We start from the raw sequence: 55688 nt of genomic DNA, 5'->3' as shown, positions 1-55688 counted from the left end.
ATCCCGCAGCCAACGCGGGCACGTTGCGGCCGCGTCCGTGGCGCGTGAGCGTCGAGGGCGAGGTGAAAAATGCGAAGGTCTACGACATCGACGAGTTGCTCAAGCTCGCGCCGCTCGAGGAGCGCGTGTACCGGCACCGTTGCGTGGAAGGCTGGTCGATGGTGATGCCGTGGATCGGCTTTCCGCTCGCGGAGTTGATTCGTCGGGCTCAGCCCACCGGGAACGCAAAGTACGTCCAGTTCATTACGCTCGCCGACCCGTCGCAGATGCCCGGCCTCGCGCAGCCGATTCTGGACTGGCCCTATTCCGAGGGCCTGCGCATGGACGAGGCGATGAATCCGCTCACGCTTGTCACCGTCGGGCTGTATGGCCAGGTGCTGCCGAACCAGAACGGCGCGCCGATCCGCATCATCGTGCCGTGGAAGTACGGGTTCAAAAGCGCGAAGTCGCTCGTGAAGATCCGCTTCGTCGAAAAGCAGCCGAAGACGAGCTGGAACACGTATGCCGCGAACGAATACGGCTTCTACTCGAACGTGAATCCGAACGTCGACCATCCGCGCTGGAGCCAGGCAACGGAGCGGCGCATCGGCGAAGACGGCTTCTTCACGCCGAAGCGCAAGACTCTGATGTTCAACGGCTACGGCGATCTGGTCGCGTCGATGTATCAGGGCATGGATCTGAAAAAGAACTTCTGAGTCGCCCGCACGAACGGCTGGGGCGGTGGAGCAAGCAATGCAACGCGTTTCTGAAACGATGGGCACGGCTGGGAAGGGACAAGCGGCTGCTGCGTCCGCGAGCGTTTCCCGAGCCCGGCCGCGTGCCGCTGCCGGCACGCGCTGGGTTGCGCCGGCGAAGGTCGCCGTGTTCCTCGCGGCGCTTTACCCGCTGGGGCGACTTGTGCTGTTGGGATTCACGGGTGGCCTGGGCGCGAACCCAATTGAGTTCATCACGTGGTCCACGGGACTATGGACGCTTGTATTCCTGTGCATCACGCTGGCAGTCACGCCGCTGCGCCGGCTCACGGGACTCAACGCACTCGTGCGTTTTCGCCGCATGCTCGGTCTCTTTGCGTTTTTTTACGCGACGTTGCATTTCACGACCTACATCTGGCTCGACAAATGGTTCAACGTCGCCGATATGTTCAAGGACATTGCCAAGCGGCCGTTCATCACGGTGGGGTTTGCGGCGTTCGTGCTGCTGATTCCGCTTGCGGCAACGTCGCCACGCGCGATGGTGCGGCGGCTGGGCCGCCACTGGCAGACGCTGCATCGCGCCATCTACGCGATCGGCGCGCTCGCCATCCTTCACTTCTGGTGGTTGAAGGCGGGCAAGCACGACCTGGTGTTGCCGAAGATCTACGGCGCGATTGTGGTGGTGCTGCTCGGGTGGCGGCTCGCCGTGTGGCTGCGTGAGCGTTTTCGAACGGCGGGCGGCGCGAGATGAGTTAGCAGGCGGCGAGGCGTGTCGGCGGCGGGTGCCGCTTTCGAGTTAGCCCGGCCCGCTGCGAGCCGGGCCGAGTGTCGGGCCCTGACGTTTGGCGCGGATCCTGGGCCCGCTTCAGGCCGCGCGTTACGCCGGCAGGACGCTTTCACCCGCGAACAGCTGCGTCACGCTTTCGCGTTCGCGCACGACGTGAGCGTGTTCGCCGTCCACCATGACTTCGGCGGCGCGGCCACGCGTGTTGTAGTTCGAGCTCATCACAAAACCATAGGCGCCGGCCGAGCGGATGGCGAGCAGATCGCCCGGTTCGATCGCAAGCGACCGCTCGCGGCCGAGCCAGTCCCCGCTTTCACACACCGGGCCGACTACGTCATAGACCTGCGCCGGCGCCTTTCGCTCGACGACCGGTTCGATCGCGTGAAAGGCCTCGTACATTGCGGGGCGGGCCAGATCGTTCATCGCTGCGTCCACGATCGCGAAATTCTTTTCGGCGCCGGGCTTCAGGAATTCGACGCGCGTGAGCAGCACACCCGCGTTGCCCACGAGCGAGCGGCCCGGCTCGAAGTACACCTCGCGATGGCCGTGGCCGCGCGCTTCGATGCGGTCGAGCACCATGCGCACGAACGCGCCGATGTCGGGCGGCGTTTCGTCGTCGTAGCGGATGCCGAGGCCGCCGCCCACGTCGATGTGGCGAATCGCGATGCCGTCGGCTTCGATCTGCTCAACGAGTTCCAGCAGCTTGTCCACGGCATCCAGGTACGGTTCGACTTCGGTGATCTGCGACCCGATATGGCAGTCGATGCCAACGACCACGAGATTCGGCATCGCCGCCGCCGCGCGATAGGTGGCGCGGGCGTCGTCGAACGCCACGCCGAACTTGTTCGACTTGAGACCCGTGGAGATATACGGGTGCGTCTTCGCATCGACGTCCGGATTCACGCGCAGCGACACCGGCGCCTTCTTGCCGAGCTCACCGGCGACGGCATTGAGCCGGTCGAGTTCCGGTATCGACTCCACGTTGAAGCATTTCACGCCGGCCACGAGCGCTTCCCGCATTTCAGCCGCACTCTTGCCCACGCCCGAGAACACGCTGTTTTCCGCTTTGCCGCCCGCAGCGAGCACGCGCGCGAGTTCACCGCCGGAAACGATGTCGAACCCCGCGCCCATGCGCGCAAAGAGGTTGAGCACGGCGAGGTTGCTGTTCGCCTTCACGGCGTAGTGGATCGACGTGCGGCGGCCCGCGCATGCGTCCGCGTAGGCGTGCCACGCCGCAGTAAGCGCGGCGCGCGAGTAGACGTAAAGCGGCGTGCCGAACTGCTCGGCCAGCGAAACGGCGGAAACGCCTTCGACATGCAGCACGCCGTCGACGCGTGTGAACGCGGGTTGAACCATGTGAAGTCTTATTGGGTTTGCGCCGCATCCGATGCGGCACGCGAGGGCGCTGCGGGTGCGGTGTTGAGTTGGGTGTCCGGCGAGAGCGTCAGTGCGGTGCCCGAGGTGTCCGGCACTTCGCCTGCCGATACCCCCGACGCGCCCGAAGACGCGGTTTCGGCGCCCGGCTTGACGTCTTCGCCAGGCGGTTCGGTTCGTTCGTTGGGCTTCGCCGGCAGGGGCGGTACCGTGGGCAGATAGAGCGCGCCGCGTTGGCCGCAACCGGCGAGCGCGCCGCCTGCGAGAATGGCCAGAGCCGCTACAATCGCGCTCATCCTGAAAACGACTCGCATGACTGTCCCAGAGAATTTAATCAACGGAGTTTAGCATGACCGACAGTGACTACCTGACCCGTGCCGAAGCCGTGCTGGACGCGGTGGAGCGGGCGATCGACGACATCGACGCCGACATCGAACTCGAGCGCAGCGGCAATGTTTTGACGCTCGAATTCGCTAACCGGTCGAAGATCATCGTCAATCTTCAGCCGCCCATGCAAGAGATCTGGATTGCCGCAAAGGCCGGCGGTTTCCATTTCCGCTACGTCGACGACGCGTGGCGCGACACGCGCAACGACACGGAGTTTTTCGAAGCGCTCTCGGGGTACGCGACGCAGCAGGCCGGCGAGCCGGTGACTTTTACGCCGTAGCTTTACGTCGCGGTTTTACGCTGAACGCGCGAGCCCTCGCGCGTTCAATGCCCCCGGAACAGGTTCATGATGTCCTGTTTCTCTTTCTCGTCGATGTGTTCGGGCGCGGGTTGCGGCTCGGCGCCGGCCGCCGCGCTGGCTTGCGCGTCGAGCGCTTCCTGGCTCACGCCTACCGTGGAAATGAAGCCGTGTCCCGGCGTGAATCCGTCGAAATACAGTTCGTCGCCGAGCGTCACGACGCCGTCCGGCATCGGCATCTTGTAGGGCGGAACGCCCTTCAGCATGCGGCTCATGTAATCGATCCAGACCGGTAGCGCGAGGCCGCCACCCGTTTCGCGGTCACCCAGGCTGCGTGGATTGTCGTAGCCGATCCACGCCACGGCCGCCAGCGTGTGCTGGTAGCCCGTGAACCAGGCGTCGCGCGAATCGTTCGTCGTGCCTGTCTTGCCGGCGAGGTCCGTGCGGCCCAACACGTTCGATCGCGCGCCTGTACCGTGCTGCGCCACGCTCTGCAAGAGGCTGTTCATCACGTATGCGTTGCGCGCGTCGATGGCGCGCGGCGCGTTTTGTTCGGCGATGAGCGGTTGTGCGTGCGCGACCACCACGCCGCGTTGATCTGTCACCTCGGCGATCAGATACGGATTGATGCGGTAGCCGCCGTTGGCGAACACCGAGATGCCGCTCGCCATCTGGAGCGGCGTGACGAGACCCGCGCCCAGCGCCATCGGCAGATACGCCGGGTGGCGCTCGGCATCGAAGCCGAAGCGCGTGATGTACTGCTGCGCGTACTTCGTGCCGATGTAGTTGAGGATGCGGATGGACACGAGGTTCTTCGACTTCTGCAGCGCCGTGCGCATCGTCATGGGACCGTCGAAGCCGCCGCCGTAGTTCTTCGGCTCCCACGCTTCGCCGCCCGGGGTGGTGGCGGGAAAGAAGAGCGGCGCGTCGTTGATGATGGTGGCCGGTCCCAATCCCTTTTCCAGCGACGCCGAGTAGATGAACGGCTTGAAGCTGGAGCCGGGCTGGCGCCAGGCCTGCGTCACGTGGTTGAACTTGTTCTTGTTGAAGTCGAACCCGCCCACGAGCGCGCGAATCGCGCCGTCCTGCGGCACAACGGAAACGAGCGCGCCTTCCACTTGCGGCAACTGCGTGATCGACCACTTGCCGCCGTCGTCACGCACGAGCCGGATGATGGCGCCCGGCCGGATGCGCGAATTGGGTTGTGCCCGCGGGCCGAGTGCGTACTGCGCGAAGCGCAGGCCGTCTCCTTCGATGGTGGCCGTGTTGCCGTCGATGAACGTTGCCTGCACCTGCTTCGGGCTGGCCGACGTGACCACCGCGGCAATGATCTCGCCGTTGTCGGGATGTTCGAGCAGCGCGTCGTCGATTTCCTGTTCGCGTTCGCTCGCCTCCTGAGGCAGATCGACGAACGCCTCGGGGCCGCGATAGCCGTGGCGCCGTTCGTAGTCCATCAATCCTTTACGGACGGCGCGATACGCGGCGTCCTGTGCAGCGGAGTCGATCGTGGTCACGACGTTCAGGCCGCGCGTATAGGCCTCTTCGTGGTACTGCGCGTACATCATCTGCCGCACCATTTCCGCGACGTACTCGGCGTGCACGCTGAATTCGCGAGCGACGCCCTTCACCACGAGCGGTTGCTTCACGGCGTCGTCGTACTGCTGCCGCGTGATGTAGTTGAGTTCGAGCATGCGCTGCAGGATGTATTCCTGGCGCACCTTCGCCCGCTTGGGATTCACGACCGGGTTGTAGGCGGACGGCGCTTTCGGCAGGCCCGCCAGCATGGCCGCTTCGGCAAGCGTGAGATCCTTCATGTCCTTGCCGAAATAGACGTGCGCCGCACTCGCAAAACCGTAAGCGCGCTGACCCAGGTAGATCTGGTTCATGTAGACCTCCAGAATCTGGTCCTTGGTCAGCTTCGTTTCGATCTTGTACGCAAGCATCATCTCGTAGATCTTGCGCGTGTAGGTCTTCTCGCTGGAGAGGAAGAAATTGCGCGCCACCTGCATGGTGATGGTGCTCGCGCCCTGCGTGGCATGACCGTTCGTGAGGGCGACGATGCCCGCCCGCGCAATGCCGGTGAGGTCCACGCCGCCGTGCTCGTAGAAGCGCGCGTCTTCGATGGCGAGAATCGCTTTCTTCAGGTGGTCCGGCACGTCCTGGATCCGCACGATGTCGCGCCGTTCTTCACCAAATTCGCCGATCAGCACGTGATCTGCGGTGTAGATGCGTAGCGGCACCTTCGGCCGGTAGTCTGTGAGCGCTTCGAGCGAGGGCAGATTGGGTGCCGCCACGACGAGCCCGTAGCCGATCACGAGCGCCACGCCCACAATGCCGGCCGCGACGAGCCCTACGAAGCCGAGCAGCAACCTCGCCCAAAGAGGGCGCTTAGGGGCTTTCGGTGTGGGCGGTGGGGCGGCGTTGTCGGGCGTAGGGGATGGGGATTGCATGGGGACACCAGAAAAACAGTCCCGCGATTATAGCCGCCGGGGTAGGGCGCCTTTCGGCTCGCTTACGTCCGTTCGGCTCTTCGCGGGACAACGGCACCACTGTAGCGTCCCTGTGCGTGCCCGGATAGGCGTTGCACGCCGCGTTGGCCATCTGGCCGAATGTCGGGCCATGCTCGCGATTCGCACAATCTCCTCCAACGATCGCACGCGAATGGTTCGCGGCGACGTGCAGGCGAGGAGGAGGCGCAATGTCGCTGAGGAATGCGTGGCAACTGTCGGTTCGCCGGTTCGGCGCCGGTATCGATCTCAATGCCCAGGGCGTAAGGTGCGCCGTGTTGAGCCGGCGTCTGCGCAGCACGGGTCCGGTGCGGATCGAATGGCTGGCCGCGTGGCCGTTGGTCTCCGGCGCAGTGGCGGGCGCCGAGATTTTTGATCGCACCGCGGTGAGCACCGTGCTGCGCGCGGCGTTTGCCCAGATGCCGGCCTGGTGCGCCGCCCAGGCCATGCGATGCGCGATGGCCATACCGGCCTCGGCTACGTTCTCGGCGTCCATGCCGATGGGGCAACTCGCGCCAAATGGCGAGCAGGAGGCGGGCCTTCTTCCCATGGGGCCGGCGTGGACGGCGTTCGAGCCCGCCGTGCTGGCCGAGGCCGAGCGCGTGGCCGGCCTCGAGCGCGACGCACTGGCGGTGGACTGGTTCGTCGATGAGTCGCTGCATCACGTTGCGGACGGCGGGCCGGGCGGGCATTACGTGACCCTTGCCGCGGCATCGCGCCACCATCTCGAGGCGCGCCTGGAATGTGCCGCCGCGGCGGGTTTCACGCTTCACGCGCTGGACGGCGAACCGCACGCGGCATTGCGCGCCATGCGGCACGCCGCGAAAGTCGAGTTGCAGCCGTATGAACCCTACGCGGCCCTCTGGGTGGGCGGCGACGGCGTCTATGGATGGCGCGTGGTCGATGGTCTCGTGGCCTGCGAAATCCGCTATCCCGCGCTCGAATACCCGGACTTCGTCGATGCTCTGCGCGAGCTTTCAAAGGGCGCGGCGGTGCGATGCGCGCTGCTGTCCGGCGATCTGCAACTGCTTGTGAGCGCGGGATTTTCACTCGCCGATGTGGGCGACGTGCTGGGCTGCCCGGTATTGCCGTTCGAGTGCTCGGCCTTGGCCGATGGCACGCGGCCGCTCGTTCCCGAACTGCTGCACGAGCCGGCATGCGCGGTGGCAGTCGGTCTCGCGTTGCGCGGCGTCATGGAGTGACGCCATGAACGTGAACGCAATCACGCGCGCCCAACTGCGCGCCGAGCGCGGGACCGCATGGATGGGCGGCTTCAATCTGCTGCCTTGGCGGCGGGCTCAGATGCGTCGTGCGCGCCGGCGTTGTCTGCTCGGCTGGGCATGCGCGGCGGCATTGGGCGGCGCAGGGGTAATCGCGCTGGGCGGCTGGCAGCTCTTCGAGCGGATGCGTGTGGACGCGCAACGGGCCGAAACGGAACGCTCGCTTGTGGCGATGGCGGGACCGCTTGCCGAGCACGATCGTCTGGCGCGGCGTATTGCCGGGCAGCGCGAACGCGACGAACGCGCAGTCGCAATGGGCGCATCGCTCGCGCATCTGTTGGACTTTCTTGCCGCATTGAGTCGCGAAGCTTCAGCGGAAGTCGCGGTGCAGCGGCTCGTGCAGCACGACGGCGAAATCGTGGTGACCGGTGAGGCGCGCGATCACGCTGCATCAGCCGAATGGCTGGAGCGGCTACGCGACCTGGAAGGCGTGCGCTCGGTATCGGTGAGCGAGTTGAAGCGCGCGGAGCCTGGGCCGACGCCTCGTGCCGGCACGCAACCGCGCGAGACCGTGCAGTTCACCGCCACGGTGCGATGGGACGATGCGCCCGGCACGCCGGGCGAGGCACAACGTTCGCAGCGACCAGGCGCTACCCACGAGAACGAATTGCGGGGGCGGACATGAGCGGCGTCGGCACGCGGTTTCCGTACGGTCTGGGTGAAGCACGCGCAGGCCATGCGTCATGCACGGGAGCGTGGGCCCGGCCGGAGACCTGGAGCGCATGGCAGCGCTTCGGCGTGGCCGTGCTGGTTGCCGCATTGACGTTCGTAGCCGGCGCGAGAGCGTGGACGAGCGAAGACATGACCGGCATCGACGCGGCGCGCGCTGCGCTTGCCGACGCGCAATTGCGCTTGGACGACGCCCGCGACGGCGTCGCGCATCTGACCGAACTGCGGAGCCTCGCGCGCGGCCTGCCCGACCTGAATGAAGGGGGCAAGCGTGGGTCGTTTGCGGCGGACGCGCGCACGGTCTCGGCGCTCGCGGCGGCAGCGGGCATGGTGCTCTTCGGTCTCGAACCGGGGGCGGAGAGCGGATCGGCGACGGATGCAATGCGTTCCATCAAGCTCTCCGCGCAGGCGGATTTTTCGCAGCTGATGGATTTCCTGCAAGAACTCCAGACCTTGCCAACCCTCGTCACGCCCATCGAATTGACGGTGAAGCGCAATGCCGACTCACTGCATATCGAGGCACAACTGCGTGTCTACGATGGCTTGCGTGCGCCGGAGGCGATGCGCGAGGCAACTCGCGACCGAGCCGCCGACCTGCTTTCGCTCGACCCCGACGAAACGTTCCAGCGCTATCTCGCCGACCCGTTCGCCGTGGATCGTTCCGATGCTGCCGACGACGCGGTGCGTCTCACCGGTCTGCTGCGCGATCGCAGGCGCGCACTGGCACTCGTGGAAACGTCGAATGGCGCATTGGACGTGACTGCGGGCGAAAGTCTTCTCGGCGAGCAGGTGGTCGGCGTGGGCGACACCGGCCTCACGCTTGCGAGCGACAGCGGTACGCGCGAACTCTTATTGCAGGAGGTGGCGCGATGAGGCTACGCGATCGCATTACCGTTGGCGTCTGCTGTGCGTGGCTTGCAGCAGGCGCTGCACACGCCGCGCTGCCACCTCTACCGCAATGGGCGCGAAGCGACGGGCCCGTCGCAACGTACGACGACGTCCCACCGCTGCCTGCCGGCTTCGCGGATGACGTCTACGGCGCGCGAGGCAGGGAGGCTCGCACCGCGACGCGCATGCTCAAGAATCCGTTCGTTTCCGAAGACTCCGGCAGCTTGCCCGGCAGTGCCGATACACAAGACGACGCGACCTATGCCTTCTCCGTCTCTCCGGATCGGCAACTGCCGGAAGACGGTGCGCCCTTCGACGCAGACGCAGATCGGGACAACGCACGTGCTCAACGGTCCGGCATGGCATCACGCGCCGCGGACCGCGAAAGCTTGCAAACCAGCATGCTCGAAGGACCGCCGATTCCGCTGGCCGCCGAACAGCGGCTTTCGACCGGCGGCCCGACCTCCAGCGACGCCGGCCTTCCGCCGGATCGCCCCATCACGCTGGATTTCCGTCATGCCGAACTCGGCGCCGTGCTCCACGCGTTCGCGAAGTTCACCGGGCTCAACATCGTGGCGTCCGACCGTGTGCGCGGTGAAGTGACGTTGCGCTTCGACAATGTCCCGTGGCGGGCCGCGTTCGATACCCTGCTCGACCTTCAGGGGCTCGCCATGGAGCGCCACGGCAACATCGTCTGGGTGGTCCCGGCCGCCGACCTCGCCGCGCGCGAGCGGCGGCGCTTCGAAGCCCATGCCCGCGCCGCGGAACTCGAACCGCTCGTGAGCCGCACCTTCGAATTGCACTACGCCCGCGCCGACGAGCTTCGCCGCCTGTTCACCGGCTCAGGCGCCCAACGCGTGCTCTCGAAGCGCGGCACCGTCATGGCCGACGCCCGCACGAACCTGCTCTTCGTAACGGACCTGCAGGGGCGACTCGATCAGCTTGCCGAACTCGTCCGGCGCCTTGACCAGCCGTCGCGGCAAGTACTGATCGAAGCGCGCATCGTGGAAGGCGAACAAGGTCTGTCGCGCAATCTCGGAGTGAAGCTCGCGATGTCGGCGAGAAACGATGCGCCGTCCACGGGACTGCATGGCGGCACGGAGGGCACGCTGCTGAATCTCGGCGCCTCGGCGCTTTCGGGCTTCGACGCCGCGAATATCGGCATGACGCTGCTCGCGGCGCGTGCAACGCGGCTGCTCGATGTGGAGCTGAGCGCGCTCGAGGCCGAGGGCCGCGGACACGTGGTGTCCAGCCCCCGCGTGGTGACCGCGGACCGGATGAAGGCCATCGTGGAGCAGGGTACGGAACTGCCTTATCAGGCCAAGGTGGGGCAGGGCGTGTCCGGCGTCCAGTTTCGTCGTGCGAGCCTGAAACTGGAGGTCGAACCGCGTATCACGCCCGACGGCCGGGTGATTCTCGACCTCGACGTGGCGAAGGACAGTGTCGGCGAGCAGACCACATCGGGCCCCGCTATCAACACGAAGCACGTGCAGACGCGTGTCGAAGTGGAGGACGGCGGCACGGTTACCATTGGGGGTATCGACGCCACCGACGAGCGCCTCGATGTGACTCGCGTGCCGCTCCTGGGCAAAATACCGGTTTTGGGCGCACTTTTTCGTCACCGTGCGCAGCGCAATCAGCGCAGCGAACTCGTTGTCTTCATTACGCCGCATGTTGTGCAGACGAATTGAGCGGCGGCGCGACGTGCATTTGCGGCCGAAACCCCATACCCGGCTGCCGCCTGCCGCACGGGCGGGACGGGCCTGCCGGCCTTGCCCGCAGGCTCGACAAGGCGGTCGCTTTGCCAGTAAGCTGCGGCACGAACCATACCGGATTGACCAGAGGAAACCGTTGCAACCGCGGGACGCACACGCCAATGTATTTTTCGTAGGGCTCATGGGGGCGGGGAAGACCACCGTGGGCCGGGCGGTGGCGCGCCGTCTGGAGCGGCCTTTCTTCGATTCGGATCATGAAATCGAGGCACGCACCGGGGCCCGCATTCCCCTGATCTTCGAACTGGAAGGCGAAGCGGGCTTCCGCGACCGCGAAGCGCAGGTGATCGCAGACCTCACCAGTCGCGAAAACATCGTGCTGGCCACGGGCGGTGGCGCCGTGTTGCGCCCCGAGAATCGCGAATTGCTCAAGAGCCGCGGCATTGTTGTCTATCTGCGCGCGAATCCGCACGACCTGTGGTTGCGTACCCGCCGCGACAAGAACCGTCCGCTGCTGCAGACCGAAGACCCGAAAGCACGTCTCGAAGCGCTGTACGAAGTGCGCGACCCGCTCTATCGCGAATGCGCCAATTTCGTCATCGAGACAGGGCGGCCTTCCGTCAACGGGCTCGTCAACATGGTGCTGATGCAGCTGGAGATGGCGGGCGTGGCCCGCAGCACTGCGTCATGAGCCCTCGTCATCCATAATGGCCAGCATGATTACAGTTAACGTCGACCTGGGCGAGCGCGCCTATCCCATCCATATCGGGGCCGATCTGCTCGGCCGTACCGAGTTGTTCGCTCCGCACATCGCCGGCGCAGCCGTCACCATCGTCACCAACACGACGGTCGATCCGCTCTACGGCGAGACGTTGCGGCGCGCACTTGCCCCGCTCGGCAAGCAGGTTTCCACCGTGGTGCTGCCCGACGGCGAGGCGCACAAGAACTGGGAAACGCTGAACCAGATCTTCGACGCGCTGCTCGGCGCACGGGCCGACCGCAAGACCACGCTCATCGCGCTGGGCGGCGGCGTGACCGGCGACATGACCGGCTTCGCGGCCGCGTGCTACATGCGTGGCGTGCCGTTCATCCAGGTGCCGACCACGCTGCTTTCGCAGGTGGATTCGTCGGTGGGCGGCAAGACGGGCATTAACCATCCGCTCGGCAAGAACATGATCGGCGCGTTCTACCAGCCGCAGGCCGTGATCGCGGATATCGGGACGCTGCGCACGCTGCCGCAACGCGAACTGGCCGCCGGCGTGGCCGAGGTCATCAAGACCGGTGCCATTGCAGATGCCGCGTTCTTCGAGTGGATCGAAAGCAACGTCGAAGCGCTCAATCGTTGCGAGCCCGAAGCGCTTGCGTATGCGGTGAAGCGGTCGTGCGAAATCAAGGCGTCCGTGGTCGCCGCGGACGAGCGCGAAGGTGGCCTGCGCGCCATTCTCAATTTCGGGCATACGTTCGGCCATGCGATCGAGGCAGGTCTGGGCTACGGCGAGTGGCTGCACGGCGAGGCCGTGGGTTGCGGCATGGTGATGGCGGCTGATCTCTCGGTACGTCTCGGCTATCTCAACGAGGCGTCGCGTCAGCGCATCGTTCGCGTGGTGGAGGCTGCGCATCTGCCCACGCAGGCGCCCTCACTCGGCGAAGCACGCTACATGCAACTGATGCAGGTCGACAAGAAGGCCGAAGCCGGCGCGATCAAATTCATCCTGTTGAAGCGTTTCGGTGAGACGCTGATCACCCGCGCGCCCGATGAGGCCGTTCACGCTACGCTCGCCGCAACGGTAGCCGCCTGATACGTGCGCGGTCCGCCGAAGGCGCGACAGCAAGGCTCGCGACGGCGCGCCAACAACTGGAGGAGCCGGTGAACGAAAGGCGCAGCGACATCCCGGGCGAACAACACGGCCACGCAACGGCTGCTGCGGTGGCCTCTCCCACGGTTGCCGCGCTCGAAGCGCATCTTGCGCCGTACGCGGCCCGTTCATCGCAGTCTCGTGGACGTCATTTCGATGAGCCGCCCCCTTCTGCGCGCACGGAGTTTCAGCGCGACCGGGACCGCATCGTTCACTCCACCGCGTTTCGGCGCCTCGAATACAAGACGCAGGTGTTCGTCAATCACGAGGGCGACCTGTTTCGTACACGGCTCACGCACAGCCTGGAAGTCGCGCAGATTGCGCGGTCCGTGGCGCGCAATCTGCGCGTCAACGAGGATCTCGTCGAAGCCATCTCGCTCGCGCACGACCTCGGCCACACGCCGTTTGGCCACGCCGGCCAGGACGCGCTCAACGAATGCATGCGCGAGCATGGGGGCTTCGAACACAATCTGCAAAGCCTCATCGTGGTCGACGAACTCGAGGAGCACTACGGCGCGTTCAATGGCCTGAACCTGTGCTTCGAAACGCGCGAAGGCATTCTCAAGCATTGCTCGCGCGAAAACGCCCGGCGCCTCGGCGCGCTCGGCGAGCGTTTCCTGCTGGGTCGCCAGCCTTCCATCGAAGCGCAAATCGCCAACGTCGCGGACGAGATCGCCTACAACAATCACGACGTCGACGATGGCCTGCGCTCCGGCCTGCTCTCCATCGACCAGCTTGCCGAGGTCGAACTTTGGCAAACGCATTACGAGGCCGCGCGCCGCGACTATCCGCAGATCGAGGGACGTCGCCTGATTCATGAAACCGTGCGCCGGATCATCAATACGCTGATCGTCGACCTGATCGACACGACGCGCCGCAATCTCGCCCAGCATGCACCCGCGTCGCTCGACGATGTGCGCGCTGCGCCGCCGCTCGTCGCGCACAGCGAGACCGTCGCGGCACAAGCCACGCAATTGAAGCGCTTCCTGTTCGTGAATCTCTACCGTCACTATCGCGTGATGCGCATGGCGAACAAGGCGCGGCGCGTGGTGGTCGGTCTCTTCGACGCGTTCATCGAGGACTCGCGGCTGTTGCCGCCTGCGTATCAGTCGAAGGATCCGGCGCTCCAGCCGCGCCTCGTCGCGCACTACATCGCGGGGATGACTGACCGCTATGCGCTCAAGGAGTATCAGCGGCTCTTCGTGATCGCCGACAACTAAGCGAGGGGCGCGGTTGCACGCCAGCTCGCCAGCGCCTCGCGGCCGTTTCGCATTCGCAGTCTTTCCAATACCGCATCCACCCATGGACGTCTGCCCATGCAAGCTCATCCGATGAAAACATGGCCGTATCCGCACGTGGCTGCCCATCGCGGCGGCGGCACGCTGGCTCCCGAGAACACGCTTGCCGCGCTGGAGACAGGGGCGCGCTTCGGACACCGAATGGTCGAGTTCGACGCGAAGCTTTCCGTCGATAACGTCGTTTTCCTGCTGCATGACGATACGGTCGATCGCACGTCGAACGGCAGCGGCGCGGCCGCGCGCATGCGCTACGACGCGCTCGCGGCGCTGGACGCCGGCGCCTGGTACAACGCAGCTTTCGTGGGTGAACGGATGCCGACGCTCGAGCAGGTGGCCGCGCGCTGCAAGGCGTTGGGGCTCGCCGCGAATGTCGAGATCAAGCCGTGTCCCACCCGCGATGAGGACACAGGTCGCCTCGTCGCGTTCGAAACGGCCCGGCTTTGGGCGGGCGCGGAACCGGCGCCGCTCCTGTCGTCCTTCTCGTTCGATGCGCTCGCTGCCGCTCGCGATGCCGCGCCCACGTTGCCGCGCGGCCTGCTCGTTGAACAACTGCCCGCGGACTGGCGCGCGCAGACAGACGCACTCGGCTGCGTCTCCCTGCACGTGGACCACGAGCAACTCGACGCGCAACGCGTCGCGCAAATCAAGGCGGCGGGCCTCTTCGTGCTGGCCTATACGGTCAACGACCTGCAGCGCGCAAGAGAACTCGTCGCGTGGGGCGTGGACACGGTCTGTACCGACCGCATCGACCTGATCGCGCCGGACTCGCTGGGCGGCTGAACCGAGGCCGCTCCAGGTGTGGTCGCCCCTCGGCCCGCACGCCGGCGGGCATGTCCCGCCTTATCGCGACCGGGCGAGAACCGCGCCCAGAATCAGCGCCACGCCGCCCACGATCGCAAGCGACTGCCACGGATTCTCGCGGACGTAGTCCTGCGCCTGCTCGAGCGCGTCGCCGGCGCGGTCGCGCACTGCGGCGCGTGTTTCATCGAGCCGGGAGCGCGCGGCGTCCAGCCGCTTGCGCATGTCGGCGCGCAGCGTCACGGCGTCGGCCTGCGTGCCGTCGGCGAGTGTGGTTTCCAGTTCGGCGAGCAACGCGCGCAGTTCGCCGGCCACGTCTTCGGCCGCGTGGCGCGTGTGCCGCGCGATACGGCGCGCGTGGCGGCCGGTGGTGTTCCAGGATTCTCCGATGGCGTCCCGAGTGTTGGGAAATGCAGTCATGATCGCTCCGTCGATGAAGAATGAAGGGGGTGTCCCGCGCGCCTTGCGTGGAATATTCGCGGGAAGCCCGGTATCACGCAACTTGGATGCCCGCGATACCGCTGCAGCGCAACACGCCGCGTCGCGCCTGCCATCAGGGCGTTGCGGGGCGGGTGTAGACGATTGCGGACACTGTCGGAATTACAACCCGTTACGGGGTCAGCACATTTGATCAGGCAGGCATAGAATCGAAAAACGCCGCCACGGAACCGGCGAGGTTCCGTGGCGGCGTTCAGGTGAAAGCGAAGAATGTGCGAAGGTCCGGCGGGCCGCTGAATTGCGTCCCTTCGTCGGTGCCGATGCTTTAGAACGCGTAGCCGACCTTGACGTAAGTAACGATCGGGTTCAGCTTGATCTTCGTTTCGGACGTCGCGTTGAGCGTACCCACCGGTGTCGAGCGAGCCGTGTTGAGGGTAGCCTTTACGCTGACCGGAATGTACGAGATGGAGAGGCCGGCGAACCAGTGTTTGGTGAACGCGTAGTTGAAGCCGAGATTAAATACCGGCGACCAGGAACGATCCGTCGACACGCTGGTCGGACCGTTCAGTACGCCCTGCTCGAACTGGCCGTTGGTGATCTTGGCGTCGGTGAACCAGACGCGCGTCACGCCAAGACCCACATATGGCCGGAACTTCGCCTGGGCGTCGTTGAAGTTGTATTTGAAGAGAAGGGCGGGGCTCCACAGTTTTGCCGAACCGAGCTTGCCAAACTGTTCGAAGGTGCCTTTGCCGTTCAGGTCGAATTTGGGCGGAATGCCGAGTTCCAACTCCGTCGAGATGTGGTCGGTGATGTAGTAACCGAAGCTCAAACCGATCGTGTCGGAATCGTCAATGCCGGCACCGGTGTTCGGAATCGTGATGTTGACGGGTGACCCGCCGACGTTGGTGACTTTGAGTGGATCGCTGCTGTCTTGGGGCATGAAATGAAACCACCCCGTCGTAACGTAAAACGTATTGGCCGTCTGCGCGTGCGCTGCGGTCATGCAGGCGAGCGCCGCCATCCCCGTCAAGGCCTGTTTTAATTTCATTTGTGCTCCTCCATAAAAGGCGTGCTCATTATGACCAGAACGTTTCAAACAGACCATATGGCACGGTTAGAGCTTTCTCCCTAAGCGCTGCGGGGTTTCCGCGCGAGCCGCGCCACGCCGAAGGCCGCGCGGCGGCCGTTGCGCGGACCCGCGGGTATTTACTAACGCCACTATTGGAAAATCCAGCATGGCACGGCTTGCACGTCTTTATGTCCCAGACCAGCCTCAGCACGTGATCCTGCGCGGACTCGACCAGCAGCCCGCTTTCGTCGACGACCAGGACTACGAGCTGTTCATCGATTGCCTGAAGGCGGCGGCGCGCGATCATCATCTCGCCGTGCACGCCTGGGCGCTCATGCCGGGTGCGGTGCAACTGCTTGTGACACCGTCCGACGAAGCGAGCCTGCCCAAAGCGATGCAGGCCGTGGGCCGCCGCTACGTGGCTCACTTCAATCGCCGCTACTCGCGGCGTGGCACGTTGTGGGAGGGCCGCTATCGCGCAACGGTGATCGAGGGCGAGCGGTACTTCCTGCTCGCGAGCCGCGTGGTGGAACTCTCGCCGGTGCGTAACAAGCTCGTGGCAGCGCCCGAGGATTACCGCTGGTCGAGCTATCGCCATCACATCGGGCTGACGGTCGACAGCCTCATCACCGACCATCCGCTCTACTGGTCGCTTGGCAATACGCCGTTCGAACGGCAGCGGGCCTACCGCGAACTGTGCGAGCAGCCGCTCGACGAACGCGAAGCGAATCAACTGCTTCAGGCCACGCTGAAGGGTTGGGTGCTGGGCGGCGAGTCGTATCGCGAATGGGCGTCGCGTACGGCGAACCGGCGCGTGTCGCCGCTACCGCGCGGGCGTCCACGCAAGGTTCGGGAGACGCCGCAGACGCAATAGCGGCGGGCCGGCGCGCATCCGGAAGACGGCATCGGAAGATGCCGTTTCTTTTGCCCTGTTTTGATATGGAACCAATTAAAACGGCAGAAAATGCACCAATACGATAATTGGTTCCATATCATCACATTTTGTTTGCTATTTCATTGATTCGTCGCGTATATTCCGAATTCCGGCGATTCCTGGGCGCACGACGCGGGAAATCCGCTCCCCAGCGCGGCCCTCACTCGGGCGTCAGCGTTCAGCGGGAACAAGAACATGGTTTCAACGGCTGGTACGTCTGCGTACCGGCCCTCTTTCAGACGGTGTCCCCATGAACGACCACCACGAGCACCCGGGTGCCCTGCGCCCCGCCGCCCAGGGTCTGTACGACCCGCAGAACGAGCACGACGCGTGCGGCGTCGGTTTTGTTGCGCACATCAAGGGCAAGAAAAGCCACGAGATCATTCAGCAAGGTCTGAAGATTCTCGAGAACCTCGATCACCGGGGCGCCGTGGGCGCGGACCCGCTGATGGGCGACGGCGCCGGCATCCTGATCCAGATTCCGGATGGCTTCTACCGCGAAGAGATGGCGAAGCAGGGCGTGACGCTGCCGCCCGCGGGCGAATACGGCGTCGGCATGATCTTCCTGCCGAAGGAGCACGCTTCGCGCCTCGCCTGCGAACAGGAACTGGAGCGCACGGTGAAGGCCGAAGGCCAGGTGGTGCTGGGCTGGCGCGACGTGCCGGTCGACCACGCCATGCCCATCTCGCCGAACGTCAAGGCGACCGAGCCGGTGATCCGCCAGATCTTCATCGGCCGCGGCAAGGACATCATGGTCACGGACGCGCTCGAGCGGAAGCTGTACATCATCCGCAAGACCGCGAGCCACCGCATTCAGGCGCTCAAGCTCAAGCACGGCAAGGAATATTTCGTGCCGTCGTGCTCGGCGCGCACGGTGGTCTACAAGGGGCTGCTGCTCGCGGGCCAGGTGGGCGTGTACTACCGCGACCTGCAGGACGAGCGTGTCGTGTCGGCGCTCGCACTGGTGCACCAGCGCTTCTCGACCAACACGTTCCCCGCCTGGGAACTCGCCCACCCGTACCGCATGATTGCCCACAACGGCGAAATCAACACGGTGAAGGGCAACGTCAACTGGCTCAACGCCCGCACGGGCGCCATTGCCAGCCACGTGCTGGGCGACGACCTGCCGAAGCTCTGGCCGCTGATCTATCCCGGTCAGTCGGATACGGCGTCGTTCGACAACTGCCTCGAGCTGCTCGTGATGGCGGGCTACCCGCTCGTGCACGCGGTCATGATGATGATTCCGGAGGCGTGGGAACAGCACACGCTCATGGACGACAACCGCCGCGCGTTCTACGAGTACCACGCCGCCATGATGGAGCCGTGGGACGGCCCCGCCGCCATCGCGTTCACGGACGGCCGCCAGATTGGCGCGACGCTCGACCGTAACGGCCTGCGTCCGGCCCGCTACATCATCACGGACGACGACCTCGTCATCATGGCGTCCGAATCGGGTGTGCTGCCCATTCCCGAATCGAAGATCGTCAAGAAGTGGCGCCTGCAGCCGGGCAAGATGTTCCTGATCGACATGGAACACGGCCGCATCATCGACGACAAGGAACTCAAGGACAACCTCGCCAACGCCAAGCCGTACAAGAGCTGGATCGACGCCGTGCGCATCAAGCTCGACGAGATCGAGCCGAAGGCCGAGGAAGTCGCCACGGAACGCCGCGAGGCCGCCGCGCTGCTGGACCGCCAGCAGGCGTTCGGCTACACGCAGGAAGACCTCAAGTTCCTGATGGCGCCCATGGCCCAGGCCGGCGAGGAGGCCATCGGCTCGATGGGCAACGACTCGCCGCTCGCGGTCATGTCGAACAAGAACAAGACGCTCTACCACTACTTCAAGCAGTTGTTCGCCCAGGTCACGAACCCGCCGATCGACCCGATCCGCGAAAACCTGGTGATGTCGCTCGTCTCGTTCATCGGCCCGAAGCCGAACCTGCTCGACACGAACAACATCAACCCGCCGATGCGTCTCGAAGTCTCGCAGCCCGTGCTCGACTTCAAGGACATCGCGAAGATCCGCGCCATCGATCAGTACACGGGCGGCAAGTTCAGCTCGTACGAACTGAACATCTGCTATCCGGTGTCGTGGGGCAAGGAAGGCATCGAGGCGCGGCTCGCGTCGCTGTGCGCCGAAGCCGTGGACGCGGTGCGCTCGGGCTACAACATCCTGATCGTCTCCGACCGCAAGACGGACCGCGACAACGTCGCCATTCCGGCGCTGCTCGCCACGTCGGCCATCCACACGCACCTCGTGCAGCAAGGTCTGCGCACGAGCACGGGCCTCGTGGTCGAAACGGGCTCTGCGCGTGAGGTGCACCACTTCGCGCTGCTCGCGGGCTACGGCGCGGAAGCCGTGCATCCGTACCTCGCGATGGAAACGCTCGCGCAGCTCGCTTCGGGCTTCAAGGGCGACCTGTCGCCGGAAAAGGCGGTCTACAACTTCACGAAGGCGATCGGCAAGGGCCTGCAGAAGGTCATGTCGAAGATGGGCATCTCGACGTACATGTCGTACACGGGTGCGCAGATTTTCGAAGCCGTGGGCCTCGCTGAAGACCTCGTGCAGAAGTATTTCAAGGGCACGGCGTCGAAGGTGAACGGCATCGGCCTTTTCGAAGTGGCCGAAGAAGCCATTCGCCTGCATCGCGACGCCTTCGGTGAAAACCAGGTGCTCGCCACCATGCTCGACGCGGGCGGCGAGTACGCGTATCGCGTGCGCGGCGAAGACCACATGTGGACGCCGGACGCCATCGCGAAGCTCCAGCATTCCACGCGCAGCAACTCCTACCAGACGTACAAGGAGTACGCGAACCTGATCAACGACCAGACCCGCCGTCACATGACGTTCCGCGGCCTGTTCGAGTTCAAGGTGCATCCGGCGCGCGCCATTTCGCTCGACGAAGTGGAGTCCGCGAAGGAAATCGTGAAGCGCTTTGCGACGGGCGCGATGTCGCTCGGTTCGATCAGTACCGAAGCGCACGCCACGCTCGCCGTCGCGATGAACCGCATTGGCGGCAAGTCGAACACGGGCGAGGGCGGCGAGGACGAAAACCGCTATCGCAACGAACTGCGCGGCATTCCGATCAAGAACGGCGACACGCTGGCTTCGGTGATCGGCAAGGAAATCGTGCGCGATATTGCGCTCAAGGACGGCGACTCGCTGCGCTCGAAGATCAAGCAGGTAGCCTCGGGACGCTTCGGCGTGACGGCCGAGTACCTCGTCTCGGCGGACCAGATCCAGATCAAGATGGCGCAGGGCGCGAAGCCCGGCGAAGGCGGTCAGCTGCCGGGCCACAAGGTGTCCGAGTACATCGGCAAGCTGCGTTACTCGGTGCCGGGCGTCGGTCTCATTTCGCCGCCGCCGCACCACGACATCTACTCGATCGAAGACCTGGCGCAGCTGATTCACGACCTCAAGAACGTGAATCCGTCGGCCAGCATTTCGGTCAAGCTGGTGTCGGAAAGCGGTGTCGGCACGGTGGCCGCGGGCGTCGCCAAGGCGAAGTCCGATCACGTCGTGATCGCGGGCCATGACGGCGGCACGGGCGCCTCGCCGCTCTCGTCGATCAAGCACGCCGGCACGCCGTGGGAACTGGGCCTTGCCGAAACGCAACAGACGCTCGTGCTCAACCGCCTGCGCGGCCGCATCCGCGTGCAGGCCGATGGCCAGATGAAGACGGGCCGCGACGTGGTGATCGGCGCGCTGCTGGGCGCCGACGAGTTCGGCTTTGCCACGGCGCCGCTCGTCGTGGAAGGCTGCATCATGATGCGCAAGTGCCACCTGAACACCTGCCCGGTGGGCGTGGCGACGCAGGACCCGGTGCTGCGCGCGAAGTTCCAGGGCCAGCCGGAACACGTGGTGAACTACTTCTTCTTCGTGGCCGAGGAAGTGCGCGAAATCATGGCGCAACTCGGCATCCGCAAGTTCGACGACCTGATCGGCCGCGCGGATCTGCTCGACATGAAGAAGGGCATCGAGCACTGGAAGGCGAAGGGTCTCGACTTCACGAACGTGTTCTACCAGCCAGTCGTGCCGGAAGAGGTGGCGCGCCGCCATCTGGAGTCGCAGGATCACGGCCTGGACCGCGCGCTCGACCACACGTTGATCGAGAAGGCAAAGGCCGCTGTCGAGCGCGGCGAGCACGTCTCGTTCATCCAGCCTGTGCGTAACGTGAACCGCACGGTGGGCGCCATGCTCTCGGGCGTGGTGGCGAAGAAGTACGGCCACGACGGCCTGCCCGACGACGCCATCCACATCCAGCTGAAGGGCACGGCGGGCCAGAGCTTCGGCGCGTTCCTCGCGAAGGGCGTCACGCTCGACCTCGTCGGCGACGGCAACGACTACGTCGGCAAGGGGCTTTCCGGCGGACGCATCATCATCCGTCCGACCAACGACTTCCGCGGCAAGTCGGAAGAAAACATCATCTGCGGCAACACGGTGATGTACGGCGCACTGGAAGGCGAAGCGTTCTTCCGCGGCGTGGCCGGCGAGCGCTTCTGCGTGCGTAACTCCGGCGCCACGGCGGTGGTGGAAGGCACGGGCGACCACGGCTGCGAGTACATGACGGGCGGCACGGTGGTCGTGCTCGGCGAGACGGGCCGTAACTTCGCGGCCGGCATGTCGGGCGGCGTGGCCTACGTCTACGACCCCGAAGGCACCTTCGGCCCGAAGTGCAACAAGTCGATGGTCGCGCTCGAACCGGTGCTGCAGCAAGCCGAGCAGGAGCACACCGTGGACCGCGCGCTGTGGCACGCGGGCCAGACGGACGAGGCGCTGCTCAAGGGGCTGATCGAGCGTCACTTCCAGTTCACCGGCTCGCCGCGTGCGAAGGCGCTGCTGGAAAACTGGGACGCGGCGCGGCGCCAGTTCGTGAAGGTATTCCCGACCGAATACCGGCGCGCGCTGGGCGAGATCGGCGCGAAGAAGGCGAGCAAGGAAGTTCTGGCCGCATAACTTCGCAGCGTTAGCCCGACACGATCGACGAGGCGTGTGCCCCGTACGCGAGAGCGTGCGCGGCACACGCCGATCCCCCACCGAATACATGGATAGACGAGAGCCACATGGGTAAGGCAACCGGTTTTCTCGAATTCGAACGCCGTCACGAGGCGTACGAAGCACCGCTTACGCGGGTGAAGCACTACAAGGAATTTGTCGCGGCCCTCACCGACGAGGACGCGAAGGTCCAGGGTGCGCGCTGCATGGACTGCGGCATTCCGTTCTGCAACAACGGCTGCCCGGTCAACAACATCATTCCGGACTTCAACGACCTGGTGTTCCGCCAGGACTGGAAGAGCGCGATCGAAGTGCTCCATTCCACGAACAATTTCCCGGAGTTCACGGGCCGCATCTGCCCGGCGCCGTGCGAAGCGGCGTGCACGCTCGGCATCAATAACGACCCGGTCGGCATCAAGTCGATCGAGCACGCGATCATCGACAAAGCATGGGCCGAAGGCTGGGTGGCGCCGCAGCCGCCGAAGCACAAGACCGGCAAGAAGGTGGCCGTGGTGGGCTCCGGCCCCGCGGGTCTCGCCGCTGCACAGCAACTGGCGCGCGCGGGCCACGACGTGACCGTGTTCGAGAAGAACGACCGCGTTGGCGGCCTGCTGCGTTACGGCATTCCCGACTTCAAGCTGGAGAAGTGGCTGATCGACCGCCGCATGCGCCAGATGGAAGCCGAAGGCGTGACGTTCCGCACCAACGTGTTCATCGGCAAAGACGCGCTGCCGGCCCACATCGGCAACACGGCGAAAGAAACGCTTGCGCCCGAGGACCTCAAGGAGCAGTTCGACGCCGTCGTGCTGGCTGGCGGTTCCGAAACGCCGCGCGACCTGCCGGTGCCGGGCCGCGAACTCGCGGGCATTCACTTCGCGATGGAATTCCTGCCGCAGCAGAACAAGGTCAATGCCGGCGACAAGGTAGCTGACCAGCTGCTCGCGAAGGGCAAGCATGTCGTGGTGATCGGTGGCGGCGATACGGGCTCGGACTGCGTCGGTACCTCGAACCGTCACGGGGCCAAGAGCGTCGCGCAGTTCGAACTGCTGCCGCAGCCGCCCGAGGAAGAGAACAAGCCGCTCGTGTGGCCGTACTGGCCGGTCAAGCTGCGCACGTCGTCGTCGCACGAAGAGGGTTGCGAGCGCGACTGGTCAGTGGCCACGAAGCGCTTCGAAGGCAAGAACGGCAAGGTGGAGAAGCTGATCGCCGCGCGCGTGGAGTGGAAGGACGGCAAGATGCAGGAAGTGCCGGGTTCCGAGTTCGAGATGAAGGCCGACCTCGTGCTGCTCGCGATGGGCTTCACGCAGCCGGTGTCGCCGGTGCTCGAAGCGTTCGGCGTGGACAAGGACCCGCGCGGCAACGTGCGCGCGGCGACCGAAGGCGACAAGTCGTACTACACGTCGGTGGACAAGGTGTTCACCGCTGGCGACATGCGGCGCGGCCAGTCGCTCGTCGTGTGGGCGATTCGCGAAGGCCGGCAGTGTGCGCGGTCGGTGGACGCCTACCTGATGGGCAGCTCCAGCCTGCCGCGATAAGCCTCTGCGCTCATGGGCGCCGGCTTCGTGCGGGCGCCCTGCGAACAGACTGCAAGAGGAGATTCGCAGGACCAGGTGGAGACGACGATGCAGTAACGAAAAGCCGGGCGCCCCGAAAGGGCGACCCGGTTTTTTTTCGTTTGTTGCCTTCCGCTTATTGCCTTCTTTCCGCGCCAGCCTCGCACACGGCGTTGCGGATAAGATCACGCTGTGTACGGACAGCCGGTCGCCGACAATGCTCGATCACGACACCCGCGCCCCCGAAGGGTGGCAACGCTGCTTCATCGCGCTCTCGCCCGATGCGGCCACGCGCGAGGCGCTGGCTGCGGTGCCCGTACCGCCGGACTCGCGACGCGTGCCCGACGGGCAGCTTCATCTCACGGTGACGTTCATCGGTGCGCTTCGGGCAGACACGGCCGACGCGCTCGCCGCCGCCTTGCACGCAAGCGCTGCGCCGCTTGCGCCGGCTGCGTTCGAACGCATCGAGTGCTGGCCGGGCACAGCGCATCCGCGATTGCTGGTGGCTACGCTGGCAATGTCCGATGACTTCGTGGCGCTCGACTGGCGCGTGCGCTCGCTGATGATCGAACTGGGCTTGCCCGTGGATGCACGGGCCTTTCGGCCGCACATCACGCTCGCGCGCTTCGCACGGGGTGTGACTGCCGCGACGATTCCCGCCGACGCTCGCCTGCCGCCGTTCGCGCGCTTCGAATCGCTAATGCTGTATTCGAGCACGCTTGCGCGGCAAGGCGCGCGGTATCAGGCGCTGGCGAGCGTGGCGGTCACGTGAGCGGCATGGCCGCATTTACGCGGCCGCCTGCTCCAGCGCCCGTTCGATGATGAGCGTCTCGTCATGGAATTGCGCCAGCGACTCGCGGTGCGCCACGCTCACGATCGCGGCGTTCGGCAGCCGCTCGTTCATCACGCGATACACGTGCGCTTCGTTTTCGGTGTCGAGCGCACTCGTCGCTTCGTCGAGGAACACGTAGTCGGGCTTGTGCAGCAGCACGCGCGCCGCCGCAAGCCGCTGCTGTTCGCCGGGCGAGAGCACGCGCGTCCAGTGAGCCGATTCGTGCAGCCGGTCCACGTAGTCTTCCAACCGGCACTGGCGCAGCGCGTCGCGGCAGTCGTCGTCGCTGAACGTGTCGCTCGTGGCGGGGTAGGCAAGCGCCGCCTTCAGCGTGCCGATGGGCAGATAGCTTTGCTGCGGGATGAACATCATGCGAGCGCCCACGGGCGCGTCGATCGAGCCGCTGCCGAACGGCCAGAGGCCCGCCAGCGCGCGCAGCAGCGTGCTCTTGCCGGAGCCAGACGGGCCGCGCACGAGCCAGCGCGAAGCGGGCTTGATGGCGACGTCTCGCACGTGCGCGAGCGTTTCGCCGTTGGGCAGGGCGAGCGTGAGGCCGCGCGTGACGAGCTGGCTTTCGTCGACGTAATGGAGGTTGATGCCGCCGTGCTCGGTGGCCGGCAATACGGATTCCTTGAGATGCGGCTGGTGCATCACGCGCTTGAATTCGCGAAGACGATTGACGGTGGCGCGCCACTCCACCAGGGTGCCGTAACTATTGACGAACCATGACAGCGAGTCGCTCACGGAGCCGAAGGCACCGGCAATCTGCATCAGCGTGCCGAAGCTGATTGCGCCTCCGAAATAACGCGGCGACGCCACGACGATCGGGAAGATATTCGCAATCTGGCCATAGAAGTTGACGACGAAGGAGTACCGCTTCGTGTACTTCATCACGCGCCACCAGTTGTCGCGAATGCGGCTGAAGAGGTCCTTCGCGCTGGCTTCTTCGGTGCGCATGCCGTCGTAGAAGGCGATCTGCTCTGCGTTCTCGCGCAGGCGGATCAGGCCGAAACGGAAGTCGGCTTCAACGCGCTGTTGCTGGTAGTTGATCGACACCAGCGGATGCCCCACCTTGTGCGTGAGGATCGAACCCACTACGGCGTACGCGATGGCGGCCCACAGCATGTAGCCGGGAATCTGCACCGGTGTGCCGCCCAGCATCACCGTCAACGCGCCCGCGGTGCTCCAGAGCACGATCGAGAACCACACGAGGGTGGCGATGGTGGAGATCAGATCGAGGGTGAGGGCAAGCGTCGTGGTCGCGAACGAATCGAGGTCGACGGCGATACGCTGGTCGGGGTTGTCGGTGAGACGGTCACGCTCGATGCGGTAGAACGTGCCTTCACCCAGCCACTCCTGCAGATACTTCGTGGTGAGCCATTGGCGCCAGCGAAAGCCGAGCATCTGGCGCAGATAACGCGTGTACACCGCGATGATGATGAACGCGAACGCGAGGCCGGTGAAGATCAGCATCAGGTGCGGGAATTCATGCACGTTCTTGCTTTGCAGCGCGTTGTAGAAATCGCGGTTCCAGTTGTTCAACCATGCATTGATGCCCACGAGCAGCAGGTTCATCACGATGATCGCGATCAGCAGACCCCAGGCGATCTTGCGTTCCTCGGACACCCAGTAGGGCTTGATGAGGCTCCACGCCGAGACGCGGTCGGTCTGGCTGGACGTAGGGCTGGAGGTGGGATTGGTCATGAGCTTCCTGATATCGGATTGAGATGCCGGCCCAACGGCGGGTTTGCGGATCCTGACACGGCGCGGGCGGTGAGGGCATTCCCCGCGCGCGGTGACCTGGCGGATTCTGGCCGGCACCGCTTAAACACGCCTTAATCGGGTCCACGGCATTGTGCCAGAGCCCGCCGCGCGCTCCCTATTCGGCGGCCCTGCCGCGCGCCCTGCGGCGTCCTGCCTCGTTTGCGGCGGTTCTGTCTTTTATGGTCTAATGGCCGCTGACGAAACAGGGGTGCTTCGCGCCGGCCGGCAGCACGCGGCGGCCAGCGACGAGGCTGAGAGAGACCCTTCGCACCCGATCCGGGTAATACCGGCGCGGGAAGTTTCGGGAAAGTCCCGCTGGATGCCCATGCGTCCAGTCTCCCGCCGGGCGGCGCTCCTTCATCACATATCGGAGTGCGTCCGGCCGGCCTCGCCAGCCGGTTTCGTCCTTGTGTACGTGTGCAGCCTGCCGTACGGAAAGGATACGATGACCGCTCATTCTCCAGTTCTTTGCTTTCACCGGCGCGTTTGTCGCGCTGCTGCGCTTATGGTCACGCAACGCGCGTCGCTTGGAGCGCGCTCATGAACGCCGCTGTCCGACCGGATTTCGCCGTGGTCGGCGGCGGGCTCTGTGGCCGCCTCGTCGCGTGGCAGCTTGCCGGCGCGGGACATCGCGTGGCGCTTTACGATCGCGGTGACGCCGACGGCAGCAGCTCGGCCGCGTGGGTGGCTGCCGCCATGCTCGCGCCGCTTGCGGAGGCCGCCGTCGCCGAAGTGCTCATTACCGAACTCGGCGTGGCTTCGCTGGAAAGCTGGCCGCGCATCCTGGCCGAATTGCCCGAACCCGTTTTCTTGCAGCGCAACGGGACGCTCGTCGTCTGGCACCATGCCGACCGCGCCGAGGCGCCGCTGTTCGAGCGGCGCGTTCGCGCCAATGCGCCGGCGGGGCTCGTCGAAGGCGGGTTCGTCTCGCTGGCGGGCGCCGAGGTAGGCGACGCGGAACCGGCGCTCGCTGGCCGTTTCGCGAAAGGATGGCTGCTGCCCAACGAAGGTCAGCTCGACAACCGCCAGGCCTTGCGTGCACTCGCGGCCGGGCTCGCCCAGCGTAAGGTCGATACGCATTGGAACAGCGCGGTCGAGGGCACGGCGTATCCCGACGCACGTGTCGTGATCGACTGCCGCGGGTTGGGCGGCAAGCCGGTCTGGCCCACGCTGCGCGGCATTCGCGGCGAAGTGGCGCGCGTGCACGCGCCGGGCATTTCGCTTACGCGGCCCGTGCGGCTGCTGCATCCGCGCTATCCGATCTATATCGCGCCCAAGCAGGACGACGTGTACGTGATCGGCGCGACGGAGATCGAAGGCGAAGACATGTCGCCCGTCAGCGTGCGCTCGGCGCTGGAACTGCTGAGCGCGGCGTTTTCGGTGCATCCCGCCTTCGGCGAGGCACGCATTCTCGAACTGAACTCGCAATGCCGTCCGACCTTGCCCGACCACCGGCCCGCGCTCGTCTGGGACGGCGCACGCACTTTGCGCGTCAACGGCCTGTATCGGCACGGCTACATGATTGCGCCGGAAGTGGCCAACGCAGCAGCGCGCTTCGCACAGACGCTGCTTGAGGGCAGCATCGCGGATGCCGATGCGTTCGCGCAGTGGCGCAGCGACGCCCGCTGGTCCAGCCTTTTTCATCTCGAGCACGCCGAGGAGCCGGTCTGAACGCGATCGAGCCCGCGTGAGCGAACCGACAGAACGCGAACCATGGATATACACGTGAACCAGAAGCCTTTTTCGTTGCCCGACGGCGCGACCGTTGCCGACGCGCTCGCCGCGTTCGGCGCGCGTCCGCCGTTTGCGGTGGCGCTGAACGGCGATTTCGTCGCGCGCACGCAGCATGCGGCGCGAGCGCTCCAGCCCGGCGACCGGCTGGATGTCGTTACCCCTGTCGCGGGCGGCTGAGCGGCGCCGCACCTTCGCCGTCATCTGCAAAGGATTGTCTGCCATGACCACCTCCATTCCCGCCGACGCGCTCACGCTCTACGGCGAAACCCTCGCGAGCCGCGTGTTGCTCGGCACGTCGCGTTACCCGTCGCTGCAATCGCTGTCGCGCTCCATCGAGGCCGCGCGCCCCGGCATGGTGACCGTCGCGCTGCGCCGGCAAATGACCGAAGGCGGCGCGGAAGCCGGCTTCTTCGATTTGCTCAAGCGCCATGCCGTGCCGCTTCTGCCGAACACGGCCGGTTGCCAGACGGTGGCCGAGGCGGTGACGACCGCGCACATGGCGCGCGAAGTGTTCGAAACCGACTGGATCAAGCTCGAGCTGATCGGCGACGACTACACGCTGCAGCCGGACCCGGTCGGGCTGATCGAAGCGGCCGCCCGGCTCGTGAAGGACGGCTTCAAGGTGCTGCCGTACTGCACCGAAGATCTCGTGATCGGCCGGCGTCTGCTCGACGCGGGCTGTGAGGCGCTGATGCCGTGGGGCGCGCCCATCGGCACCGGCAAAGGCGTGATGAATCCGTACGCGATGCGCGTGCTGCGCGAGCGGCTGCCCGATGTACCGCTCATCGTCGATGCGGGGCTCGGCGTGCCGTCGCACGCGTGCCAGGTGATGGAGTGGGGCTTCGACGGCGTGCTGCTGAACACGGCCGTGTCGCAGGCGACGCATCCGGAGGCGATGGCGCGCGCCTTCGCGCTCGGCGTGGAAGCCGGACGCGAGGCCTACCTTGCTGGGCCGATGGCCGAGCGGCAGATGGCGCAGGCGAGCACGCCCGTGGTGGGCATGCCGTTCTGGCATCAGGATGGGAGTGCAGCATGACCGAAAGATTGCCCTTGCCGGCGCGCGAGCTGTTCTGGCCGCCCGCCGATGAATTGACCGAGGCCGTCGAGCGCATCCGCGCCCGTCTTGGCGACTGGCCGCCCACGCACGCGCCCTGGCGCGTCTGCCTGACGGCTCCGGACGAGCCGAACGGCGGCGACCTGATCGCCGTGTCGAATGCATCGCACGCGGGCGAACACCTCGCGAGCTGGCTCGTGCGCGGCGCCGGCGTGATCGAAGCAGCGGAAGGACGCGCCACGTTGCATCTGGGCGGCGAGCGCTATGCGCTCGAAGGCCACCTCGCCGAAGACTGGATCCCCGCGCTCGCAGCGTTCCTCGATTGCGGCTTCGATCCCCACGATGCGCTGACGCTTGCAATGGCCTGGCGCGACGGCGACGAACGGACCGCAGCCGACGCTTGGCCGAAGGACCTCGCGCGCTTTCCACGCGTGACCGGATTGCCTGCTGCGCCGGCGCAACCGTTCCCCGCGTGTCCCGCGCGCCTGGGGCTCTATCCCGTGCTGCCCACGGCCGACTGGGTGGAGCGCGTGCTCGACTACGGTGTGAAGACCGTGCAACTGAGGCTCAAGCAGGCCGAGCCAGACGTGCTGAAGGCGGAGATTGCGCGCTGTGTGGCGGCCGGCCGCCGGCACGACGCGCAGGTATTCATCAACGATCACTGGCGCGAAGCGATCGAGGCGGGCGCGTACGGCGTGCATCTCGGCCAGGAAGACCTGCGCGTGGCCGACTTCGATGCAATCGCCGCGGCTGGACTGCGGCTCGGGCTCTCGACGCACAGCTATTACGAGATGCTCACGGCGCTGCACTTCCGGCCCAGCTACATCGCGCTCGGTGCGGTGTTTCCCACCACCACGAAGGTCATGCCCACGGCGCCGCAAGGGCTCGTGCGGCTTGGGCGGTATGTCCAGTTGCTGGGTGGAGTGGTGCCGCTCGTGGCGATTGGTGGCATCAGTGGCGATTTGCTGCCTGAGGTTCTTGCGACGGGCGTGGGCTCTGCGGCGGTCGTGCGTGCCGTGACGGAGGCCGCCGACCCTGCGGCCGCGGTTGCTGCATTGCAGCGGGAGTTTACGCAATAATCGTCCGACCAGACATCTGGCCTTAACCTCTCGATGTTTAGATTTGGTTAAGCGGGCGGGGCACGTCGCGGCAGCAACTTCATGATGGCCCTATAATTCGGCCTTCGTGTAAAAGGATTGTCAGCCCACGTGCCTTCTTCTTCTGAGACCCTTCTCGAGCTTCGCGACGTCGATTTCGGTTACGGCGACCGGCTCGTCCTCTCCGGACTGAACATGCGCTTCGCGCGTGGCCAGGTGGTAGCGGTCATGGGCGGCTCGGGCGGCGGCAAGACCACGGTGCTGCGGCTCATCGGCGGCCTCGTGCGCGCCCAGCGCGGCCAGGTGCTGTTTCACGGAGAGGACGTCGGCGCGCAGACGCGCGAAGGCCTCTACGCGTTGCGGCGCAAGATGGGCATGTTGTTCCAGTTCGGCGCGCTGTTCACCGATATGTCGGTGTTCGAGAACGTCGCGTTCGCGCTGCGCGAGCACACCGACCTGCCCGAAGAACTGATCCGCGACCTCGTGCTGATGAAGCTGAACGCAGTGGGCCTGCGCGGCGCGCGTGACCTCGCACCGTCCGAGGTGTCGGGCGGCATGGCGCGGCGCGTGGCGCTTGCCCGCGCCATCGCGCTCGACCCCGAACTCATGATGTACGACGAACCGTTCGCCGGCCTCGACCCGATTTCGCTCGGCATCACGGCGAATCTGATCCGCACGCTTAACCACGCGCTCGGCGCGACCTCGATTCTCGTCACGCACGACGTGCCGGAGTCGTTCGCGATTGCCGACTACGTCTACTTCCTCGCGAACGGCCGGGTGCATGCGGAAGGCACGCCCGATCAACTGCGCGCATCGAGCGACCCCACCGTTCGCCAGTTCATCGACGGCGCGCCGGACGGCCCGTTCCGCTTTCATTACCCCGCCGCCAGCCTCGGTGCGGATTTCGGCATGGGCGGGGGGAGCGCATGATCAGTCTGATCGGAAGCCGCGTCATCGCGGGGCTCGTGCGCGCCGGTTACGGCACGAGGCTCTTCCTGCGCCTGCTGCTCGAGTTCTTCCCGTTGCTGCGGCGTCCGCGCCTCGTGACGAAGCAGATTCATTTCGTCGGCAACTACTCGATCGTGATCATCGCGGTATCGGGCCTGTTCGTCGGCTTCGTGCTCGGTCTGCAGGGCTACTACACGTTGAATCGCTACGGCTCCGAGCAGGCGCTCGGTCTGCTCGTCGCGCTTTCGCTCGTGCGTGAACTCGGGCCGGTGGTCACGGCGCTGCTCTTCGCGGGCCGCGCGGGCACGTCGCTCACGGCCGAGATCGGTCTGATGAAGGCAGGCGAGCAACTTACCGCGATGGAAATGATGGCCGTCGACCCGGTTCGCGTGGTGATCGCGCCGCGCATGTGGGCTGGCGTCATTGCGATGCCCGTCCTCGCGGCCATTTTCAGCGCCATTGGCGTGCTGGGCGGCTACGTGGTGGGCGTGCTGCTGATCGGCGTCGATTCCGGTGCGTTCTGGTCGCAGATGCAGGGCGGCGTGGACGTCTGGAGCGACGTGGGCAACGGCGTGATCAAGAGTGTCGTGTTCGGCTTCGCCGTCACGTTCGTGGCGCTGTTCCAGGGCTACGAGGCAAAGCCGACGCCTGAAGGCGTATCGCGGGCCACGACGAAGACAGTGGTGTATGCCTCGCTCGCGGTGCTCGGCCTCGATTTCCTGCTGACCGCATTGATGTTCAGCTAGCGCGGCATGCGCCGCGCGGCCTGTGGAGCGCCTGAGAGCGCCCCGCCGCCCGGCGCTGTGCCGCAGCAACGGTTTCTCATTGGGATGACGATGAAAAAGACTGCTCTCGACTTCTGGGTCGGCCTGTTCGTGGTGGCGGGCTTCATTGCGCTGCTGTTCCTTGCGCTGAAAGTCGGCAACATGAGCTCGCTGTCGTTTCAGGCGACCTATCCGGTCAAGCTCAAGTTCGACAACATCGGCGGGCTGAAACCGCGTGCGCCGGTGAAGAGCGCGGGCGTGACGGTGGGCCGCGTGGCGTCGATCAACTTCGACACGAATACGTACCAGGCGCTCGTCACGATCGATCTGGACAAGCAGTACCAGTTCCCGAAGGACACCTCGGCCAAGATCCTCACCTCGGGTCTGCTGGGCGAGCAGTACATCGGGCTCGAGCCGGGCGGCGACAGCGAAATGCTGAAGGCCGGCGACACGATCGCCATGACGCAGTCGGCCATCGTGCTCGAGAACCTGATCGGGCAGTTCCTGTACAGCAAGGCGGCGGACTCGGGGGCCGCGAAGCCCGCCGCAGGCGCAGCACCACCCGCCCCGGCGGCGCCCGCGGTGGCGGCGCCTGCCTCCGGCACCCAATAAGAACACGGAGAACAAGAACGATGAAAAACGCACCCATTCGTCGCACTGCGCTGGCTCTTGGGGTGGTCGCACTGGCAGGTTGCTCGACGGTGCAGACGCCGACGAAGGAAGACCCGCTCGAAGGCCTGAACCGCACGATCTTCACCTTCAACGACAAGGTCGACCAGTACGCGCTCAAGCCCGTGGCGCGCGGCTATGTCAAAGTCACGCCGCAGCCCGTGCGCGACAGCGTCACGAACTTCTTTTCGAACATCGGCGACGTCTATATCGCTGCCAACAACCTGCTGCAGTTGAAGATCACGGACGGCGTGGAAGACATCATGCGCATCGTGATCAACACGGTGTTCGGCGTGGGCGGCCTGTTCGACGTGGCCACGCTCGCGAAGCTGCCCAAGCACAACCAGGATCTGGGCTTGACGCTCGGCCATTACGGCGTGCCCGCGGGCCCGTACCTCGTGCTGCCGTTGTTCGGGCCGAGCACGGTGCGCGACGCCGTGGGTTCCATCGGCAACTATTATGTGAACCCGCTCAGCTACATTGATCCGCCGGGCCTCAGCTGGGGTCTTTACGGTCTCAACATCGTGAATACGCGCGCGAACCTGCTGGGCGCGGGCGACGTGCTGGAAGCGGCCGCCATCGACAAGTATTCGTTCGTGCGCAACACGTATCTGCAGCGGCGCCAGTCGCTGCTGTCCGACGGGTCCTCCGCCGCGTTGCCGAACTACGACGAAGGTGCACCGCTGCCGAAGTACGAAAACGTCGAGGACGGCGCCGCACCGGCCGCAGGCGCATCCAGTGCTGCCGCAGCGGCGGCCGCCAGCGGTGCTGCTGCGCCTGCGGGCGCTTCCGGTACGGCGGCCAATGCTTCGCCCGCATCGGATACGGCCGTCCCGGGTCTTGTGCCCGGAACCGAAACGACGGTGCCGGCCGGCCAGATCGTGCCGCCCGCGCGTTTCGGCTATCCGTCGCTCAAACTGCACTGAGCGGGCACCGTAACACCTGGAAACGACTGTCGCAGTTTGCGTATGGAGCCGGCCAGAACTTGCGTGCTATCGTCGGCTCCAATAACTGCGTTTTTCCAACAGCAGGAACCCACATGAAAAAGTTCTTCCTCATTCCGCTGCTTCTCGCGTTCTTTTCTTTCACTGGCGTCGCGTCCGCGCAGAGTTCGGACACCACCTCGCCTGACGGCCTGATCAAGACGGTCACCACGCAGGTCATGGATACGATCCGCGGCGACAAGTCCATCCAGAAGGGCGATATCAGCGAGATCACGAAGCTCGTCAACGAAAAGATCCTGCCCTACACGGATTTCCGCCGCACCACGCAGCTCGCCATGGGCCGCGCGTGGCGCACGGCCACGCCGGAACAGCAGGCCCAGCTCGTCGACCAGTTCAAGATGCTGCTGATTCGCACCTATGCCGGCGCGCTTGCCCAGGTTCGCGACCAGCAGATCCAGTACAAGCCGTTCCGTGCGAATCCTGACGATACGGACGTCGTCGTGCGCTCGGTGGTTATGAACAACGGCTCGCCGGTCGAGCTCGACTACCGTCTGTACAAGACGCCGCAAGGCTGGCGCGTGTATGACATCAACGTGCTGGGCGCATGGCTGATCCAGGCCTACCAGCAGCAGTTCAACGAGAAGATCCAGCAAGGTGGCGTGGACGGTCTGATCCAGTTCCTCACGCAGCGTAACCAGCAACTGGCATCGGGCAAGGTCTCGTCGTGAGTCGCTTCGAAACCGGCGGCGCGCTGACGCACGCGAGCGCGAACGCCGCGCTTGCGGCTGGCCTCCAACGCATTGCCGCCGGCGCCACGGTGGTGGACTGCACGCCGCTCACCCAGTTCGATTCGTCGGCGCTTGCCGTGTTGCTCGCATGGCAGCGCGCCGCGACGAAGCGCGGCGCGGCGCTCGAAATCGTCAATCTCCCCACGGGGCTCGCCAGCCTCGCGCAGGTCTACGGCGTCGACACGCTGCTCACGTCGCAACCCGCCCGACATTGATGCCCGGCACCGGCGCACGCCGGGCCGGGCCGCCTCCTTCCTCTGCTGCTTCTCCAGATTCCCCATGCGGGCGAGGGCATGCCACTTTGCCCTATAATCAAGCGTTTTTTTGGGGCTTCAGGCCGCGTGAGCTGGCCCCAAAAGCATGCGGTTACAGCAGACCTTTGCACCACACCTATCGCACCTATCAGGCGCCGCCGCCCTGCGAAGCGGCGCACCAGTCATGCCAGCCATAGAAATCCGCAACGTCAGGAAGCGCTTCAAGGAGTTGCAGGCGCTCAAGGGCGTCAGTCTCACGGTAGAAGAAGGCGAATTCTTCGGGCTGCTCGGCCCGAACGGCGCGGGCAAGACCACGCTCATCAGCATTCTCGCGGGGCTCTCGCGCGCCGACGAAGGCACGGTGAAGGTACTGGGCCACGACGTGGTGAGCGACTTTCGCGCCGCGCGGCGCGCGCTCGGAGTCGTTCCGCAGGAACTCGTCTTCGATCCGTTCTTCACGGTTCGCGAAACGCTGCGCATCCAGTCTGGCTATTACGGCCTGCGCAACAACGACGCCTGGATCGACGAGGTGATGGCTAACCTCGACCTCACCGAGAAGGCGGAAGTCAACATGCGCGCGCTCTCGGGCGGCATGAAGCGCCGCGTGCTCGTAGCGCAGGCGCTGGTGCACCGGCCGCCCGTCATCGTGCTCGACGAACCCACGGCGGGCGTGGACGTCGAGCTGCGTCAGACACTCTGGAAATTCGTATCGCGCCTGAATCGCGAGGGACACACCATCGTGCTCACGACGCACTATCTGGAAGAAGCCGAGGCGCTGTGCGATCGCATTGCGATGCTGCGGCGCGGTGAAGTGGTCGCCCTGGACCGTACGAGCGCCTTGCTGCAGCGCTTCGCGGGCATGCAGCTCTTCGTGCGTTTTGCGACCGGCGTGCTACCCGCCGAACTGCGCGCGCTCGAAGTGGACCCCACCAACGTACAGGGACACCAGCATCTGCTGCGTCTGTCGAGCTACGACGACGTGGAACGCATCCTCGCGCAGTGCCGCGCGGCGGGCTGCACGTTCGACGAAATCGAAGTCCGCAAGGCCGATCTCGAAGACGTGTTCGTGCAGATCATGAACGGTCCCGAAGTGGTCGAGGGGCTGGCATGAGCGGATTTCGCACCCTCTTCTACAAGGAAGTGCTGCGCTTCTGGAAGGTGTCGTTCCAGACCGTGCTGGCACCCGTCATCACCGCGTTGCTTTATCTCACCATCTTCGGCCACGCACTGCGCGACCACGTCCAGGTGTATGCGGGCGTCGAGTACACGAGCTTCCTGATACCCGGCCTCGTGATGATGAGCGTGCTGCAGAATGCGTTCGCCAATAGCTCGTCGTCGCTGATCCAGTCGAAGATCACGGGCAACCTCGTGTTCGTGCTGCTGCCGCCGCTGTCGCACTGGGAGATGTTCGGTGCTTACGTGCTGGCTTCCGTCGTGCGCGGCCTCGCGGTGGGCGCAGGCGTATTCGTGGTGACGATCTGGTTCATTCCGGTGAGCTTCGCGGCGCCGCTCTACATCGTGCTGTTCGCGCTGCTCGGTTCGGCGATTCTCGGCACGCTCGGGCTCATTGCCGGCATCTGGGCCGAGAAGTTCGACCAGCTCGCCGCATTCCAGAACTTTCTCATCATGCCGCTCACGTTCCTTTCGGGCGTGTTCTACTCCACGCACACGCTGCCTCCCGTGTGGCGCGAGGTGTCGCGGCTCAATCCGTTTTTCTACATGATCGACGGCTTTCGCTATGGCTTTTTCGGCGTGTCGGACATCGACCCGCTCGCAAGCCTTGCAATCGTCGCCGGTTTCTTCGTGGCGCTTGCCGTGCTCGCGATGCGCATGCTCGCATCCGGCTACAAGCTGCGTCACTGACGAGGAGCCTCTTCCATGTTGCCGACTCCCGAGCAGATCAAGCAGTACATCGCGGCTGGCCTCGCCTGCGAGCACCTCGAAGTCGAGGGCGACGGTCAGCATTTCTTCGCGACCATCGTTTCGGCGAATTTCGAGGGCAAGCGCCTCATTCAGCGACATCAACTCGTGTATGCCGCCCTCGGCGACCGCATGCGCGAGGAAATCCACGCGCTCAGCATGAAAACCCTGACGCCTGCCGAATGGCAGAACGCATAATCTGGAACATCAGTGCGAATCACACAGGAACAAGGCGACGCCGCGAGCGGCGCCGCGAACGAACAACGTTCGACGCCGGCCGCGGGCCGGGCAGAAGAGGAAACCAGAGGTATGGACAAACTCGCGATAGTCGGGGGCCGCAGGCTCGCAGGTGAGATCACCGTTTCGGGCGCGAAGAACGCGGCGCTGCCCATCCTGTGCTCGAGCCTGCTCACGGCGGATCCGGTGGATCTCGACAACGTGCCGAATCTGCAGGACGTGCGCACCACGCTCAAGCTGCTCGGCCAGATGGGCGTGCGCACCGAATACGCGGACGGCCGCGTGCATCTGGATGCATCGAAGGTCGACAACCTCGTTGCGCCGTACGAGCTGGTGAAGACCATGCGCGCGTCGATTCTCGTGCTCGGTCCGCTCGTGGCGCGCTTCGGCGAGGCCAAGGTGTCGCTGCCGGGCGGCTGCGCGATCGGCGCGCGTCCGGTGGACCAGCACATCAAGGGCCTGCAGGCGATGGGCGCCGAGATCAACATCGAGCACGGCTTCATCGAAGCCCGCGCGAAGCGTCTGAAGGGCGCGCGCATCATCACGGACATGATTACCGTGACGGGCACCGAAAACCTGCTCATGGCCGCGGTGCTGGCCGATGGCGAAACGGTGATCGAAAACGCCGCGCGCGAGCCCGAAGTGGGCGACCTCGCCACGCTGCTCGTGCAGATGGGCGCGAAGATCGAGGGCATCGGTACGGACCGCCTCGTGATCCAGGGCGTCGAACGCCTCTCGGGCGCGCACCACAAGGTGATTCCGGACCGCATCGAGGCCGGCACGTTCCTGTGCGCGGTCGCGGCTGCGGGCGGCGACGTCGTGCTGCGCCGCGTGCGTCCGCAGATTCTGGACGCCGTGATCGACAAGCTGCGCGAAGCCGGCGTGAGCATCGAGGAAGGCGACGACTGGATGCGCGTGCGCATGGAGGCGCGTCCGCGCGCCGTCAACGTGCGCACCTCCGAATACCCGGCGTTCCCGACCGACATGCAGGCGCAGTTCATGGCGCTCAACGCGATTGCGGACGGTACGTCGCAGGTCGTCGAGACGATCTTCGAAAACCGCTTCATGCACGTTCAGGAACTGAACCGGCTGGGCGCGAACGTGACCATCGACGGCAATACGGCGCTCGTGAACGGCGTGGGCAAGCTTTCGGGCGCCAAGGTGATGGCCACCGACCTGCGCGCATCGGCAAGCCTCGTGATCGCGGGCCTCGTGGCCGAAGGCGAGACGCTGATCGATCGCATCTACCATCTGGACCGCGGCTACGACCGTATGGAAGCGAAGCTCACGGCGGTGGGCGCCGAAGTGAGACGTATCAAAGGGAGCGCGGCATGAGTTCGGTGCCGCAAACGTCGTCGTCGAGCGCGGCGAGCGCGCCGCTGACGCTCGCGCTTTCCAAGGGCCGCATCTTCGAAGAGACGATGCCGCTCCTCGCCGCGGCCGGCGTACACGTGACGGAAGACCCGGAAACCTCGCGCAAGCTGATCCTGCCCACGAGCGATGCCAACGTGCGCGTCATCATCGTGCGCGCAACCGATGTGCCGACTTACGTCGAATACGGCGCAGCCGACTTCGGCGTAGCAGGCAAGGACGTGCTGCTCGAACACGGCGGCAGCGGTCTGTATCAGCCCATCGACCTCGACATTGCGCGCTGCCGCATGTCGGTGGCGGTGAAGGCCGGCTTCGACTACGCGAGCGCGGTTCGCCAGGGCGCGCGCCTGCGCGTGGCGACGAAATACGTGAACACCGCGAGGGAGCACTTCGCGGCCAAGGGCGTGCACGTCGATCTGATCAAGCTCTACGGCTCGATGGAACTTGCACCGCTCGTCGGTCTTGCCGATGCGATCGTCGATCTGGTGAGCTCGGGCGGCACGCTGCGCGCGAACAATCTTGTCGAGGTCGAGGAGATCATGAACATTTCCTCGCGCCTCGTGGTGAACCAGGCCGCGCTGAAGCTCAAGCGCGCGGCGCTGCGCCCGTTCATCGACGCGTTCGAACGCGCGTCGCGGCGCGCAGCGGACGCCGCCTGAGCGCGGCCGAAACGGACGGATATCAACATGGCTATCAGCATTCGCAAACTCGATTCCAGCGCCAACGGGTTTCGCGACGCGCTGCACGCGGTGCTCGCGTTCGAGGCGAGCGAAGACGAAGCGATCGAGCGCTCCGTTGCGCAGATTCTCGCGGACGTGAAGTCGCGCGGTGATGCGGCGGTGCTCGAATACACCAACCGCTTCGACCGCCTCGCGGCGTCGAGCGTGGCTGCGCTCGAATTGCCGTTCGTGGAACTCGAAGCGGCGCTCGAAGGGCTGGAGCCGAAGCAGCGCGCAGCGCTCGAGGCCGCGGCGGCGCGCGTGCGGGCTTACCACGAGAAGCAGCGTATCGAATGCGGCAGCCATAGCTGGCAATACACCGAAGCCGACGGCACGGTGCTCGGCCAGAAGGTGACGCCGCTCGATCGCGTCGGCATTTATGTGCCGGGCGGCAAGGCGGCGTATCCGTCGTCGGTGCTGATGAATGCGATTCCGGCGCGCGTGGCTGGCGTGCGCGAAATCGTGATGGTCGTGCCCACGCCCGACGGCGTGAAGAACCCGCTCGTGCTGGCCGCGGCACTGCTGGGCGGCGTGGATCGTGTGTTCACGATCGGCGGCGCGCAGGCGGTGGGTGCGCTTGCCTACGGCACGGCGTCGGTGCCCGCGGTGGACAAGATTTGCGGGCCGGGCAATGCGTATGTGGCCTCGGCCAAGCGCCGCGTGTTCGGCACGGTGGGCATCGACATGATCGCCGGTCCCTCCGAAATCCTCGTGCTCTGCGACGGCACCACGGACCCGCGCTGGGTCGCGATGGACCTGTTCTCGCAGGCCGAACACGACGAGCTGGCGCAGTCGATTCTGCTGTGTCCCGACGAGGCGTTCATCGGTCGCGTGGAAGATGCGATCACGGAGCTGCTGCCCATCATGCCGCGGGCCGACGTGATCCGCGCCTCGCTCGAAGGGCGGGGCGCGCTCGTCAAGGTGCGCGACATGGAAGAAGCGTGCGCGATTGCCAACGAGATCGCGCCGGAGCACCTCGAAATCTCCGCGCTGGAACCGCAGCAGTGGGCCAACGAGATTCGCCACGCGGGCGCCATTTTCCTTGGCCGTTACACGAGCGAAAGCCTGGGCGACTACTGCGCCGGCCCGAACCACGTGCTGCCTACGTCGCGCACCGCGCGCTTTTCGTCGCCGCTCGGCGTCTATGATTTCATCAAGCGTTCGAGCCTGATCGAGGTGAGCGCCGAAGGCGCGCAGACGCTCGGCGAGATCGCTGCGGAACTCGCGTACGGCGAAGGGCTGCAGGCCCACGCGCGCAGTGCCGAATACCGCATGAAGCACAACTGACGCGCAGACAGAGACAGCAACCCCGGCGGCGCGCAGCGTGTGTGGCCGCCCTGTGAGACCGGCTTCCTCGCACGGACCGGTCCCCCACCATGACTACACCACAAGACATCATTCGCCGCGACGTGCTCGCCATGACGAGCTACCCGGTACCGGACGCGAGCGGCTTCGTGAAGCTAGACGCGATGGAGAACCCGTTCGCGCTGCCCGAGGCGCTCGCGGCGAAGCTCGGCGAGCACCTGGCCGCTGTCGCGCTCAATCGCTATCCGGCGCCGCGCCCGGAAGCGCTGATCGCGAAGATCAAGCGCACGATGAACATTCCGGCCGAGTGCGACGTGCTGCTCGGCAATGGGTCGGACGAGATCATCAGCATCATCAGCACGGCGTGCGCGAAGCCTGGTGCGAAGATTCTCGCGCCGGTGCCCGGCTTCGTGATGTATCAGGTGAGTGCGAAGCTCGCGAACGTGGAATTCGTGGGCGTGCCGCTCAAGGCCGACTTCACTCTCGACGTCGATGCGATGCTGGCCGCGATCGCGGAGCATCAACCCGCCGTGGTCTGGCTCGCCTATCCGAACAATCCCACGGGCACGCTGTTCGACGACGGCGAGATGGAACGCGTCATCGCGGCGGCGACGAAGAGCCTCGTCGTGATCGACGAGGCTTACCAGCCGTTTGCGCAGCACAGCTGGATGCCGCGCGCCGCGGCGTTCGACAACGTCGTTGTGATGCGTACGGTTTCGAAGCTTGGCCTCGCCGGCATCCGGCTCGGCTATCTGGCGGGCTTGCCCGCGTGGCTCAACGAGTTCGACAAGGTACGTCCCCCGTACAACGTGAACGTGCTGACCCAGGCGGCGGCCGACTTCCTGCTCGATCACGTGGACGTGCTCGACGCTCAAGCGGCCCAATTGCGCGACGAGCGCACGAAGCTGGCGGCAGCCGTCGCGCAGCTGCCCGGCGCGGAGGTGTTTCCGAGCGCGGGCAATTTCCTGCTGGTGCGCGTGCCGGATGCGGCGGCAACCTTCGAGACGCTCCTCACCGCGCGGGTGCTGATCAAAAACGTGAGTAAAATGCACCCATTGCTGGCAAATTGCGTGCGCCTGACGGTGGGGTCCCCCGACGAAAACGCGCAGCTTCTCGCAGCCCTGAAACTCATATTGCACTGACTGGCTGACCGCTCGTGAAGCGAGCGGTCGCCGTTTTGCCTCTCATCTCCCTATTTGGCTCGACTGAAGAAATGACCATGCGCGTGGCGGAAGTCGTTCGCAACACCAGCGAAACGCAGATCCGTGTGAAGATCGACCTCGACGGCACGGGCCAGCAGAAGCTGGCCACCGGCGTGCCGTTTCTCGACCACATGCTCGACCAGATCGCGCGGCATGGTCTGGTTGATCTGGACATCGAGGCGCATGGCGACCTGCATATCGACGACCACCATACTGTCGAAGACGTCGGCATCACGCTGGGCCAGGCGGTGGCGAAAGCCGTGGGCGACAGGAAGGGCATTCGCCGTTACGGCCACGCCTACGTGCCGCTCGACGAGGCGCTCTCGCGTGTGGTGATCGACTTTTCCGGCCGTCCGGGCCTCGAATTTCACGTTCCGTTCACGCGCGCGCGCATCGGCACGTTCGACGTGGACCTGTCGATCGAATTCTTTCGCGGCTTCGTGAATCATGCCGGCGTGACGCTTCATATCGACAATCTGCGCGGGCTCAATGCCCACCATCAGATGGAAACCGTGTTCAAGGCGTTTGGCCGCGCGCTGCGCATGGCCGTCGAAATCGACGAACGTGCAGCGGGGCAGATTCCGTCCACTAAGGGCAGCCTCTAGGATTGCGCGAGCCGGCGTCCCAGGCGCGTGCGCCGAAATGGGGCGCTGTAGCGCTGGGACTTACTCGGCGTTGCGTGCGCGCTGTGATTGGACGTCCGGCCGGATAACCGTAAAGCAGTACAGACGGCAGGCGGCCCTGGACCAGCAAGACGCGCGCTGCACCATCCGCCGTCAGCAGCAAACATTGACATTCCCGGCACAGCTTCCAGCTATGCCGTCGCCAGACAAGGCCGCGGCCTGATTCGACATGAAGACTTCGATTGCGATTGTGGATTACGGAATGGGCAACCTGCGCTCGGTTGCCCAGGCGCTGAAGAAAGCGGCGCCGGAAGCCGACGTGGCTATCGTCGACCGGCCCGAGGCGATTCGCGCCGCAGACCGCGTCGTGCTGCCCGGCCAGGGTGCGATGCCTGACTGCATGCGCTGCCTCGGCGAATCGGGGCTGCAGGAAGCCGTGATCGCAGCGTCGCGTGAAAAGCCGTTGATGGGCGTTTGCGTGGGCGAGCAGATGCTGTTCGACTGGAGCGCCGAGGGCGATACGCCTGGCCTCGGCCTGCTGCCCGGCAAGGTGGTGCGCTTCGAGCTGGAGGGCCAGTTGCAGGACGACGGGTCTCGCTTCAAGGTGCCGCAGATGGGCTGGAACCGCGTGCGTCAGACGCAACCGCATGCCATGTGGGACGGCGTGCCCGACGGCAGCTTCTTCTACTTCGTGCATAGCTACTACGTGGTGCCCGACAACGAGGCGCACACGGTAGGCGAGACGGTGTACGGCGTGACCTTTACCTCGGCGGTGGCGCGGGATAACATTTTTGCGACCCAATTTCACCCCGAAAAGAGCGCCGAGGCCGGATTGCGGCTGTATCGCAACTTCGTGCAATGGAATCCATAAGCGCGTTCGGCCACCTGTGGCGGCAACCGGTTTCTGCCGGAATGCCGCGTGTCCAAACCGGCGTGACGCCTGCAAGGGCGCCGAAAGACTTGTACTAAACTAGCGAAACGTCGTCCCGACGGGCTGTATGTGCCCGTCAAGGGCGGCGGTACCCAAATTCTTCCCAGACAACACCGATTGCTATGCTGCTGATTCCGGCCATCGATCTCAAAGACGGTCAATGTGTGCGCCTCAAACAGGGCGATATGGACCAGGCGACCATTTTTTCCGAGGAACCGGCAGCCATGGCGCGGCATTGGGTCTCCCGCGGCGCACGGCGGCTCCACCTCGTGGACCTGAACGGCGCGTTTGCCGGCAAGCCGAAGAACGAGGAGGCCATCCGCGCGATCATCGCGGAAGTGGGCGACGAAATTCCGGTGCAGCTGGGCGGCGGCATCCGCGATCTGGACACGATCGAGCGGTATCTCGACGACGGCCTCTCGTACGTGATCATCGGTACGGCCGCAGTGAAAAACCCGGGCTTCCTGCAGGAAGCGTGCACGGCGTTTGGCGGCCACATCATCGTCGGGCTCGATGCGCGCGACGGCAAGGTTGCCACGGACGGCTGGAGCAAGCTCACGGGCCACGAAGTGATCGACCTCGCGCGCAAGTTCGAAGACTACGGCTGCGAGTCGATTGTCTATACGGACATTGGCCGGGACGGCATGCTCCAGGGCATCAACATCGAAGCGACCGTGCGCCTCGCGCGCGCCGTGAAGATTCCGGTGATCGCGAGCGGCGGCCTTTCGAATCTGGGCGACATCGACGCGCTGTGCGAAGTCGAGGACGAAGGCATTGAAGGCGTGATCTGCGGCCGCGCGATCTACTCCGGCGATCTGGACTTCGCGGCAGCGCAGGCCCGCGCGGACAGCCTGCGCGAATCAGACGACGCCTGAGGCGCGGCTCGCGCCGTGGCGGCGGTATTCGGCGGGCTGCACATAGGCTGCCCACGAGCGGCACACGATTCGCCCGATACGCTCGATACGTCGTCTACGGGCGGCGAGAAAACGGCACGAAACGGTGCGAAACGACGCGATAAGCGCCCCGGCACAGGCGCCGAAAACCGTCTCAAACAACGCCTTATCACGCGGCACAGCGCCGCACGGCTCACCACTGGCACGATCGATCATGGCTCTGGCTAAACGCATCATCCCCTGTCTCGACGTCACGGCTGGACGCGTGGTCAAGGGCGTCAACTTTGTCGAACTGCGCGACGCCGGCGACCCGGTCGAAATCGCCCGCCGCTACGACGAGCAGGGCGCCGACGAGCTCACCTTTCTCGACATCACCGCCACCTCCGACCAGCGCGATCTGATCCTGCCGATCATCGAGGCGGTCGCCTCGCAGGTGTTCATTCCGCTCACCGTGGGCGGCGGCGTGCGCACCGTGGAAGACGTGCGGCGCTTGCTGAACGCGGGCGCGGACAAGATCAGCATGAACTCGTCGGCGGTTGCGAATCCGCAGCTCGTGCGCGATGCCACCGGCAAGTACGGCTCGCAGTGCATCGTCGTGGCGATCGACGCGAAACGTGTCTCGGCCGAGGGCGAAACGCCGCGCTGGGAGGTGTTCACGCACGGTGGGCGCAAGCCGACCGGCCTCGACGCCGTGCAGTGGGCTCAGCAGATGGCCGAGCACGGCGCGGGCGAAATTCTTCTCACCAGCATGGACCGCGACGGCACGAAAAGCGGTTTCGACCTCGCGCTTACGCGCGCCGTGTCGGACGCCGTGCCGGTGCCGGTGATCGCGTCGGGCGGGGTCGGTTCGCTCAAGGATCTGGCCGACGGCATCACCGAAGGTCACGCGGACGCCGTGCTGGCCGCGAGCATCTTCCACTACGGCGAGCACACCGTGGGCGAGGCCAAGCGCTTCATGGCCGAGCGCGGCATTTCGGTGAGGTTGTGACGTGACGAACGCACCGGCAACGAAGGCGAGCGAGGCAAGCTGGCTCGACAAGGTTCACTGGGACGCGAACGGACTCGTGCCCGTGATCGCTCAGGAAGCTGCCACGGGCGACGTGTTGATGTTCGCGTGGATGAACCGCGAGGCGCTCGCGAAGACGGTCGAAACGGGCCGGGCAGTGTACTTCTCGCGCTCGCGGCAGCGGCTGTGGTTCAAGGGCGAAGAGTCGGGGCACGTACAGCACGTGCACGAAGTACGGCTCGACTGCGACGAGGACGTGGTGCTGCTCAAGGTCGAGCAGGTCTCCGGCATTGCCTGCCACACCGGCCGCCACTCCTGCTTTTTCCAGAAATTCGAAGGCACGGCAGACGACGGCGAGTGGGTCGCGGTCGATCCCGTGCTGAAAGATCCCGAACACATCTACAAATGACGCAATCCACCACCGACACGCTGCTGCGCCTCGCGGCCGTGATCGATAGCCGCAAGGGCGGCGACCCCGACGTTTCGTACGTGTCGCGCCTTTTCCACAAGGGCGACGATGCAGTGCTCAAGAAGATCGGCGAGGAGGCCACCGAAGTGGTGCTCGCCGCCAAGGACGTGCGTCAGGGCGGCGCGCCCACAAGCCTCGTGGGTGAAGTCGCGGATTTGTGGTTCCACTGCCTCGTCATGCTTTCGCATTTCGACCTGAGTCCGGCCGACGTGCTGGCCGAGCTGGAGCGCCGGGAAGGGCTGTCCGGGCTCGAGGAAAAGGCGTTGCGCAAGAGCCGCGAGCGCGAGCAAAACGGCGACTGAAGCCGGCTTCTGCACGAGCACGCCGCTAGCGGACCACAAGCGCACGCGGTTTTGACGCTGCCGGGATGCAGCCGGGTGCGCGGCTGCTACCATCTTCAATACCAGCTTGCCATCGCAACAGGGAGACAAAGATGGAGCAATCGCCCGGCGGATATCCGCCTCCCTCGTACCACAACGCGCTGGACGCGGATCGCCTGCGCGGCCTGCGTACGCTTACGCACGTGCTCTACGCGCTCTACGCCGTGTATTGGCTCACCGGCGGCATCTCGGTGCTGGTCGCGATCATCGTCAATTACCTGAAGCGCGGCGACGTGGCCGGCACGCCGTACGAACAGCACTTCGAGTGGCAGATCCGCACCTTCTGGATGGGACTGATCGCTCATTTGATCGGCCTCGCGCTCATCATCGTCGTGATCGGTATTCCGATTTTGTGGGCTGTCGCCATCTGGACGTTGTACCGTATTATCAAGGGCTGGCTGTTTCTGTACGACAACAAACCCCTGCTGAACCCGCGCGGGTGGTTCTGACCGGTCGTTGCGAGCCACCTTGCGTCCCTATTTGCATACAGCGTGCCCCAAAGCGCATCAGGAATACCCATGAGTCACGACCGCAGCAGCTGTCTTTTCTGCAAGATCGCCGATGGCGCGATTCCCAGCAACCGCGTCTATGAGGACGACGAATTCCTCGCCTTTCGCGATATCCGTCCGGCGGCCGAAACGCACGTGCTCGTGATCCCGCGCCAGCATATCGCCACGCTCTCCGATTGCACCGAAAGCGACGCCCCTCTGCTTGGTAGAATGTTTGTGCTGGTCGCGCGCATCGCAAAGGAGCTGGGTGTGTCCTACACCGGCGGTGAAACCGGTTTCCGGACGGTGGTCAACGTGGGTCCCGGTGGCGGGCAAGAGGTATACCATCTGCACGCGCATATCCTGGCGGGGCCGCGTCCGTGGCAGCGCATGGGCTGAGGGTCGCGGCACGACACGGTTGGTACACGTGCGCAAGGCATGATGGCTGCGTTCAGTACGAAGAGCATTGAAGGAGCTTTTGAGGCTCCAGGTCCGGCAACCGTCCGGATCGTCAATCGCCGCGCCAAAGCGCGGCAGCGGGGTTAAGGAGAGTTTTGATCATGGGTTCGTTGAGTATCTGGCACTGGCTGATTGTTCTGCTGATCGTGGCACTCGTGTTCGGCACGAAGAAACTGCGCAATATCGGCAGCGATCTGGGCGGTGCGGTGAAGGGCTTCAAGGAAGGCATGCGCGACGCCGACGCGCCGTCGGACGCGCAAAAGCGCGAGCTGGCGGAGTCGAACACGGTGGACGTCGACGCGAAGGAAAAAGCGCGTTCGGGCGACTCGCGCTAAGGTTTCGCACGGCGCCCGCCTTAACGGCGTACGCCTTTTCCCTTTCCTGTTCCGGACTGACGGAAGCTTCCATTCATGCTGGACCTCGGTCTCACCAAGATGGCGCTGATCGGCGTCGTCGCGCTCGTTGTTCTCGGGCCAGAGCGGCTGCCGCGTGTCGCACGCACGGCAGGTGCGCTGTTCGGTCGCGCGCAGCGTTACATCAACGACGTGAAGGCGGAAGTCACGCGCGAAATCGAACTCGACGAACTGCGTCGCATGAAGACTGAGTTCGAAAACGCGGCGCAGAACGTGGAGACCACCATCCACGACAACCTGCGCAAGCACGAAACCGAGCTGAACGAGGCATGGAACGCAGGGACGTCGGTTTCGCCGAGTGTGGCGGGCGGTGCAGATCCGGCCGCGCTGGGGGGCGACACCTCCGGTACCACGGGCGGCAGCACCGGCAGCTTCTGGAACAACAGTCTGGTATCCACCGGCGGATCAAGGCGCAGCCGGGGCGGCAAGAGTTGGCGCGTCAAAACGACTGCCACGCCGGTATGGTACAAACGCGCCACGCTGCGCCGCACGCGCGTGCAGTCGGGTGCCGCGCGCGTCGCACGGCACACGCCCGAAAGCCTGCGCCGCCCTACGCGCTTCTTCTTCTGATGTCCCGAGCGACCATCTCCAACCGAGGGCCGGTGTGAGCGACCCCCAGCATAACCAGCACGAAGGCACTGAAGAGACCTTCATCTCCCATCTCGTCGAACTGCGCGACCGCATCATCCGGGCCGGTATTGCCGTCATTGTCGTGTTCGTGGGGCTTGTCTACTGGGCACCGGACATCTTCAAGCTGCTCGCGCGGCCGCTCATGCAGAACCTGCCGAAAGACGGAAAGATGATCGTCACCGACGTCACCGGCTCGTTCTTCGTGCCCATGAAGGTGACGATGATGGTCGCGTTCGTCATCGCGCTGCCTGTGGTGCTGTACCAGATCTGGGCGTTCATCGCGCCCGGGCTCTACCAGCACGAAAAGCGGCTCGTGGCACCGTTGGTGGTAAGCAGCTATTCGCTCTTCCTGTGCGGCATGGCGTTCGCGTATTTCGTGGTGTTTCCCACCATCTTCCGCGTGATGGCGCACTACAACGCGCCGCTGGGCGCGGAGATGACCACCGACATCGATAACTACCTGAGCTTCGTGCTCACCATGTTCCTCGCGTTCGGGGTGACGTTCGAGGTGCCCATCGTCGTGGTGCTGCTGGTGCGCATGGGCGTGCTTTCGGTGAAGAAGCTGAAGGAGATCCGGCCTTACGTGATTGTGGGCGCGTTCGTCGTGTCCGCGGTCGTGACGCCGCCCGACGTCTTTTCCCAACTGATTCTCGCGGTGCCCCTCATCGTTTTGTATGAGGCGGGGATTATTGCCGCACGGCTCTTCGTCTCGAAGCCCGCGCCGGCTGCCGACAGCAGCGAAGCGGCCAACTGAAGCGAAGGGCGCCCACTTAGTTCTCCCGCCCGGGCCGCCCTTTCATCCGAATTCCTCAGCCCCCGTCGTCCGAGCCGTCGTCCTGATCGGATTGCTGCTTCGGCGGCGGAGGCCGTTTGCCGATCATCACGTCGAGGTCCAGCGGCCGGTTTTTGCGCACGAGGTGCACCTTCGCGTCCGTGCCCGGCTTGATCTGCGCGATCACGTTGAGCAGGCGCGTGGTGTCCGTGATCTCTTCCCCGTTCACGCTCAGCAGGATGTCGCCGGGCTTGATGCCGGCCTTGTCCGCGGGGCCGTCGCGCAGCACGCCGGCCACAATCGCGCCGGACTTCTGGTCGAGACCGAACGACTCCGCAATCTCCGGCGTCACGTCCTGCGGCTCCACGCCAATCCAGCCACGTGTCACCGTACCCGTCGTGATGATGCTTTCCAGCACGCTGCGCGCCGTGGAAACCGGAATGGCGAAGCCGATGCCGAGCGAGCCGCCCGAGCGCGAGTAAATGGCCGTGTTGATGCCGAGCAGGTTGCCGTTCACGTCGACGAGCGCGCCGCCCGAGTTACCCGGATTAATGGGCGCGTCGGTCTGGATAAAGTTTTCGAACGTGTTGATGCCGAGGTGATTGCGACCGAGCGCGCTGATGATGCCCATCGTCACCGTCTGGCCGACGCCGAACGGGTTGCCGATGGCGAGCACCACGTCGCCCACACGCGTCTGGTTCATGCGACCAAGCGTGATGACCGGCAGATTCGGCAGATCGATCTTCAGCACGGCGAGGTCCGTTTCGGGGTCCACGCCGATCACTTTTGCGGTGGTGGTGCGTCCGTCGGAGAGCGCGATCTCGATCTGGTCGGCGCCGTCCACCACGTGCTGGTTCGTTAGAATGTAACCTTCCGGGCTCACGATGACGCCCGAACCGAGATTCGCCGCCGGCTGGTCCTGTTGCTTGCGGCTGTTGTTGCGGTCGCCGAAGAAGTAGCGGAACAGCGGGTCTTTGGCGCGCGGGTCCGGCGGCAGGGAGCCGTCCTTGCTGGAAAACACGTTGACGACCGCGGGCATCGCTTTCTGGGCCGCGTCGGCATAAGAGCCTTGTGCCGGGCCGTTGCCGATGCCTGGCGCCACTTCCCGCAACGCGACAATAGGCGCGGCGAGTTGCTTGCCGAATTGTCCCTGACGCTGCAGCCACTGCGGTTTCAGCGTCGCGATGATGAACATCAGCGCGAGCAATACCGTCACCGCCTGGGCGAAGAACAGCCAAAAGCGTCTAAGCATCTGAAGATAGAGGAATTATATGGATCGCATCGAACTGGAATTGTATCTGAACAATCTTCTCGATATTGCGCGGTTCAAGGACTATTGCCCGAATGGGCTCCAGGTGGAAGGCCGGCGCCGCATCGAGAAAATCGCCACCGGTGTCACCGCGTCGCTCGCGTTCGTCGAAGCCGCGCTGGAGTGGGGCGCTGACGCGCTACTCGTCCATCACGGCTACTTCTGGCGCAATGAGCAGCCGCAAATCACGGGCCGCAAATACCGGCGCCTGCGCGCGCTGCTCGCCAACGACCTCAATCTGTTCGCCTACCACCTGCCGCTCGACGACCATCCCGAGTACGGCAACAACGCGCAACTGGGCGCGCGGCTCGGCCTGATCGGCGAGACGCGTTTCGGCGAGAACGGTATCGGCTGGATGACGACGCTGCCCATGCCCGTCACCCTCGCTCACTTCGTGGCGCAGGTCGAGCACACGCTGGGCCGGGCGCCACTCGTGCTGGGCGACCCGGACTGGGAACTGCGCCGCATCGCGTGGTGCACGGGCGGCGCGCAGGGCTACTTCGAGGACGCCATCGAGGCTGGCGCGGACGTCTACCTGACAGGCGAAATCTCGGAGCAGACCACCCATACCTCGGCCGAAAGCGGCATCGCGTTCGTTGCCGCGGGGCATCACGCCACCGAACGCTTCGGCGTACAGGCGCTCGGTGCGCATTTGTCCGAGGCTTTCGACATCGAGCATGTCTTTATCGATATCCATAATCCCGTCTGATTGGCAAAAATTTACCGGAACGCAGAACGCGCTTAAAAGCACGATAGAAAAAAGTTTGCTGTGCGTGCGGGAAAACCCTGATTTTTCAAGCACTTCGCACGCTTTTTGGAGGCCGGGCCTTGTAAATGGCGACTCCATTCGAGCACACTAGCGGCGGTAGAACGGCGTGACGGAAAAAATCCAACTCAGAAGTGGGGCGATGTGATGCGAGACAAAGAAGATGACCGCGTCGACAGCAGCCGCCGTACGTGGCTGATAGCGACGTCCGTAGCAGGTGGCATAGGAGGCGTGGCCACTGTCGTACCCTTCGTTAGTTCGTTTGCACCATCGGAGAAGGCCAAAGCGGCGGGTGCGCCGGTGGAGGTCGACATCAGCAACCTGAAGCCCGGCGAGATGATGACGGTGGCCTGGCGGGGCAAGCCGGTCTGGATCCTGAACCGTACGGACCGCATGCTCGCGGACATCCAGAAGGCCGACAGCGAGGTGGCCGATCCGCAGAGCAAAAATCCCTTTTCGATGCCCGAGCCGGCGTACTGCAAAAACGAGTTCCGCTCGCGTGCGGAGCACAAAAACATCCTCGTGGCGGTGGCCGTGTGCACGCATCTGGGCTGCACGCCGACGCCGCGCTTCCAGGAGGGCGCGCAGCCGAACCTGCCCGACGACTGGCCGGGCGGTTTCCTGTGCCCCTGCCACGGTTCGACCTACGACCTCGCGGGCCGCGTGTTCAGGAACAAGCCCGCGCCGCAGAACCTCGACATCCCGCCCTACATGTTCACCTCGGCCACGCAGCTGGTGATCGGCAGGGACGAAAAAGGAGAAGCGTAAATGGCGAGCGGCACTGAACACGAGGTGGAGACCACGGGGCTCACCGGCTGGATCGACCGGCGCTTCCCGCTGACCGAGACATGGAAGGCGCATCTCTCGGAGTACTACGCGCCGAAGAACTTCAACTTCTGGTACTTCTTCGGCTCGCTGGCGCTGCTGGTGCTGGTCAACCAGATCGTCACGGGCATCTTCCTGACGATGAACTACAAGCCCGACGCGACGCTGGCGTTCGGCTCGGTGGAATACATCATGCGCGAGGTGCCGTGGGGGTGGCTGATCCGCTACCTGCACTCCACGGGCGCGTCGATGTTCTTCGTGGTGGTGTACCTGCACATGTTCCGCGGGCTGCTGTACGGGTCGTACCGCAAGCCGCGCGAGCTGGTGTGGATCTTCGGCTGCGCGATTTTCCTGTGCCTGATGGCCGAGGCGTTCTTCGGCTACCTGCTGCCGTGGGGCCAGATGTCGTACTGGGGCGCGCAGGTGATCGTGAACCTGTTCTCGGCGATTCCGTTCATCGGCCCGGACCTGTCGCTGTGGATCCGCGGCGACTACGTGGTCTCGGACGTCACGCTCAACCGGTTCTTTGCGTTCCACGTGATCGCGATCCCGCTGGTGCTGCTGGGGCTGGTATTCGTGCACCTGATCGCGCTGCACCAGGTGGGCTCGAACAACCCGGACGGCATCGAGATCAAGGCGAAGAAGGACGCGCAGGGGCGCCCGCTCGACGGCATCCCGTTCCATCCGTACTACTCGGTGCACGACTTCATGGGCGTGTGCATCTTCCTGATGGTGTTCGCCGCGATCGTGTTCTTCGCGCCGGAGATGGGCGGGTACTTCCTGGAGGCGAACAACTTCATCCCGGCCAACCCGCTGCAGACGCCGCCGGAGATTGCGCCGGTGTGGTACTTCACCGCGTTCTACGCGATGCTGCGCGCGACCACGGACCCGTTCAAGATTGTGCTGATGGTCGTGATCGGGCTGCTGGGGCTGCTGGCGCTGGCGAGGGCGCGCGGGAAATGGCGGCTGGGGCTGCCGGTGCTCGCGGTGCTGGTGATCGTCGCGATGTACTTCACGGAATCGAAGTTCTGGGGCGTGGTGGTGATGGGCGGCGCGGTGGTGTCGCTGTTCTTCCTGCCCTGGCTGGACCGCTCGCCGGTGAAGTCGATCCGCTACCGGCCGCTGTTCCACAAGGTGTTCTACGGGATCTTCGTGCTGGCGTTCCTGACGCTGGCGTTCCTCGGCACGAAGCCGCCGTCGCCGGCGGCCACGCTGGTGGCGCAGGTGTGTGCGCTGGTGTACTTCGCGTTCTTCCTCGGCATGCCGTTCTGGACGCGGCTTGGCACGTTCAGGGAGCCGCCGGAGCGGGTGCGGTACAAGCCCCATTAACCGCGAACGAGGACAACCGGACATGAAGACATTGCTTGCAGGGTTCGCGCGTGCGGGCGCGGCCGGGGTTGCACTGGTGCTGGCGCTGCTGGTGGCAGCGGTGCCGGGGCGGGTGATGGCCCAGGAGAATATTCCGCTCGACCGCGCGCCCGATAACGGCGAAAATCTTGCCTCGCTGCAGCATGGGGCGCAGCTGTTCGTCAACTACTGCCTGAACTGCCACAGTGCGAACCTGATGCGCTACAGCCGGCTGCAGGACATCGGCATTGCGCAGAAGGAGATCCAGGCGAACCTGCTGTTCACCACCGACAAGGTGGGCAACACGATGACGGTGGCCATGCGGCCCGATGACGCGAAGGCGTGGTTCGGGGCGGCGCCGCCGGACCTGTCGGTGGAGGCGCGGGCGCGCGGGCGCGACTGGCTGTACACGTACCTGCGCAGCTTCTACCGCGACCCGACGCGGCCCACGGGCTGGAACAACCTGGTGTTCCCCAACGTGGGCATGCCGCACGTGCTGTGGCAGCTGCAGGGGCAGCGCGCGGCGAAGTTCGAGGACGTGGTGGACGAGCGCACGGGCGAGAAGGAGCATCGCTTTGCGGGCTACGACCAGCTCACGCCAGGGGCGCTGTCGCGGGTGGATTATGATTCTGCGGTGGCGGACCTGGTGGCGTACCTGTCGTGGATGTCCGAGCCGCAGCAGAAGGCGCGCCGGCAGATCGGGGTGTGGGTGCTGCTGTTCCTGGGCCTGCTGAGCTTTTTTGCCTGGCGACTGAACGCCGCTTACTGGAAAGAGATCAAATAGTCACGTCCTGACCGACGTGGGGCCGGCGCAGGGAAAAACCAGCTGGACGGTTTTTCGCGCGCTGGCCTTTGAGTTTTTTGAGGAAACGTAAATCATGATGGTTCTGTACTCCGGCACTACCTGCCCGTTCTCCCAGCGTTGCCGGCTGGTGCTGTTCGAAAAGGGCATGGACTTCGAAATCCGCGATGTCGACCTGTTCAACAAGCCGGAGGACATCGCCGTGATGAATCCGTACGGTCAGGTGCCGATTCTCGTGGAGCGGGACCTGATTCTGTACGAGTCGAACATCATCAACGAGTACATCGACGAGCGCTTCCCGCACCCGCAACTGATGCCGGCCGACCCGGTGCAACGCGCCCGCGCGCGTCTGTTCTTGCTGAACTTCGAGAAAGAGCTGTTCGTGCACGTCGGCACGCTCGAAAACGAAAAAGGCAAGGCCGCGGAGAAGAACCACGAGAAGGCGCGCCTCGCGATTCGCGACCGCCTGACGCAACTCGCGCCGATCTTCCTGAAGAACAAGTACATGCTGGGCGAAGAGTTCTCGATGCTCGACGTGGCCATCGCCCCGCTGCTGTGGCGCCTCGACCATTACGGCATCGAGCTTTCGAAGAACGCCGCGCCGCTCATGAAGTACGCGGAGCGTATTTTCAGCCGTCCGGCCTACATCGAAGCGCTGACGCCTTCCGAGAAGGTGATGCGCCGCTGATTTGGGGCGGCGGGATGGCAGGGGCGGCAACGCCGCGGCCGAACGTCCGCCCGCTGCTCACTGTGGGCGAGCGGACAATCGGGGCGTTGCCGCTGTCCTCGCAAAAGGATTGTTGATGCAAGAGACTTCCACGAAGCCTTATCTGCTGCGGGCGCTGTACGAATGGTGCACCGACAACGGCTACACACCGCACATCGCCGTGCGCGTCGATAACCACACCCGTGTGCCGCGCCAGTTCGTGCGGGACAACGAGATCGTGTTGAACATCAGCTTCCAGGCCACGAGCCAGCTGCAGATGGGCAACGAGCTGATCGAATTCAATGCCCGCTTCTCGGGCAAGTCGCACAAGATCGAAGTGCCGGTGGCCAACGTGCTGGCCATCTATGCGCGCGAGAACGGTCAGGGCATGGCGTTTCCCGTCGACGCACCGGCCGGCGGCGCCGGCGACGCAGTGCTTTCGTCCGAAGAAGAGGATGTTCTGGACGAACTCCCGGCGAGCGAAGAGGAGCAGGGCGCGGCTGCGGGCGTTACGGCGCGGGACGCCGGTGTGGCCGAAGCGGGAGAGGGCCCGGGGCCCCACAACGGCGACGACGGCGCGAAGGGCGGCCGCGGGCACCTCAAGGTCGTGAAATGAAGTAGAATCGCGGTCTTACGCCGGCTTAGCTCATCTGGTAGAGCAGTTGATTTGTAATCATCAGGTGGCGGGTTCGAGTCCTGCAGCCGGCACCAGAAAGCAAGGGGTTACGCAAACATTGCGTAACCCCTTTTTTCTTTTCCGGGCTGGCTCCTCCTCTCAGCCTGCGTTTGAATCTTCAAACGTCCTCTCGCACACCCACCGTCACTCCCGCGTACCATAACGGACACGCCCCGCGCGCCGCTCCACCATCCCGCCAGCCCCGCGCCCGCACCCTCCATCCTTTCGCCTCATGCCGACACGAATCCTCCTCGTAGACGACAACCGCGACGCCACCGAGGCCCTCGCGCTACTCCTCGAGCTCGAGGGCCACGACGTCCGGTATGCCTGCGACGGCGGCGAAGCGCTGGGTGTGGTCGAATCGTTCGTGCCGCAGGTGGCGTTCATCGACTGGAACCTGCCGGACATGAGCGGCGGCGACGTCGTGGCGCGCCTGCGGCTGAATCCCGCGCTGTCCGGCACGCGCTTCATCTCGCTGTCGGGATCGTCGCTGCCCGACATCGGGCAAGGCGCCGCAGACGCCGGATTCGAACAAAACATCACCAAGCCGGTCACGCTCGAACAACTTCTCGCCTGCCTGTAGTTCCTGCCGCAACGCCCGCCACCGCCGCGCGGCAAGTTCGAACGAATGACCCGCTGCGCGAGCGTATGCCTGTAAAGACGCAAGGCATACGCTGCAGCTTCTCCGCTCCCCGGTCTCGTCGCCGCGGCACAAGAATTGCGGCGGTCCACTGAATTGACTTTCTTCCGCGCACATTCCTCCTACGATGGCGTCCGTCGCTCCGATTCCCGTCGACCCGCAGTGCCCAGGATGGCAGGGCGAGATGGCCCAGCGAATCGCCCAGTTCGACTGGAGCGGCACCTCGCTCGGTCCGCGCGAGGCGTGGTCCGCGAGCCTGCTCGCCGCTGTGCGGCTGGTGCTCGCGTCCCCCACGCCGCTTGTCATGTTGTGGGGCCGCGAGGGCACCATGCTTTACAACGACGCCTATGCCGTTTTTGCAGGCGGGCGCCACCCGTTTCTGCTGGGCAAACCGGTGGAGATCGGCTGGCCGGAGGTG

Annotated in this window: 59 protein-coding genes, 1 tRNA gene and 1 riboswitch (2 of these 61 cut by a window edge); of the genes, 52 read left to right on the top strand and 8 right to left on the bottom strand. The window is 65.0% G+C overall.

Annotated elements, in window-relative coordinates:
• Both msrP and msrQ read left to right on the top strand, forming a co-directional pair.
• Positions 1-695, top strand: the 3' portion of a protein-coding gene (gene msrP, locus P2869_RS15785) for a protein-methionine-sulfoxide reductase catalytic subunit MsrP (protein ID WP_017777184.1). Its footprint begins 310 nt before the window's first position; only the last 695 of its 1005 coding nucleotides appear in the window; its start codon lies off the left edge, out of view; the stop codon is at positions 693-695.
• Positions 696-753: 58 nt separating this feature from the next.
• Positions 754-1443 carry a protein-methionine-sulfoxide reductase heme-binding subunit MsrQ gene (gene msrQ, locus P2869_RS15780; RefSeq protein WP_233411880.1) on the top strand — a complete coding sequence of 230 codons (690 nt, stop codon included), beginning with the start codon at positions 754-756 and terminating at the stop codon, positions 1441-1443.
• Between the two features lie 126 nt (positions 1444-1569).
• Here the strand turns inward: msrQ and lysA are convergent, their stop codons facing one another.
• Positions 1570-2832, bottom strand: a complete 1263-nt coding sequence (gene lysA, locus P2869_RS15775; RefSeq protein ID WP_277596956.1) for a diaminopimelate decarboxylase — start codon at positions 2830-2832, stop codon at positions 1570-1572.
• Positions 2833-2840: 8 nt separating this feature from the next.
• Positions 2841-3164, bottom strand: coding sequence for a lipoprotein (locus P2869_RS15770; RefSeq protein WP_126879331.1), 324 nt, complete (start codon positions 3162-3164; stop codon positions 2841-2843).
• 35 nt (positions 3165-3199) lie between these two features.
• On the opposite strand from P2869_RS15770, the gene cyaY reads away from it, so the two are divergent.
• Complete coding sequence (gene cyaY / locus P2869_RS15765) at positions 3200-3517, top strand: iron donor protein CyaY (protein ID WP_042302601.1); 318 nt, start codon at positions 3200-3202, stop codon at positions 3515-3517.
• A 44-nt stretch (positions 3518-3561) separates the two neighbouring features.
• Here the strand turns inward: cyaY and P2869_RS15760 are convergent, their stop codons facing one another.
• Positions 3562-5985, bottom strand: coding sequence for a penicillin-binding protein 1A (locus P2869_RS15760; protein WP_026121924.1), 2424 nt, complete (start codon positions 5983-5985; stop codon positions 3562-3564).
• Between the two features lie 248 nt (positions 5986-6233).
• Between P2869_RS15760 and pilM the strand changes: the two genes are divergently transcribed.
• The 8 genes from pilM to ugpQ all read left to right on the top strand — a co-directional run bounded on the left by pilM (position 6234) and on the right by ugpQ (position 14525).
• The gene (pilM, locus tag P2869_RS15755) at positions 6234-7244 is read left to right on the top strand and encodes a pilus assembly protein PilM (RefSeq protein WP_277596955.1); all 1011 of its coding nucleotides are present in this window, start codon (positions 6234-6236) and stop codon (positions 7242-7244) included.
• A 4-nt stretch (positions 7245-7248) separates the two neighbouring features.
• Positions 7249-7947, top strand: coding sequence for a PilN domain-containing protein (locus tag P2869_RS15750; protein WP_277596954.1), 699 nt, complete (start codon positions 7249-7251; stop codon positions 7945-7947).
• Complete coding sequence (locus P2869_RS15745; RefSeq protein WP_277596953.1) at positions 7944-8864, top strand: hypothetical protein; 921 nt, start codon at positions 7944-7946, stop codon at positions 8862-8864. The genes P2869_RS15750 and P2869_RS15745 overlap by 4 nt, the downstream gene beginning before the upstream one ends.
• Complete coding sequence (pilQ, locus tag P2869_RS15740; protein ID WP_277596952.1) at positions 8861-10570, top strand: type IV pilus secretin PilQ; 1710 nt, start codon at positions 8861-8863, stop codon at positions 10568-10570. Before P2869_RS15745 ends, pilQ begins: the two co-directional genes overlap by 4 nt.
• Before the next feature lie 160 nt (positions 10571-10730).
• The gene (gene aroK, locus P2869_RS15735; RefSeq protein WP_026121925.1) at positions 10731-11282 is read left to right on the top strand and encodes a shikimate kinase AroK; all 552 of its coding nucleotides are present in this window, start codon (positions 10731-10733) and stop codon (positions 11280-11282) included.
• Between the two features lie 25 nt (positions 11283-11307).
• The gene (gene aroB, locus P2869_RS15730) at positions 11308-12390 is read left to right on the top strand and encodes a 3-dehydroquinate synthase (RefSeq protein WP_277596951.1); all 1083 of its coding nucleotides are present in this window, start codon (positions 11308-11310) and stop codon (positions 12388-12390) included.
• Positions 12391-12458: 68 nt separating this feature from the next.
• Complete coding sequence (locus P2869_RS15725; protein WP_277596950.1) at positions 12459-13667, top strand: deoxyguanosinetriphosphate triphosphohydrolase; 1209 nt, start codon at positions 12459-12461, stop codon at positions 13665-13667.
• 111 nt (positions 13668-13778) lie between these two features.
• Complete coding sequence (gene ugpQ, locus P2869_RS15720) at positions 13779-14525, top strand: glycerophosphodiester phosphodiesterase (protein WP_277598157.1); 747 nt, start codon at positions 13779-13781, stop codon at positions 14523-14525.
• 60 nt (positions 14526-14585) lie between these two features.
• Here the strand turns inward: ugpQ and P2869_RS15715 are convergent, their stop codons facing one another.
• Positions 14586-14963 carry a DUF883 family protein gene (locus tag P2869_RS15715; protein WP_017777198.1) on the bottom strand — a complete coding sequence of 126 codons (378 nt, stop codon included), beginning with the start codon at positions 14961-14963 and terminating at the stop codon, positions 14586-14588.
• A gap of 343 nt (positions 14964-15306) precedes the next feature.
• Entirely contained in the window at positions 15307-16029 is a 723-nt protein-coding gene (locus P2869_RS15710) for an OmpW family outer membrane protein (RefSeq protein WP_126879338.1), read from the bottom strand.
• A gap of 187 nt (positions 16030-16216) precedes the next feature.
• Between P2869_RS15710 and P2869_RS15705 the strand changes: the two genes are divergently transcribed.
• The 4 genes from P2869_RS15705 to thpR all read left to right on the top strand — a co-directional run bounded on the left by P2869_RS15705 (position 16217) and on the right by thpR (position 24305).
• A complete protein-coding gene (locus tag P2869_RS15705; protein WP_026121928.1) occupies positions 16217-16924 on the top strand; it encodes a transposase in 708 nt (235 codons plus the stop codon).
• A 310-nt stretch (positions 16925-17234) separates the two neighbouring features.
• Complete coding sequence (locus tag P2869_RS15700) at positions 17235-21941, top strand: glutamate synthase-related protein (protein ID WP_199544617.1); 4707 nt, start codon at positions 17235-17237, stop codon at positions 21939-21941.
• A gap of 107 nt (positions 21942-22048) precedes the next feature.
• Positions 22049-23515, top strand: coding sequence for a glutamate synthase subunit beta (locus P2869_RS15695; RefSeq protein WP_277596949.1), 1467 nt, complete (start codon positions 22049-22051; stop codon positions 23513-23515).
• Positions 23516-23750: 235 nt separating this feature from the next.
• Complete coding sequence (thpR, locus tag P2869_RS15690) at positions 23751-24305, top strand: RNA 2',3'-cyclic phosphodiesterase (RefSeq protein ID WP_277596948.1); 555 nt, start codon at positions 23751-23753, stop codon at positions 24303-24305.
• A gap of 15 nt (positions 24306-24320) precedes the next feature.
• On the opposite strand, the gene P2869_RS15685 is transcribed toward thpR, so the two are convergent.
• A complete protein-coding gene (locus P2869_RS15685) occupies positions 24321-26069 on the bottom strand; it encodes an ABC transporter ATP-binding protein/permease (RefSeq protein ID WP_017777204.1) in 1749 nt (582 codons plus the stop codon).
• Positions 26070-26323: 254 nt separating this feature from the next.
• Positions 26324-26444: riboswitch (TPP riboswitch) on the top strand.
• Between the two features lie 225 nt (positions 26445-26669).
• Between P2869_RS15685 and P2869_RS15680 the strand changes: the two genes are divergently transcribed.
• The 20 genes from P2869_RS15680 (at position 26670) to hisA (ending at position 43564) form a co-directional block, all read left to right on the top strand.
• Positions 26670-27800 carry an FAD-dependent oxidoreductase gene (locus tag P2869_RS15680; RefSeq protein ID WP_277596947.1) on the top strand — a complete coding sequence of 377 codons (1131 nt, stop codon included), beginning with the start codon at positions 26670-26672 and terminating at the stop codon, positions 27798-27800.
• A gap of 42 nt (positions 27801-27842) precedes the next feature.
• Positions 27843-28040, top strand: a complete 198-nt coding sequence (gene thiS / locus P2869_RS15675; protein ID WP_277596946.1) for a sulfur carrier protein ThiS — start codon at positions 27843-27845, stop codon at positions 28038-28040.
• A gap of 43 nt (positions 28041-28083) precedes the next feature.
• A complete protein-coding gene (locus tag P2869_RS15670; protein ID WP_277596945.1) occupies positions 28084-28899 on the top strand; it encodes a thiazole synthase in 816 nt (271 codons plus the stop codon).
• Entirely contained in the window at positions 28896-29996 is a 1101-nt protein-coding gene (gene thiE, locus P2869_RS15665; RefSeq protein WP_277596944.1) for a thiamine phosphate synthase, read from the top strand. The genes P2869_RS15670 and thiE overlap by 4 nt, the downstream gene beginning before the upstream one ends.
• Before the next feature lie 129 nt (positions 29997-30125).
• Positions 30126-30944 carry an ABC transporter ATP-binding protein gene (locus P2869_RS15660; protein ID WP_017777209.1) on the top strand — a complete coding sequence of 273 codons (819 nt, stop codon included), beginning with the start codon at positions 30126-30128 and terminating at the stop codon, positions 30942-30944.
• On the top strand, positions 30941-31708 hold the full coding sequence (gene mlaE / locus P2869_RS15655) for a lipid asymmetry maintenance ABC transporter permease subunit MlaE (RefSeq protein WP_017777210.1): 768 nt from the start codon (positions 30941-30943) through the stop codon (positions 31706-31708). The genes P2869_RS15660 and mlaE overlap by 4 nt, the downstream gene beginning before the upstream one ends.
• Before the next feature lie 90 nt (positions 31709-31798).
• A complete protein-coding gene (mlaD, locus tag P2869_RS15650; protein ID WP_026121930.1) occupies positions 31799-32338 on the top strand; it encodes an outer membrane lipid asymmetry maintenance protein MlaD in 540 nt (179 codons plus the stop codon).
• 20 nt (positions 32339-32358) lie between these two features.
• A complete protein-coding gene (locus P2869_RS15645; protein WP_026121931.1) occupies positions 32359-33321 on the top strand; it encodes a VacJ family lipoprotein in 963 nt (320 codons plus the stop codon).
• Positions 33322-33434: 113 nt separating this feature from the next.
• On the top strand, positions 33435-34067 hold the full coding sequence (locus P2869_RS15640) for an ABC transporter substrate-binding protein (protein WP_126879346.1): 633 nt from the start codon (positions 33435-33437) through the stop codon (positions 34065-34067).
• Positions 34064-34342, top strand: a complete 279-nt coding sequence (locus tag P2869_RS15635; RefSeq protein ID WP_277596943.1) for an STAS domain-containing protein — start codon at positions 34064-34066, stop codon at positions 34340-34342. The genes P2869_RS15640 and P2869_RS15635 overlap by 4 nt, the downstream gene beginning before the upstream one ends.
• A 223-nt stretch (positions 34343-34565) precedes the next feature.
• Complete coding sequence (locus tag P2869_RS15630; RefSeq protein ID WP_277596942.1) at positions 34566-35492, top strand: ABC transporter ATP-binding protein; 927 nt, start codon at positions 34566-34568, stop codon at positions 35490-35492.
• Positions 35489-36244: an ABC transporter permease gene (locus P2869_RS15625; protein WP_126879349.1), complete on the top strand. Its 756-nt coding sequence runs from the start codon at positions 35489-35491 to the stop codon at positions 36242-36244. Before P2869_RS15630 ends, P2869_RS15625 begins: the two co-directional genes overlap by 4 nt.
• Positions 36245-36259: 15 nt before the next feature.
• The gene (locus tag P2869_RS15620; RefSeq protein WP_017777217.1) at positions 36260-36499 is read left to right on the top strand and encodes a BolA family protein; all 240 of its coding nucleotides are present in this window, start codon (positions 36260-36262) and stop codon (positions 36497-36499) included.
• 111 nt (positions 36500-36610) lie between these two features.
• The gene (gene murA / locus P2869_RS15615; protein WP_277598156.1) at positions 36611-37873 is read left to right on the top strand and encodes a UDP-N-acetylglucosamine 1-carboxyvinyltransferase; all 1263 of its coding nucleotides are present in this window, start codon (positions 36611-36613) and stop codon (positions 37871-37873) included.
• On the top strand, positions 37870-38568 hold the full coding sequence (gene hisG, locus P2869_RS15610) for an ATP phosphoribosyltransferase (RefSeq protein ID WP_017777219.1): 699 nt from the start codon (positions 37870-37872) through the stop codon (positions 38566-38568). The genes murA and hisG overlap by 4 nt, the downstream gene beginning before the upstream one ends.
• A gap of 27 nt (positions 38569-38595) precedes the next feature.
• Positions 38596-39915, top strand: coding sequence for a histidinol dehydrogenase (gene hisD, locus P2869_RS15605; RefSeq protein WP_126879351.1), 1320 nt, complete (start codon positions 38596-38598; stop codon positions 39913-39915).
• 89 nt (positions 39916-40004) lie between these two features.
• Positions 40005-41075, top strand: a complete 1071-nt coding sequence (hisC, locus tag P2869_RS15600) for a histidinol-phosphate transaminase (protein WP_277596941.1) — start codon at positions 40005-40007, stop codon at positions 41073-41075.
• 77 nt (positions 41076-41152) lie between these two features.
• Complete coding sequence (hisB, locus tag P2869_RS15595) at positions 41153-41740, top strand: imidazoleglycerol-phosphate dehydratase HisB (RefSeq protein ID WP_026121934.1); 588 nt, start codon at positions 41153-41155, stop codon at positions 41738-41740.
• Between the two features lie 247 nt (positions 41741-41987).
• Positions 41988-42629 (top strand): imidazole glycerol phosphate synthase subunit HisH, encoded by a 642-nt coding sequence (hisH, locus tag P2869_RS15590; protein ID WP_017777223.1) that lies wholly within the window; start codon positions 41988-41990, stop codon positions 42627-42629.
• Between the two features lie 182 nt (positions 42630-42811).
• Positions 42812-43564, top strand: coding sequence for a 1-(5-phosphoribosyl)-5-[(5-phosphoribosylamino)methylideneamino]imidazole-4-carboxamide isomerase (gene hisA, locus P2869_RS15585; RefSeq protein ID WP_017777224.1), 753 nt, complete (start codon positions 42812-42814; stop codon positions 43562-43564).
• Here the strand turns inward: hisA and P2869_RS15580 are convergent.
• A complete protein-coding gene (locus tag P2869_RS15580) occupies positions 43550-43798 on the bottom strand; it encodes a hypothetical protein (RefSeq protein ID WP_277596940.1) in 249 nt (82 codons plus the stop codon). The two genes, hisA and P2869_RS15580, sit on opposite strands and share 15 nt — an antisense overlap.
• Between P2869_RS15580 and hisF the strand changes: the two genes are divergently transcribed.
• The 8 genes from hisF to tatC all read left to right on the top strand — a co-directional run bounded on the left by hisF (position 43797) and on the right by tatC (position 48181).
• Positions 43797-44570: an imidazole glycerol phosphate synthase subunit HisF gene (gene hisF / locus P2869_RS15575; protein ID WP_026121935.1), complete on the top strand. Its 774-nt coding sequence runs from the start codon at positions 43797-43799 to the stop codon at positions 44568-44570. The two genes, P2869_RS15580 and hisF, sit on opposite strands and share 2 nt — an antisense overlap.
• A gap of 1 nt (position 44571) precedes the next feature.
• Positions 44572-44997, top strand: coding sequence for a phosphoribosyl-AMP cyclohydrolase (gene hisI, locus P2869_RS15570; protein ID WP_042302628.1), 426 nt, complete (start codon positions 44572-44574; stop codon positions 44995-44997).
• Positions 44994-45359, top strand: coding sequence for a phosphoribosyl-ATP diphosphatase (locus P2869_RS15565; protein WP_017777227.1), 366 nt, complete (start codon positions 44994-44996; stop codon positions 45357-45359). The genes hisI and P2869_RS15565 overlap by 4 nt, the downstream gene beginning before the upstream one ends.
• A 131-nt stretch (positions 45360-45490) precedes the next feature.
• Positions 45491-45886: a hypothetical protein gene (locus P2869_RS15560; protein ID WP_277596939.1), complete on the top strand. Its 396-nt coding sequence runs from the start codon at positions 45491-45493 to the stop codon at positions 45884-45886.
• A 69-nt stretch (positions 45887-45955) separates the two neighbouring features.
• The gene (locus tag P2869_RS15555; RefSeq protein ID WP_017777229.1) at positions 45956-46324 is read left to right on the top strand and encodes a histidine triad nucleotide-binding protein; all 369 of its coding nucleotides are present in this window, start codon (positions 45956-45958) and stop codon (positions 46322-46324) included.
• 161 nt (positions 46325-46485) lie between these two features.
• On the top strand, positions 46486-46719 hold the full coding sequence (gene tatA, locus P2869_RS15550; RefSeq protein ID WP_017777230.1) for a Sec-independent protein translocase subunit TatA: 234 nt from the start codon (positions 46486-46488) through the stop codon (positions 46717-46719).
• A 75-nt stretch (positions 46720-46794) separates the two neighbouring features.
• Complete coding sequence (tatB, locus tag P2869_RS15545; RefSeq protein WP_017777231.1) at positions 46795-47367, top strand: Sec-independent protein translocase protein TatB; 573 nt, start codon at positions 46795-46797, stop codon at positions 47365-47367.
• A 34-nt stretch (positions 47368-47401) separates the two neighbouring features.
• On the top strand, positions 47402-48181 hold the full coding sequence (gene tatC, locus P2869_RS15540) for a twin-arginine translocase subunit TatC (RefSeq protein WP_017777232.1): 780 nt from the start codon (positions 47402-47404) through the stop codon (positions 48179-48181).
• A 55-nt stretch (positions 48182-48236) separates the two neighbouring features.
• Here tatC and P2869_RS15535 read toward each other — a convergent pair whose 3' ends face one another.
• Positions 48237-49451 (bottom strand): Do family serine endopeptidase, encoded by a 1215-nt coding sequence (locus P2869_RS15535; RefSeq protein ID WP_017777233.1) that lies wholly within the window; start codon positions 49449-49451, stop codon positions 48237-48239.
• 19 nt (positions 49452-49470) lie between these two features.
• Here P2869_RS15535 and P2869_RS15530 point away from each other — a divergent pair, with 19 nt between their 5' ends.
• The 9 genes from P2869_RS15530 to P2869_RS15490 all read left to right on the top strand — a co-directional run.
• The gene (locus tag P2869_RS15530) at positions 49471-50217 is read left to right on the top strand and encodes a Nif3-like dinuclear metal center hexameric protein (protein WP_277596938.1); all 747 of its coding nucleotides are present in this window, start codon (positions 49471-49473) and stop codon (positions 50215-50217) included.
• Between the two features lie 204 nt (positions 50218-50421).
• Entirely contained in the window at positions 50422-51042 is a 621-nt protein-coding gene (gene petA, locus P2869_RS15525; RefSeq protein ID WP_277596937.1) for a ubiquinol-cytochrome c reductase iron-sulfur subunit, read from the top strand.
• Positions 51043-52428, top strand: coding sequence for a cytochrome bc complex cytochrome b subunit (locus P2869_RS15520; RefSeq protein WP_126880056.1), 1386 nt, complete (start codon positions 51043-51045; stop codon positions 52426-52428).
• Positions 52429-52450: 22 nt separating this feature from the next.
• Positions 52451-53230 (top strand): cytochrome c1, encoded by a 780-nt coding sequence (locus P2869_RS15515; protein WP_277596936.1) that lies wholly within the window; start codon positions 52451-52453, stop codon positions 53228-53230.
• Between the two features lie 94 nt (positions 53231-53324).
• Complete coding sequence (locus P2869_RS15510; protein WP_006052302.1) at positions 53325-53936, top strand: glutathione S-transferase N-terminal domain-containing protein; 612 nt, start codon at positions 53325-53327, stop codon at positions 53934-53936.
• Positions 53937-54051: 115 nt separating this feature from the next.
• Positions 54052-54570, top strand: coding sequence for a ClpXP protease specificity-enhancing factor (locus P2869_RS15505; protein ID WP_277596935.1), 519 nt, complete (start codon positions 54052-54054; stop codon positions 54568-54570).
• A 19-nt stretch (positions 54571-54589) separates the two neighbouring features.
• A tRNA-Thr gene (locus tag P2869_RS15500) sits at positions 54590-54665 on the top strand.
• Between the two features lie 197 nt (positions 54666-54862).
• Positions 54863-55213: a response regulator gene (locus P2869_RS15495; protein ID WP_277596934.1), complete on the top strand. Its 351-nt coding sequence runs from the start codon at positions 54863-54865 to the stop codon at positions 55211-55213.
• Positions 55214-55454: 241 nt separating this feature from the next.
• Positions 55455-55688, top strand: partial view of an ATP-binding protein gene (locus tag P2869_RS15490; protein WP_346833734.1) — the 5' portion only. 1473 nt of this gene lie beyond the right edge of the window; only the first 234 of its 1707 coding nucleotides appear in the window; its start codon is at positions 55455-55457; the stop codon falls past the right edge of the window.

Source organism: Paraburkholderia sp. SUR17, from assembly GCF_029536165.1.
GTDB classification, from domain to species: domain Bacteria; phylum Pseudomonadota; class Gammaproteobacteria; order Burkholderiales; family Burkholderiaceae; genus Paraburkholderia; species Paraburkholderia kururiensis.
Note: the sequence above shows the minus strand (reverse complement) of the source record. Positions and strands in the feature narration are given on the sequence as shown.

Coding starts and splice junctions, on each gene's coding strand:
- msrQ (WP_233411880.1), top strand. CDS start 754: ATGGGCACGGCTGGGAAGGGACAAGCGGCTGCTGCGTCCGCGAGCGTT.
- lysA (WP_277596956.1), bottom strand. CDS start 2,832: ATGGTTCAACCCGCGTTCACACGCGTCGACGGCGTGCTGCATGTCGAA.
- P2869_RS15770 (WP_126879331.1), bottom strand. CDS start 3,164: ATGCGAGTCGTTTTCAGGATGAGCGCGATTGTAGCGGCTCTGGCCATT.
- cyaY (WP_042302601.1), top strand. CDS start 3,200: ATGACCGACAGTGACTACCTGACCCGTGCCGAAGCCGTGCTGGACGCG.
- P2869_RS15760 (WP_026121924.1), bottom strand. CDS start 5,985: ATGCAATCCCCATCCCCTACGCCCGACAACGCCGCCCCACCGCCCACA.
- pilM (WP_277596955.1), top strand. CDS start 6,234: ATGTCGCTGAGGAATGCGTGGCAACTGTCGGTTCGCCGGTTCGGCGCC.
- P2869_RS15750 (WP_277596954.1), top strand. CDS start 7,249: ATGAACGTGAACGCAATCACGCGCGCCCAACTGCGCGCCGAGCGCGGG.
- P2869_RS15745 (WP_277596953.1), top strand. CDS start 7,944: ATGAGCGGCGTCGGCACGCGGTTTCCGTACGGTCTGGGTGAAGCACGC.
- pilQ (WP_277596952.1), top strand. CDS start 8,861: ATGAGGCTACGCGATCGCATTACCGTTGGCGTCTGCTGTGCGTGGCTT.
- aroB (WP_277596951.1), top strand. CDS start 11,308: ATGATTACAGTTAACGTCGACCTGGGCGAGCGCGCCTATCCCATCCAT.
- ugpQ (WP_277598157.1), top strand. CDS start 13,779: ATGAAAACATGGCCGTATCCGCACGTGGCTGCCCATCGCGGCGGCGGC.
- P2869_RS15715 (WP_017777198.1), bottom strand. CDS start 14,963: ATGACTGCATTTCCCAACACTCGGGACGCCATCGGAGAATCCTGGAAC.
- P2869_RS15710 (WP_126879338.1), bottom strand. CDS start 16,029: ATGAAATTAAAACAGGCCTTGACGGGGATGGCGGCGCTCGCCTGCATG.
- P2869_RS15705 (WP_026121928.1), top strand. CDS start 16,217: ATGGCACGGCTTGCACGTCTTTATGTCCCAGACCAGCCTCAGCACGTG.
- P2869_RS15700 (WP_199544617.1), top strand. CDS start 17,235: ATGAACGACCACCACGAGCACCCGGGTGCCCTGCGCCCCGCCGCCCAG.
- P2869_RS15695 (WP_277596949.1), top strand. CDS start 22,049: ATGGGTAAGGCAACCGGTTTTCTCGAATTCGAACGCCGTCACGAGGCG.
- thpR (WP_277596948.1), top strand. CDS start 23,751: ATGCTCGATCACGACACCCGCGCCCCCGAAGGGTGGCAACGCTGCTTC.
- P2869_RS15685 (WP_017777204.1), bottom strand. CDS start 26,069: ATGACCAATCCCACCTCCAGCCCTACGTCCAGCCAGACCGACCGCGTC.
- P2869_RS15680 (WP_277596947.1), top strand. CDS start 26,670: ATGAACGCCGCTGTCCGACCGGATTTCGCCGTGGTCGGCGGCGGGCTC.
- thiS (WP_277596946.1), top strand. CDS start 27,843: ATGGATATACACGTGAACCAGAAGCCTTTTTCGTTGCCCGACGGCGCG.
- P2869_RS15670 (WP_277596945.1), top strand. CDS start 28,084: ATGACCACCTCCATTCCCGCCGACGCGCTCACGCTCTACGGCGAAACC.
- thiE (WP_277596944.1), top strand. CDS start 28,896: ATGACCGAAAGATTGCCCTTGCCGGCGCGCGAGCTGTTCTGGCCGCCC.
- mlaE (WP_017777210.1), top strand. CDS start 30,941: ATGATCAGTCTGATCGGAAGCCGCGTCATCGCGGGGCTCGTGCGCGCC.
- mlaD (WP_026121930.1), top strand. CDS start 31,799: ATGAAAAAGACTGCTCTCGACTTCTGGGTCGGCCTGTTCGTGGTGGCG.
- P2869_RS15645 (WP_026121931.1), top strand. CDS start 32,359: ATGAAAAACGCACCCATTCGTCGCACTGCGCTGGCTCTTGGGGTGGTC.
- P2869_RS15640 (WP_126879346.1), top strand. CDS start 33,435: ATGAAAAAGTTCTTCCTCATTCCGCTGCTTCTCGCGTTCTTTTCTTTC.
- P2869_RS15630 (WP_277596942.1), top strand. CDS start 34,566: ATGCCAGCCATAGAAATCCGCAACGTCAGGAAGCGCTTCAAGGAGTTG.
- P2869_RS15625 (WP_126879349.1), top strand. CDS start 35,489: ATGAGCGGATTTCGCACCCTCTTCTACAAGGAAGTGCTGCGCTTCTGG.
- P2869_RS15620 (WP_017777217.1), top strand. CDS start 36,260: ATGTTGCCGACTCCCGAGCAGATCAAGCAGTACATCGCGGCTGGCCTC.
- murA (WP_277598156.1), top strand. CDS start 36,611: ATGGACAAACTCGCGATAGTCGGGGGCCGCAGGCTCGCAGGTGAGATC.
- hisG (WP_017777219.1), top strand. CDS start 37,870: ATGAGTTCGGTGCCGCAAACGTCGTCGTCGAGCGCGGCGAGCGCGCCG.
- hisD (WP_126879351.1), top strand. CDS start 38,596: ATGGCTATCAGCATTCGCAAACTCGATTCCAGCGCCAACGGGTTTCGC.
- hisC (WP_277596941.1), top strand. CDS start 40,005: ATGACTACACCACAAGACATCATTCGCCGCGACGTGCTCGCCATGACG.
- hisB (WP_026121934.1), top strand. CDS start 41,153: ATGCGCGTGGCGGAAGTCGTTCGCAACACCAGCGAAACGCAGATCCGT.
- hisH (WP_017777223.1), top strand. CDS start 41,988: ATGAAGACTTCGATTGCGATTGTGGATTACGGAATGGGCAACCTGCGC.
- hisA (WP_017777224.1), top strand. CDS start 42,812: ATGCTGCTGATTCCGGCCATCGATCTCAAAGACGGTCAATGTGTGCGC.
- hisF (WP_026121935.1), top strand. CDS start 43,797: ATGGCTCTGGCTAAACGCATCATCCCCTGTCTCGACGTCACGGCTGGA.
- P2869_RS15580 (WP_277596940.1), bottom strand. CDS start 43,798: ATGATCGATCGTGCCAGTGGTGAGCCGTGCGGCGCTGTGCCGCGTGAT.
- P2869_RS15565 (WP_017777227.1), top strand. CDS start 44,994: ATGACGCAATCCACCACCGACACGCTGCTGCGCCTCGCGGCCGTGATC.
- P2869_RS15560 (WP_277596939.1), top strand. CDS start 45,491: ATGGAGCAATCGCCCGGCGGATATCCGCCTCCCTCGTACCACAACGCG.
- P2869_RS15555 (WP_017777229.1), top strand. CDS start 45,956: ATGAGTCACGACCGCAGCAGCTGTCTTTTCTGCAAGATCGCCGATGGC.
- tatA (WP_017777230.1), top strand. CDS start 46,486: ATGGGTTCGTTGAGTATCTGGCACTGGCTGATTGTTCTGCTGATCGTG.
- tatB (WP_017777231.1), top strand. CDS start 46,795: ATGCTGGACCTCGGTCTCACCAAGATGGCGCTGATCGGCGTCGTCGCG.
- P2869_RS15535 (WP_017777233.1), bottom strand. CDS start 49,451: ATGCTTAGACGCTTTTGGCTGTTCTTCGCCCAGGCGGTGACGGTATTG.
- P2869_RS15530 (WP_277596938.1), top strand. CDS start 49,471: ATGGATCGCATCGAACTGGAATTGTATCTGAACAATCTTCTCGATATT.
- petA (WP_277596937.1), top strand. CDS start 50,422: ATGCGAGACAAAGAAGATGACCGCGTCGACAGCAGCCGCCGTACGTGG.
- P2869_RS15520 (WP_126880056.1), top strand. CDS start 51,043: ATGGCGAGCGGCACTGAACACGAGGTGGAGACCACGGGGCTCACCGGC.
- P2869_RS15515 (WP_277596936.1), top strand. CDS start 52,451: ATGAAGACATTGCTTGCAGGGTTCGCGCGTGCGGGCGCGGCCGGGGTT.
- P2869_RS15510 (WP_006052302.1), top strand. CDS start 53,325: ATGATGGTTCTGTACTCCGGCACTACCTGCCCGTTCTCCCAGCGTTGC.
- P2869_RS15505 (WP_277596935.1), top strand. CDS start 54,052: ATGCAAGAGACTTCCACGAAGCCTTATCTGCTGCGGGCGCTGTACGAA.
- P2869_RS15495 (WP_277596934.1), top strand. CDS start 54,863: ATGCCGACACGAATCCTCCTCGTAGACGACAACCGCGACGCCACCGAG.